This is a genomic window from Gordonia sp. PP30 (assembly GCF_023100845.1).
GTDB lineage: Bacteria > Actinomycetota > Actinomycetes > Mycobacteriales > Mycobacteriaceae > Gordonia.
The window spans coordinates 4,057,301-4,114,971 of sequence record NZ_CP095864.1 but is presented as its reverse complement, the minus strand read 5'-3'; the positions used below and the strand labels follow the sequence as shown (position 1 = coordinate 4,114,971).

At 68.4% G+C, this 57,671-nt stretch carries 46 protein-coding genes and 1 pseudogene (2 of these 47 running past the window's edge); 23 read left to right on the top strand and 24 right to left on the bottom strand.

The annotated features are described in order from the left end of the window. The 7 genes from MYK68_RS19055 to MYK68_RS19025 form a co-directional block, all read left to right on the top strand. A protein-coding gene (locus tag MYK68_RS19055) for an NtaA/DmoA family FMN-dependent monooxygenase (protein ID WP_247865306.1) crosses the window boundary here: on the top strand, nt 1-1,169 show its 3' portion. The gene continues 253 nt to the left of window position 1, outside the view; 1,169 of the gene's 1,422 nt are visible here — the last part of the coding sequence; its start codon lies off the left edge, out of view; its stop codon occupies nt 1,167-1,169. Between the two features lie 66 nt (nt 1,170-1,235). Further along, nucleotides 1,236-2,858: an ABC transporter substrate-binding protein gene (locus MYK68_RS19050; RefSeq protein WP_247865305.1), complete on the top strand. Its 1,623-nt coding sequence runs from the start codon at nt 1,236-1,238 to the stop codon at nt 2,856-2,858. A 21-nt stretch (nt 2,859-2,879) separates the two neighbouring features. Continuing rightward, nucleotides 2,880-3,872 carry an ABC transporter permease gene (locus tag MYK68_RS19045; protein WP_247865304.1) on the top strand — a complete coding sequence of 331 codons (993 nt, stop codon included), beginning with the start codon at nt 2,880-2,882 and terminating at the stop codon, nt 3,870-3,872. Next, nucleotides 3,869-4,747, top strand: coding sequence for an ABC transporter permease (locus tag MYK68_RS19040; RefSeq protein ID WP_247865303.1), 879 nt, complete (start codon nt 3,869-3,871; stop codon nt 4,745-4,747). The genes MYK68_RS19045 and MYK68_RS19040 overlap by 4 nt, the downstream gene beginning before the upstream one ends. Further along, nucleotides 4,744-6,507 (top strand): dipeptide ABC transporter ATP-binding protein, encoded by a 1,764-nt coding sequence (locus tag MYK68_RS19035; protein ID WP_247865302.1) that lies wholly within the window; start codon nt 4,744-4,746, stop codon nt 6,505-6,507. The genes MYK68_RS19040 and MYK68_RS19035 overlap by 4 nt, the downstream gene beginning before the upstream one ends. After that, a complete protein-coding gene (locus tag MYK68_RS19030; RefSeq protein ID WP_247865301.1) occupies nt 6,504-7,757 on the top strand; it encodes an acyl-CoA dehydrogenase family protein in 1,254 nt (417 codons plus the stop codon). The genes MYK68_RS19035 and MYK68_RS19030 overlap by 4 nt, the downstream gene beginning before the upstream one ends. Beyond that, a complete protein-coding gene (locus tag MYK68_RS19025) occupies nt 7,754-9,139 on the top strand; it encodes an NtaA/DmoA family FMN-dependent monooxygenase (RefSeq protein ID WP_247865300.1) in 1,386 nt (461 codons plus the stop codon). The genes MYK68_RS19030 and MYK68_RS19025 overlap by 4 nt, the downstream gene beginning before the upstream one ends. 128 nt (nt 9,140-9,267) lie before the next feature. On the opposite strand, the gene MYK68_RS19020 is transcribed toward MYK68_RS19025, so the two are convergent. Next, nucleotides 9,268-10,935 carry a class I adenylate-forming enzyme family protein gene (locus tag MYK68_RS19020; RefSeq protein WP_247865299.1) on the bottom strand — a complete coding sequence of 556 codons (1,668 nt, stop codon included), beginning with the start codon at nt 10,933-10,935 and terminating at the stop codon, nt 9,268-9,270. A gap of 44 nt (nt 10,936-10,979) precedes the next feature. Here MYK68_RS19020 and MYK68_RS19015 point away from each other — a divergent pair, with 44 nt between their 5' ends. The 4 genes from MYK68_RS19015 to groL all read left to right on the top strand — a co-directional run bounded on the left by MYK68_RS19015 (nt 10,980) and on the right by groL (nt 16,540). After that, the gene (locus MYK68_RS19015) at nt 10,980-11,828 is read left to right on the top strand and encodes a TetR family transcriptional regulator (RefSeq protein WP_247865298.1); all 849 of its coding nucleotides are present in this window, start codon (nt 10,980-10,982) and stop codon (nt 11,826-11,828) included. A 162-nt stretch (nt 11,829-11,990) separates the two neighbouring features. Next, the gene (locus tag MYK68_RS19010; RefSeq protein WP_247865297.1) at nt 11,991-12,947 is read left to right on the top strand and encodes a cyclase family protein; all 957 of its coding nucleotides are present in this window, start codon (nt 11,991-11,993) and stop codon (nt 12,945-12,947) included. 41 nt (nt 12,948-12,988) lie between these two features. Continuing rightward, nucleotides 12,989-14,608 carry an AMP-binding protein gene (locus MYK68_RS19005; protein WP_247868108.1) on the top strand — a complete coding sequence of 540 codons (1,620 nt, stop codon included), beginning with the start codon at nt 12,989-12,991 and terminating at the stop codon, nt 14,606-14,608. 306 nt (nt 14,609-14,914) lie between these two features. Continuing rightward, nucleotides 14,915-16,540 (top strand): chaperonin GroEL, encoded by a 1,626-nt coding sequence (gene groL / locus MYK68_RS19000; protein ID WP_247865296.1) that lies wholly within the window; start codon nt 14,915-14,917, stop codon nt 16,538-16,540. Nucleotides 16,541-16,690: 150 nt separating this feature from the next. On the opposite strand, the gene soxR is transcribed toward groL, so the two are convergent. Beyond that, nucleotides 16,691-17,152, bottom strand: a complete 462-nt coding sequence (gene soxR / locus MYK68_RS18995; protein ID WP_247865295.1) for a redox-sensitive transcriptional activator SoxR — start codon at nt 17,150-17,152, stop codon at nt 16,691-16,693. A gap of 68 nt (nt 17,153-17,220) precedes the next feature. Between soxR and MYK68_RS18990 the strand changes: the two genes are divergently transcribed. The 6 genes from MYK68_RS18990 to MYK68_RS18965 all read left to right on the top strand — a co-directional run bounded on the left by MYK68_RS18990 (nt 17,221) and on the right by MYK68_RS18965 (nt 23,263). Then, the gene (locus tag MYK68_RS18990) at nt 17,221-19,098 is read left to right on the top strand and encodes an ABC transporter ATP-binding protein (RefSeq protein WP_247865294.1); all 1,878 of its coding nucleotides are present in this window, start codon (nt 17,221-17,223) and stop codon (nt 19,096-19,098) included. Between the two features lie 134 nt (nt 19,099-19,232). Next, nucleotides 19,233-20,048, top strand: coding sequence for a tyrosine-protein phosphatase (locus MYK68_RS18985; protein WP_247865293.1), 816 nt, complete (start codon nt 19,233-19,235; stop codon nt 20,046-20,048). 54 nt (nt 20,049-20,102) lie between these two features. After that, nucleotides 20,103-20,912 carry a tyrosine-protein phosphatase gene (locus tag MYK68_RS18980; RefSeq protein ID WP_247865292.1) on the top strand — a complete coding sequence of 270 codons (810 nt, stop codon included), beginning with the start codon at nt 20,103-20,105 and terminating at the stop codon, nt 20,910-20,912. 43 nt (nt 20,913-20,955) lie between these two features. Beyond that, the gene (locus MYK68_RS18975) at nt 20,956-21,399 is read left to right on the top strand and encodes an SRPBCC family protein (RefSeq protein ID WP_247865291.1); all 444 of its coding nucleotides are present in this window, start codon (nt 20,956-20,958) and stop codon (nt 21,397-21,399) included. An 88-nt stretch (nt 21,400-21,487) separates the two neighbouring features. Beyond that, a complete protein-coding gene (gene ppk2, locus MYK68_RS18970; protein ID WP_247865290.1) occupies nt 21,488-22,441 on the top strand; it encodes a polyphosphate kinase 2 in 954 nt (317 codons plus the stop codon). A 9-nt stretch (nt 22,442-22,450) separates the two neighbouring features. Beyond that, entirely contained in the window at nt 22,451-23,263 is an 813-nt protein-coding gene (locus MYK68_RS18965; RefSeq protein WP_247865289.1) for a hypothetical protein, read from the top strand. Between the two features lie 183 nt (nt 23,264-23,446). Here MYK68_RS18965 and MYK68_RS18960 read toward each other — a convergent pair whose 3' ends face one another. Further along, complete coding sequence (locus MYK68_RS18960; RefSeq protein WP_247865288.1) at nt 23,447-24,538, bottom strand: IS110 family RNA-guided transposase; 1,092 nt, start codon at nt 24,536-24,538, stop codon at nt 23,447-23,449. A gap of 395 nt (nt 24,539-24,933) precedes the next feature. On the opposite strand from MYK68_RS18960, the gene MYK68_RS18955 reads away from it, so the two are divergent. Continuing rightward, entirely contained in the window at nt 24,934-26,193 is a 1,260-nt protein-coding gene (locus MYK68_RS18955) for an IS256 family transposase (RefSeq protein ID WP_247865287.1), read from the top strand. Nucleotides 26,194-26,444: 251 nt separating this feature from the next. Here the strand turns inward: MYK68_RS18955 and MYK68_RS18950 are convergent, their stop codons facing one another. The 4 genes from MYK68_RS18950 to MYK68_RS18935 form a co-directional block, all read right to left on the bottom strand. Continuing rightward, entirely contained in the window at nt 26,445-27,092 is a 648-nt protein-coding gene (locus tag MYK68_RS18950) for a (2Fe-2S)-binding protein (RefSeq protein WP_247865286.1), read from the bottom strand. Then, on the bottom strand, nt 27,089-29,164 hold the full coding sequence (locus MYK68_RS18945; RefSeq protein WP_247865285.1) for a prolyl oligopeptidase family serine peptidase: 2,076 nt from the start codon (nt 29,162-29,164) through the stop codon (nt 27,089-27,091). Before MYK68_RS18945 ends, MYK68_RS18950 begins: the two co-directional genes overlap by 4 nt. A 149-nt stretch (nt 29,165-29,313) precedes the next feature. Continuing rightward, on the bottom strand, nt 29,314-30,555 hold the full coding sequence (locus tag MYK68_RS18940) for an oxidoreductase (protein ID WP_247865284.1): 1,242 nt from the start codon (nt 30,553-30,555) through the stop codon (nt 29,314-29,316). 69 nt (nt 30,556-30,624) lie between these two features. Beyond that, nucleotides 30,625-32,025, bottom strand: a complete 1,401-nt coding sequence (locus MYK68_RS18935; protein ID WP_247865283.1) for an MFS transporter — start codon at nt 32,023-32,025, stop codon at nt 30,625-30,627. A gap of 323 nt (nt 32,026-32,348) precedes the next feature. On the opposite strand from MYK68_RS18935, the gene lpdA reads away from it, so the two are divergent. Then, nucleotides 32,349-33,734: a dihydrolipoyl dehydrogenase gene (gene lpdA / locus MYK68_RS18930; RefSeq protein WP_247865282.1), complete on the top strand. Its 1,386-nt coding sequence runs from the start codon at nt 32,349-32,351 to the stop codon at nt 33,732-33,734. A 106-nt stretch (nt 33,735-33,840) separates the two neighbouring features. Here lpdA and MYK68_RS18925 read toward each other — a convergent pair whose 3' ends face one another. Further along, complete coding sequence (locus MYK68_RS18925) at nt 33,841-35,100, bottom strand: threonine/serine exporter family protein (protein WP_247865281.1); 1,260 nt, start codon at nt 35,098-35,100, stop codon at nt 33,841-33,843. A gap of 243 nt (nt 35,101-35,343) precedes the next feature. Here MYK68_RS18925 and MYK68_RS18920 point away from each other — a divergent pair, with 243 nt between their 5' ends. Then, nucleotides 35,344-36,576 carry a metal-dependent hydrolase family protein gene (locus tag MYK68_RS18920; RefSeq protein WP_247865280.1) on the top strand — a complete coding sequence of 411 codons (1,233 nt, stop codon included), beginning with the start codon at nt 35,344-35,346 and terminating at the stop codon, nt 36,574-36,576. A 72-nt stretch (nt 36,577-36,648) separates the two neighbouring features. Here the strand turns inward: MYK68_RS18920 and MYK68_RS18915 are convergent, their stop codons facing one another. Together MYK68_RS18915 and MYK68_RS18910 are read right to left on the bottom strand one after the other, a co-directional pair. After that, a complete protein-coding gene (locus tag MYK68_RS18915; protein ID WP_247865279.1) occupies nt 36,649-37,422 on the bottom strand; it encodes a PucR family transcriptional regulator in 774 nt (257 codons plus the stop codon). Between the two features lie 529 nt (nt 37,423-37,951). Next, nucleotides 37,952-39,316, bottom strand: a pseudogene (locus MYK68_RS18910) (FAD-binding oxidoreductase); the annotation flags it as partial. A 122-nt stretch (nt 39,317-39,438) separates the two neighbouring features. On the opposite strand from MYK68_RS18910, the gene MYK68_RS18905 reads away from it, so the two are divergent. Genes MYK68_RS18905 through MYK68_RS18895 form a run of 3 tightly spaced genes read left to right on the top strand, consistent with a single transcriptional unit; the run spans nt 39,439 to nt 41,245 of the window. Continuing rightward, the gene (locus tag MYK68_RS18905; protein ID WP_247865278.1) at nt 39,439-40,263 is read left to right on the top strand and encodes a LysR family transcriptional regulator; all 825 of its coding nucleotides are present in this window, start codon (nt 39,439-39,441) and stop codon (nt 40,261-40,263) included. Continuing rightward, nucleotides 40,224-40,361, top strand: coding sequence for a hypothetical protein (locus tag MYK68_RS18900; protein WP_247865277.1), 138 nt, complete (start codon nt 40,224-40,226; stop codon nt 40,359-40,361). Before MYK68_RS18905 ends, MYK68_RS18900 begins: the two co-directional genes overlap by 40 nt. A gap of 2 nt (nt 40,362-40,363) precedes the next feature. Continuing rightward, a complete protein-coding gene (locus tag MYK68_RS18895; protein WP_247865276.1) occupies nt 40,364-41,245 on the top strand; it encodes a DNA-3-methyladenine glycosylase family protein in 882 nt (293 codons plus the stop codon). Between the two features lie 201 nt (nt 41,246-41,446). Here the strand turns inward: MYK68_RS18895 and MYK68_RS18890 are convergent, their stop codons facing one another. From MYK68_RS18890 to MYK68_RS18825, 14 genes are all read right to left on the bottom strand, one after another. Next, nucleotides 41,447-42,262, bottom strand: a complete 816-nt coding sequence (locus MYK68_RS18890) for an ABC transporter permease (RefSeq protein ID WP_247865275.1) — start codon at nt 42,260-42,262, stop codon at nt 41,447-41,449. After that, a complete protein-coding gene (locus MYK68_RS18885; RefSeq protein ID WP_247865274.1) occupies nt 42,259-42,990 on the bottom strand; it encodes an ABC transporter ATP-binding protein in 732 nt (243 codons plus the stop codon). Before MYK68_RS18885 ends, MYK68_RS18890 begins: the two co-directional genes overlap by 4 nt. Nucleotides 42,991-42,996: 6 nt before the next feature. Then, nucleotides 42,997-43,470 carry an MTB12 C-terminal domain-containing protein gene (locus MYK68_RS18880; RefSeq protein ID WP_247865273.1) on the bottom strand — a complete coding sequence of 158 codons (474 nt, stop codon included), beginning with the start codon at nt 43,468-43,470 and terminating at the stop codon, nt 42,997-42,999. A 32-nt stretch (nt 43,471-43,502) separates the two neighbouring features. Then, nucleotides 43,503-44,162, bottom strand: a complete 660-nt coding sequence (locus MYK68_RS18875; RefSeq protein WP_247865272.1) for a helix-turn-helix domain-containing protein — start codon at nt 44,160-44,162, stop codon at nt 43,503-43,505. Next, nucleotides 44,159-44,491: a cupin domain-containing protein gene (locus MYK68_RS18870; RefSeq protein ID WP_247865271.1), complete on the bottom strand. Its 333-nt coding sequence runs from the start codon at nt 44,489-44,491 to the stop codon at nt 44,159-44,161. The genes MYK68_RS18875 and MYK68_RS18870 overlap by 4 nt, the downstream gene beginning before the upstream one ends. Then, nucleotides 44,488-45,300 (bottom strand): class I SAM-dependent methyltransferase, encoded by an 813-nt coding sequence (locus MYK68_RS18865; RefSeq protein ID WP_247865270.1) that lies wholly within the window; start codon nt 45,298-45,300, stop codon nt 44,488-44,490. Before MYK68_RS18865 ends, MYK68_RS18870 begins: the two co-directional genes overlap by 4 nt. Nucleotides 45,301-45,392: 92 nt before the next feature. Further along, on the bottom strand, nt 45,393-46,040 hold the full coding sequence (locus MYK68_RS18860) for a class I SAM-dependent methyltransferase (RefSeq protein ID WP_247865269.1): 648 nt from the start codon (nt 46,038-46,040) through the stop codon (nt 45,393-45,395). A gap of 14 nt (nt 46,041-46,054) precedes the next feature. Then, on the bottom strand, nt 46,055-46,588 hold the full coding sequence (locus MYK68_RS18855) for a carboxymuconolactone decarboxylase family protein (RefSeq protein WP_247865268.1): 534 nt from the start codon (nt 46,586-46,588) through the stop codon (nt 46,055-46,057). A 204-nt stretch (nt 46,589-46,792) separates the two neighbouring features. After that, nucleotides 46,793-49,915 carry a type III restriction-modification system endonuclease gene (locus MYK68_RS18850; protein WP_247865267.1) on the bottom strand — a complete coding sequence of 1,041 codons (3,123 nt, stop codon included), beginning with the start codon at nt 49,913-49,915 and terminating at the stop codon, nt 46,793-46,795. A gap of 118 nt (nt 49,916-50,033) precedes the next feature. Then, nucleotides 50,034-51,704, bottom strand: coding sequence for an RNA-binding domain-containing protein (locus tag MYK68_RS18845; RefSeq protein WP_247865266.1), 1,671 nt, complete (start codon nt 51,702-51,704; stop codon nt 50,034-50,036). A gap of 310 nt (nt 51,705-52,014) precedes the next feature. Next, nucleotides 52,015-54,018 (bottom strand): site-specific DNA-methyltransferase, encoded by a 2,004-nt coding sequence (locus tag MYK68_RS18840; protein WP_247865265.1) that lies wholly within the window; start codon nt 54,016-54,018, stop codon nt 52,015-52,017. Nucleotides 54,019-54,073: 55 nt separating this feature from the next. Further along, a complete protein-coding gene (locus MYK68_RS18835; RefSeq protein WP_247865264.1) occupies nt 54,074-55,990 on the bottom strand; it encodes a site-specific DNA-methyltransferase in 1,917 nt (638 codons plus the stop codon). 68 nt (nt 55,991-56,058) lie between these two features. After that, entirely contained in the window at nt 56,059-56,736 is a 678-nt protein-coding gene (locus MYK68_RS18830; RefSeq protein WP_247865263.1) for a DUF4391 domain-containing protein, read from the bottom strand. Between the two features lies 1 nt (nt 56,737). Then, nucleotides 56,738-57,671 carry the end of a helicase-related protein gene (locus MYK68_RS18825; RefSeq protein ID WP_247865262.1) on the bottom strand. 2,381 nt of this gene lie beyond the right edge of the window, so only the last 934 of its 3,315 coding nucleotides appear in the window; its start codon lies beyond the right edge, outside the window; the stop codon is at nt 56,738-56,740.

Genomic DNA, 57,671 nt, shown 5'->3' with positions numbered 1-57,671 from the left:
GCCTGCAGATCCCGAACAACGACCCGGCGTCGGTGGTGCCCGCGATGGCCGCGGTGACGCGGCACCTCGGCTTCGGCATCACCTTCTCCACCACCTACGAGCCCCCGTTCTCGTGGGCGCGGCGCGCGTCGACCCTCGACCACCTCACCAAGGGCCGCGTCGGCTGGAACATCGTGACGTCGTACCTGCCGAACGCGGCCCGCAATCACGGCCGCGACGACGAGATCGACCACGACACCCGGTTCGAGATCGCCGACGAATACCTCGACGTCCTCTACAAGCTGTGGGAGGGCAGCTGGGACGACGACGCGATCGTCGCCGACCGCGAGAACAACGTGTTCGCCGATCCCGCGAAGATCCGGCCGATCGACCATGTCGGCCGGTACTTCCGGGTCGAGGGGCCGCAGCTGCCCAGCCCGAGCCGCCAGCGCACACCGGTCCTGTTCACCGCGACCGCCTCGCCCGCCGGCACCGGGTTCGCCGGGAAGCACGCCGAGGTGGTGTTCACCGGCGGGTCGTCCCCGGCGCAGCTCAAGGCCCTGATCGCCGCGCTGAAGGACGCCGCCGAGGCGGCCGGCCGCGACCGCGACGACCTGAAGGTCATCACCACCGCGGGCATCGTGGTGGCACCGACGCAGGCGCGGGCCCGCGCCAAACTCGCCGAATACCAGCGCTGGTCCGACCCGGAAGGCTACCTGGCGCACGCCGGGCTGACCTGGGATCCGACCGCGCTGCCGCCGGAACAGCGGCTCGACACCCTGCCGCTCGGCCGCCACCGCGGGCGCACCGAAGCGGGACCGGACACCACGGTCGGCGAGTTCCTTGCCGGTTTCGGCGACCTCGCCCGCCACCCGCTGTTCGCGGTGGGCGACCCCGAACAGGTCGCCGATGCCATCGAAGGCTGGCTCGACGATCTCGATCTGGACGGCATCAACCTGCTGCAGTACCACTCCTACGACACGGCGCGCGACTTCATCGAGCTGGTGGTGCCGGTGCTCCGGCGACGCGGTCGTCTCCGCGAGTCGTACGACCCGTCCGAGACACTGCGCGACCGGATCTTCGGCCGCGGCCCCAGGCTGCCCGACGACCACCCGGCCGCCCGCTACCGCGGCGGCAAGCACCTGCCGCGCCGGGCCGGGATCGCCGATCCCCAGCCCGCCGCCTCCTGACCGCACCCGCGGTCGCCCTCAACCCACCCCGCTCGGCGTATCGAGCTCACCGACGAAAGCACGGTAATGAAGAAGTACCTCCGACCGACCCTCGCCCTCACCGCCGCCGGTGCCCTCCTGGCCGGAGTCACCGCCTGCGGTTCCGGCGAGTCCGGCAGCGGTGAGCGCATCCAGGGCGGCACCATCGAGTACGCGCACGTCCAGGAGCCGCCATGCATCTTCGGCGGCTGGATCCAGCAGGCGTACATCTCCCGGCAGGTACTCGACGGCCTGGTCACCCTCGCAGACGACGGCACCGTCAAGCCGTGGCTCGCGCAGTCGTGGGAGGTGTCGCCGGACGGGCGCACCTACACCTTCGCGCTCAAGCCGGGCGTCAAGTTCACCGACGGCACCCCGCTCGACGCCGCCGCCGTCGCCTACAACTTCGGCCAGTTCGCTCACGGTGACCTCAACAGCACCGCCAAGGTCTCCATCTCGCCGTACTTCACGTCTGCGGAGGCCGTCGATCCGCAGCACGTCGCGATCCACCTGAGCGACCCGTACCCGGAGTTCCTGCGGCTGATCACCCAGGGCTACTTCGGCATCCAGTCGCCGACCGCCCTGAAGACGCGCAGTGCCGAGGAGAACTGCGAGAAACCCATCGGGTCGGGTGCCTTCACCGTCGCGGAATGGAAGAAGGGGCAGCAGGTCACCTTCAAGCGGAACCCGGACTACACGTCCTGGCCGGCCACCGCCAAGCACCAGGGACCGGCGCTCGTCGACGCGATCAACTGGAAGTTCGTCCCCGACGCCACCTCCCGGTACGCCTCGCTGACCACCGGCCAGTCGGACGCGATCTACGAGGTGCCGACCGTGCGCTGGAAGGACGCGCAGCAGCGGTTCAAGAACACGATCCGGTACATCACCCCGGGCAAGCCGGTCTCCTTCTCGGTCAACACGCAGCAGGGGCCGTTCACCGACAAGCGCGTCCGGCAGGCCTTCGGGTACGCGGCCGACCGGAAGTCCGCCGTGCAGGCCGGCTTCCATGGCGTCATCCCGTATGAGCCGAACGCGGCGGTCTCGCAGTCCACGCCCGCCTACCTCGGCGGCGACCCGTACCCGTACAACCCGGCCAAGGCGGCCGACCTGCTCCGGCAGGCCGGCTGGACCAAGGGTGACGGCGGCATCTACCGCAAGGACGGCAAGTCGCTGACCATCCGGGTGGTCTACGGTGCGGGCTCGTTCATCACCCCCGAGGGCGCGACGATCCTGCAGGCGCTCCAGGAGCAGTGGAAGCAGAACGGTTTCGACGTCGAACTGATCCCGGCGACGATGGCCGAGCTCTGGGGTGGCAAGTACAGCGATCCGGCCACGTACGACGCGCTGCCGTCGTACTGGACCAGCCCGAGCCCGGCGATCCTGTGGATCGTCTGGCGCGCCGGCACGCCCACCGATCCGAACGGCAACAACCGGTCGTTCTTCAACGACCCGCAGCTCACGTCGCTGATCAACGCCGCCAACACCAACCCCGACACCACGGCCGGCTTCGCCCAGTACCGGCAGGCCCAGCAGACCATCGCCGACGACGCCGCGGGCATCGGCCTGTACACGCAGAGTTCGCTGATCGCGTCGTCGAACCGGTTGCACGACTTCTGGGTCGAGAAGAGCCAGGGCGAGCCGGTGTTCTCCGACGCCTACCTCACGAAGTGACCGCACGGGAGACGCATCGAGATGACCACCTTCCTTCCCACCGGGGCCGCCGGGCGCCCGGTCTGGGTCACCGCACGGGCCGCACGACGGCTCATCGTCAAGATCGTGTCGGGCATCGCGGTCCTGATCGCCGCGGCGACGGTCGCCTGGGCCGCGCAGCTCGCGGTGCCCGGTGACCGGGCCACCGCGATCCTCAACATCCGCAGCGGCCGCGACGAGTCGTACACGGCAGGCCAGCTCGCGCCGGTCAACCGGCAGTTCGGCTTCGACCAGTCGCTGGTGCAGCAGTGGCTCCACTACATCGGCGGCTTCTTCACCGGCGACCTGGGGACGTCGTATTCGCAGTACAAGCCGGTCACCGAGATCATCGGCGCCCAGCTCGGCCCGAGCCTGGTGCTCACCCTGCTGGCGCTGGTGGTCGCGTGGCTCATCGCGGTGACGGGCAGTCTGCTCACCGTGAAGCGCGGCCGGTTCCTCGGCGGCCTGGGCTCGTCGATCGAGGCCTTCACGGCGAGCCTGCCGCAGTACTGGGTCGGCATGATCCTGCTGGTGCTGTTCGCCGTGCAGATTCCGCTGTTCCCGGTGATCGGCGGCAACGGGATCGCCGGCACGGTGCTGCCGGTCCTCACCCTCGCGATACCGCTGAGCGGCTTCCTCGGCCAGGTGATCCGCGACGAGTTCGACAAGGTGCTCGACCAGCCCTTCATCACCACCGCCCGTACCCGCGGACTCGGTGACACCGCGGTCCGGCTCGGGCACGGGCTCCGGCACGCGGTGATCCCGGCCATCAGCCTCTCCGGCTGGGCGCTCGGCGCGCTGATCTCCGGCGCGGTGATCGTGGAGAACATCTACGGCCGGCCGGGAATCGGGCAGGTGCTGGTCACCGCCGTCAACACCCGCGATGTCCCCACGGTGGCCGGTGTCGTCGTGGTGGTCGCCGCCATCTACATCGTCGCGAATCTGCTCGTCGATCTCGCGTACTCGCTCATCGACCCCAGGCTGCGTGCATCATGACCTCCCTCGCCCCGTCCGCCGGATCATCGCCGGTCCGCGATGCCCTCGACGCCTTCGCCGCCCGCCTGTCCGGACTCCGCCCGGGCCTGATCCTCGCCGGCCTGTTCGTCGCCCTCATCGCGGTGGCGGCCGTCTTCCCGGGCCTCCTCGCGCCGCACTCGGCGACGGCGATCGACCTGAACAACCCCCTCGCGTCGCCGTCGTGGCAGCACCTGTTCGGCACCGACGAGGCGGGTCGTGACGTGTTCTCCCGGGCGGTCTACGGCACCCGGCTGTCGCTCGGCATCGGGCTCGGTGCCACCGGCATCGCCATGGGCCTGGCGATCGTGTTCGGCTTCACCGCGGCCCTGGCCGGCGGTGTGGTCGACGCGATCATCACCCGGATCCTCGAGGTGTTCTTCGCCTTCCCGGCGCTACTGGCCGCGCTGCTGGTGGTCTCGATCTACGGGCCGTCGGCCACCACGTCGATCGTGGCGGTGGGCGTGAGCTCGATGCCCGGCTACGCGCGGATGGTGCGCGGGCAGGTCCTCAGCGTGCGCGGTGCGGGCTACATCGAGGCGGCGACCGCGCTCGGGCACTCGCGGGCGACCGTGATCCGGAGACACCTGTTCCCCAACGCGATGCGGCCGATGGTCGCCGTCGTCACCCTCGGCATCGGGCAGTCGATCGTCTGGGCGTCGTCGCTGGCCTTCCTCGGGCTCGGGGTGCGTCCGCCCAGCCCCGAATGGGGAGCGCTGCTCGACGCCGGCCGCAACTACATCACCACCAACTGGTGGCTGGAGATCCTGCCGGGCCTGGTCATCGTCCTCTTCGCGATCTCGGTCACCACCCTCGGCCGGGCCGCGCAACAACGACTGGAAGGAGCGGGCCGATGACCGCCATCGCCCTCGATTCACCCCGCACCACCGCGGCCCCCGCCCCCGGCGGGAACCCGCGACCACTGCTGACCGTCGAGAATCTGCGGATCGGCTTCGGCGCCACCGAGGTGGTGAAGGGCATCTCGTTCCAGGTGGCGCCCGGCCGGTGCCTCGCGATCGTCGGCGAATCCGGGTCCGGCAAGTCGGTGACGGCCCGCACCCTGGTCGGCCTGACCGGTGCGGGCGCGCGGGTCCGGGCCGACCGGCTCGAACTCGACGCCGGGGCCGCGGCCACCGTCGGGAGCGGTCCGATCGATCTCACCGCGCTGGCGGAGCGGTCGTGGCGGCGCATCCGCGGACGCGACATCGGCTTCGTCCTGCAGGACGCGCTGGTCTCACTCGACCAGTTGCGGCGCGTCGGCGACGAGGTGGCCGAGCCGCTCAAGGTGCACCGCTGGGGAAACCGCGCCGCGCGTCGTGCCAAGGCCGTCGAACTGCTCGCCTCGGTCGGAGTGCCCGAGCCCGAGGTCAAGGCGCGGCAACGGCCCTACGAGCTGTCCGGCGGTCTGCGGCAGCGGGCGCTCATCGCCTCCGCGATCGCCCTCGACCCGCCGCTGCTGATCGCCGACGAGCCGACCACCGCGCTCGACGTGACCGTGCAGGCCCAGATCCTCGACCTGCTCGCCGAATCCAAACGTGGTGGACAGGCGATCATCCTGATCAGCCACGACCTGTCCGTGGTCGACCGCATCGCCGACGACGTGGCGGTGATGAAGGACGGCGAGATCGTCGAGCAGGGGACCGTCGCCGACGTGCTGTACGCGCCGGCGCATCCCTACACGCGGGCGCTGCTCGACGCGGTGCCGTCGACGCATACCCGCGGCACCCGGCTGGTCAAACCGGCCACGGGCGAACCGGCGGGAGCACTGCGCACCCGCGCGCCGATCGACCCCGAGGACGTGGTGCTCGAGGCCAGACACCTGTCCAAGGTCTATCGCGGACCGGACCGGGTGGACCGCACCGTCGTCGACGACGTGTCGTTCGCGCTGCGGCGCGGGGAGACGCTCGGCATCGTCGGCGAATCCGGCTCCGGTAAGACGACCACCGCGCGGATGGCCCTGGCGCTGGAGCGCGCCACCTCCGGCGAGGTGCTGCTCGACGGCGAGGCGTGGACCAGCTTGTCGGTGGGGGCGCGGCGTCCCCGGCGGCACCGGATCGGGGTCGTCTATCAGGACCCGCTCAGCTCGTTCGACCCGCGCTGGCCGGTCGGCCGCATCCTTCTCGACGCACTCGCGACCGGGCCCCGGCCGCCGTCGGCCAAGGCGGAGGCGCGGCAGCGGGCGGTCCGGCTGCTCGAACAGGTGGGCCTGCGCGCCGAACACCTCGAGGCGGCGCCGCTGCGACTGTCCGGCGGTCAGCGGCAGCGCGTCGCGATCGCCCGGGCGCTCGCCCCCGAACCCGAGGTGATCGTGTGCGACGAACCGGTGTCCGCGCTCGACGTCTCGATTCAGGCGCAGGTGCTCGATCTGCTCACCGACCTGCAGGACGAGCTCGGCGTCAGCTACCTCTTCATCTCCCACGATCTGGGCGTCATCCACCACATGAGCGATCGGATCCTGGTGATGAAGGGCGGCCGGGTCGTCGAATCGGGGACGGCCGACGACGTCTTCGAGCACCCGCGGCATCCCTACACGCGGTCGTTGCTGACCGCGCTTCCGCGGCTGGAAGGCCGCGGCGCCATCCCTTCCACACCATCCCGAGAGGACCGGGTCCGATGACCACCGATGCACGACTGACCGAGCGCTTCGCTCCCGTCTTCGCCGAGATCGCCGCGGGCGCGCTCGACCGAGAAGCCGACCGGGTACTCCCCGCCGAGGCCGTGGAACTCCTGCGCGAATCGGGATTCACCCGGATCCGCGTCCCCGAACAGTACGGCGGGCTGGGCGCGACCGTGCCGCAGTTCGTCCGGCAGCTCATCGCACTCGCCGAGGCCGACTCCAATCTGCCGCAACTGCTGCGCGGTCACTTCGCGTTCGTCGAATCCCGCCTCTCGCATCCGGAGGCGGCGGTTCGTGAACGATGGCTGCGGGCCGTCGCGGCCGGCGAGATCATCGGCAACGCCCAGTCCGAGAACGGGAGTTCGTCGTTCTGGACCAACACCACCGCGGTGACCCCGGACGGCGACGGCTGGTCGCTCTCCGGCCGCAAGTTCTACTCCACCGGCAGCCTGTTCGCGGACTGGATCCACACCAGCGCCGCCGTGGATGCGGACCGTACCGCGAACGTCCTGGTCCCCTCCGGTGCGCCGGGCGTGGAACGGATCGACGACTGGGACGGCTTCGGGCAGCGCCTCACCGGCAGCGGCACCACGGTGTTCGACGGCGTTCCGGTGCCCGATGAGGACGTGGAGATCCACCCCAACGGGGAGTTCTCCGGCACCTATCTGCTGGCGGTGCTCCAGCTCAATCACCTCGCCACCCTCGCCGGAATCGGGCAGGCGGCGGTCCGCGATGCGGTGGCCTTCGTCCGGCAGCGGAGCCGCAACCTGATCAATCCGCGCTACCCGCGGCCCGCCGCAGATCCGCAGATCCAGCAGGTCGTCGGCCGGATCGCGAGCGCGTCGTTCGCGGCGACCGCCACCACCCTGGCCGCGGCGGACGCGGTCGGCGAGATCGCCGATGCCGTCGTCGCCGGGACCGCCACGGCGGAACTCTTCGACGCGGCCGATGTCGCGGTGTTCTCGGCGCAGACGGCGGTCGCCGACCTCGTGCTCGGGGCGGCCACCGAGCTCTTCGAGGTGGGTGGCGCGTCCGCGGTCACCGACCGGTTCGGGCTCGACCGGCACTGGCGCAACGCGCGCACCCTGGCCTCGCACAACCCGGCGATCTACCGGCAGACGCTCGTCGGCGACTACCTGCTCAACGGGCGGCCGCCGAGTTCCTGGGCGGCCGATTCGTGGGCGGCGGTGCGGGAGAGCGAGGCCGTCGGCGCCGGTGTGCCGGCCACCGCGAAGGAGGGCGACCGATGACGCGGCGTCTGCTCTTCAACGCCTTCGTCATGAACACCACCAGCCATATTCATCACGGGCAGTGGCGTCGGCCGGATGCGCACCAGCACGACTTCAACGATGTCCGGCTGTGGATCGATCTGGCGAAGACCCTGGAGGATGCGAAGTTCGATTCGCTGTTCTTCGCCGATGTGTCGGGGCTGTACGGCGACTCCGATGCGGACTATTCGGTGTACGTGCGGGAGGGACTGCAGATCCCCAGCAACGACCCCACGGTGCTGGTCGCGGCGCTGGCCACGCACACCTCCGACATCGGGCTGGCGGTGACGTCCAACGTCTTTCAGCAGCACCCGGCCAACTTCGCCCGGCAGATCGCCACGCTCGATCACATCTCCGGCGGTCGCATCGCCTGGAACATCGTGACCGGCACGCAGGACAACGGTTATCGGAACTTCGGGTTCCGTGCGCTGGAGGACCACGACGAGCGCTATCGCTGGGCCGATGAATACGTCGACGTCACCTACAAGCTGTGGGAGGGGTCGTGGGACGACGGGGCGCTCCGCCGCGACAAGGACGCCGGAATCCACGCCGATCCGGACAAGATTCACAAGATCTTCCATCGCGGCGAGCGCTACGAGGTCGAAGGTCCGTTTCTGCCGTCGCCGTCACCGCAGCGGACGCCGCTGCTGTTCCAGGCCGGCTCGTCCGGCCCGGGGCGCGCGTTCGCCGCGCGCAACGCCGAGGCCGTGTTCCTGATCGCGCCGTCCCCGGAGATCGCGAAGCAGCAGATCGACGAGACCCGGGCGCTGGCGGTGGCGGCGGGACGCCGCGCCGACGACATCACCTTCCATCAGGGGCTGAGCTTCGTCATCGGCGACACCGAGCAGGAGGCGCGGGAGAAATTCGAGGAGTATCAGCGGTTCGCCAGCAGCGACGGCTACGCCGCGCACATGGCGGTGGTCGGCCCGGACGGACGGGTCTACCCGGCGGACACCCCGATCGCCGAGACCGCGACGAACACCGCGCACGGATTCCTGGACCACCTGCGGGCGCACATCACCGATCGGGAACCGACCGTGGGCGACCTCTCGCTGCAACGCCTCCGCGACACGGTGGTCGTCGGTACCCCCGAGCAGATCGCCGACCGGCTGGAGCAGTGGCAGCGGGCGGGGGTCGACGGCATCAACGTCATCAACTGGGTGATCCCCGGCTCGTTCGAGGAGTTCGCGGCGAAGGTGATCCCGGTGCTGCGGGAACGTGGACTGGCCCAGACCGAATACGCGCCGGGCACGCTCCGGCGAAAGCTGTTCGGCGACGACCGGCTCAGTGCCCGGCACCCGGCGTCGGCGTACCGCGGGGCGTTCGGAGCGCGAGACGCCGGCGAGTTTCCGGTGGCGAACTGACCTGAGCGGTGCGGGCGCCCGGTGTGGACCCCCGCCGCTCGTGGACGGCGCCGCCCAGACCGTCGCGGATGCGTGAATGGTGACCGCTTCCGCGACGGTCTGCGCGACCGCGACCCGGGCTGCGGCGGTCAGCGCAGCGCGCGGCGCAGGATCTTGCCGGTCGCGGTGCGCGGCAGGGACGCGACCAGTTCCACCTCGCGCGGATACTTGTAGGCGGCGAGTCGTTCCCGGCAGTAGCCGATCACCTCGCCGGCGGTGAGTTCGGCGCCGGCGCGCGGCACCACGAAGGCCTTCACCGTCTCGCCGCGGTATTCGTCCGGGATACCGGTGACCGCGGCTTCGGCGATGTCCGGGTGCCCGGCCAGCACCCGTTCCACCTCCGACGGCCACACTTTGTAGCCGGCCGCGTTGATCTGGTCCTTCTTGCGATCGACCACGTAGAACCAGCCTGCCGAATCCATGAAGCCGACGTCGCCGGTGTGCAGGGCGCCGCCGGAGAAGGCGTCCGCGGTGGCGGCCGGGTCGTGCCAGTAGCCGGGGATCACCTGCGGACCCATCGTGACCAGCTCACCGATCTCCCCGACGGGGAGATCGCGGCCGTCGTCGTCGACCACCCGGACCACGGTGTCGAACACCGGGACGCCCACCGACAGGACGCCCGACTCGGGGTCGACCGGTGCGGCGATCCCGGGCGGCACGGCGTGCGACGGCGAGGTGGTCTCGGTCTGGCCGTACACGTTGTGGATGTAGCCGCCGAGCCGCTGCGCGAGCCGATCGGCCAGCTCGGGGTCGACCGGCGCGCCGCCGGAGTACCGCAGACGGAGGGACGCCAGATCGGCCGGGTCCACTCCCGGATCGTCGGCCAGCGCGATGTACGCGGTGATCACCGCCGCGCAGAACGCGGGCCGGTGGCGGCGACAGGCCTCGGCGATCACGCGCGGATGGAAACGATGCGTCAGCACCAGCGGTGCGGCGTTGATCATGGCCAGCGTCACGGCGCCGACGAGTCCGGTGACGTGGAAGACCGGCGCCAGTGCGAGGATCGGTTCACCCTCGGTCAGGCCGGTCCAGTCCCGGTAGACCTGGGCGTTGAACGCCAGATTCGCGTGGGTCACCTGCGCGCCCTTGGGCGGCCCGGTGGTCCCCGAGGTGGTGGTGAGCACCGCGATGTCCGACGGCCCGACGCGCCGCTCCGCGAGGGCCTGCCGCGCGCGGGCGTCGGGCTCGTGCTCGGCGATCAGGCGCACCAGGTCGACGGTGTCGGCGGGCCGCTGCTCGGTGACGCCGTCGAACAGCCGCGGGTCGTGCTCGGTCTGGAAGTCGAGGGCGGAGGCGGTCACCACCATGCGCACGCCGGTGGTGCCGGGGGCCAGCACCGGACGGACCAGGTCCCGGTAGAGGTCGTCGAGGACGACGAGCGCGGACGGGGTGAACGCGGACAGGCTCCGGCGCAGTTCGTCGGGGGTGGACATCGGGCTGAGCGGTGCGGCGATGCCGCCGGCCTTCCACGCGGCGACCAGACCGATCAGGAACGCGGGGTCGTTCTGCAGGCAGAGCGCGAGCCGATCGCCGGGCTCGAAACCTCGAGCCACGAGCAGCGCGGCGAGCGCCTCGGCGGCGTGATCGACCTGCGCCCAGGTGAGGCCGCCGTCGAAGTAGTGGAGCGCCGGCTCCCCGGGCTTGCGGGCGACGGTGTCGTCGAAGATCTCGAGCGCGGTCGCGAACGCCCGCCGGAGATGCGGCGGGCGGCCCGGGGGATAGACCTCGAGCCAGGGGCGTTCGTCGTACCCGCTCACGCGGCCAGTCTAAGCATCCGCATCCGTCCCGTAGGCTGTTCAGTGTGACTGAACAGGCCGACGTCGGTGTCGGGGCGACCGTCCGCGGGCTCCGCCGGGAGCACGGCGTCACCCTGCGTGCGCTGGCGGCCCGGGTGGGGATCAGTCCGGGCACCCTGAGCGCGATCGAGAACGGCAAGGTCGCCGTCACGCTGGACCGGCTCGGGCAGCTCGCGGACGCGCTCGACGTGGTCCCGGCCGCCCTGATCGAGCCGCCGGCCGTCGCCGCACCCGTACCGTCCGAACCCCTCGACGGCGACTGGACGGAGTTCGCCGCGCTCGACCTGGACCCGGTCCTGGCGGCGGCCGTCGAGGTCTTCGCCGAGACCGGCTATCACGGCGCCACCATGCGGGTCGTGGCGGCGGCCGCCGATCTCAGTGTGGCCGGAATCTACCGTCATTACCGCGGTAAACAGCATCTTCTGGTCGCACTCGCCGATGCTCAGCTCACCGACCTGGGCTGGCGCATCGAGGCCGCGGAGGCATCCGCCGAGTCGCCCGCGGCGGCGTTCGCGGCGATGGTCCGTGCGCTCGTGCTGTGTCAGGTGCGGCGGCGAGATCTGGCCTTCATCGTCGAGACCGAGCTGCGCAGCCTGCAGGAGCCGGACCGTTCGAGGATCGACGCCGCCCGCCGGGCCGTCGATCGGCGCTTCGCCGAGGTGGCACGTGCGGCGGTGCGGACCGGGCGGTTCGCGGTGGCCGATCCGGGGTCCGGAGCGCAGGCCGTGGTCTCCCTCTGCCGGGCGATTCCGTTCCGGTTCGCCGGGGGTCCGCTGCCCGACGGCTGCGCCCTCGCGGTGGAGTACGCCGGGCTCGCACTGTCCATGATGTCCGGCTCAGTTCAGCTTGACTGAACATCGCGGGCTCGCCTACCGCGACGTAAACACGCTGTTCACAGGAATTTCCGCGAGGCCTTGACCCATGCGCCGATGTGTGTGATTCTCATCTCAGTCACCGAGTGAACGATCGTTCGCGTCGGCGACGTGAAACCCGAATCCGCACCGGAAGGCCCCGTGATGACCGAATCTCCTGCTCTCTCCGACCTGCTCGCCGACTCCCCGTCCAACTGGGGTAAGTGGGGTCCGGACGACGAGGTCGGCAGCCTCAACTACCTGACGCCCGAGCAGGTGCTGCGCGGCGTGTCGCTGATCAAGCGCGGCGCTCTGTTCACCCTGCAGCGCCTCATCGGCGACCCGAACGGTGACCCGGTGTGGCCCGGGCGTGAGCCGGCCACCCGCGAGATGGTCTGGGACGAGTCGGACTGGGACGAGGGTGGCGAGGGCCCGCAGTTCCCCGGCGGTCTGCACTACGCCGACGACAAGCTGGAGGCCTTCCTGCAGGGCTCCACGCAGTACGACGCGCTCGGTCACGTCTGGTACGACGGGCAGATCTGGAACGGCTACGACGCCCGCACCACCATCGGCGGTCTGGACAAGGCCAGCGTGGAGCCGATCGCCCAGCGCGGTGTCGCCGGGCGCGCCGTCCTGCTCGACCTCGCCCGCTGGCGCGGGGTGGACGCGATCGGCGCGCGTGAGCCCTTCAGCCACGAGGACCTGCTCGCCTGTGCCGCCGCGCAGGGCGTCGAACTGCGTCCCCGGGACATCCTGATCATCCGCACCAACCACCTGGCGCTGTTCTTCAAGGACGCGGACGCGTTCTACGCCGACTTCTGCGAGCCGGGCCTGGTGTACTCGCCGGAACTGGTGCAGTGGTTCGCCGACATGGAGATCCCGAACCTGGTCACCGACACCATCGCCAACGAGGTCACCACTGATCCGGACAACGGCGTCGCGCTGGTGTTGCACAACGCCCTGATGCGCAACCTCGGCATCGCCTTCACCGAGATCTGCGACCTGGAGAAGCTGGCCGCCGATTGCGCCGAGGACGGCGTGTACGACTTCTTCTACGTCGCCGCTCCGCTGAAGATCCACAACGCCAGCGGCTCGCCGGTGAACCCGGTGGTGATCAAGTGACCTACGCGGATCGGCCCTGGCTGGCCCGCTATCGGCCGGGCATGCCCGCCGACATCGAGACCGAGTACCCGTCGGCGCTGGCGGTGTTCGACGCCGCCGTCGCCCAGTCTCCCGACGCCGACTTCCTGCAGTACTTCGGGATGTCGCAGACCTTCGCCGATGTGGACCGGGCGTCGCGGGCACTGGCCGCCGCGCTCGCCGGGCGGGGCTTCGGCCGTGGCGACCGGCTCGCCCTCTTCGTGCAGAACAATCCCGCGTTCGTCATCGGCATGATCGCCGCATGGCGGCTGGGCGGTACCGCGGTCGCCATCAACCCGATGAACAAGGAACGCGAGCTCACCTACCTGCTGACGGACTCGGGCGCGACCGCCCTGCTCGCCCTGGACGACCTGTACGCCACGGTCGGCAAGCCGGTGATCGAGGGCGGCGGCACCGCCGTGACCACGGTGATCACCTGCTCGCCGCTCGACATGCAGGACCGCGACGACGAGCGGCTGTTCGGCGACTACCGGCGCGTGCGCACCGAGGGCGCCCTCGATCTCGCCGAGATCATCGCCGCCGGTGGCGGTGACGATCTGCCCGACCCGGATCTGGGGAGCGATGACGTGGCCGTGCTGGCCTACACCTCCGGCACCACCGGCGACCCGAAGGGGGCGATGAACACCCACGGGAACTTCGCCTTCAACGCGCAGACCTACCGCGACTGGACGGGTCTGGAGCCCGGCGAGGGGATCCTCGGGATCGCGCCGCTGTTCCACATCACCGGGCTGGTCGGGCACATCATGGCGGCCATGCTGATCCGTGCGCCGCTCGTGCTGGCGCACCGCTTCGATCCGGCCGTCATGCTCGACGCGATCCGCGAATACCGGCCGGTGTTCACCATCGGTGCGATCACCGCGTTCGGTGCCCTCGCCGCGGCGCCCGGGGCCGGCCCGGACGACTTCGCCAGTCTCCGGGTCCTCTATTCCGGTGGTGCGCCGATCGCGCCGGCGGTGGGCGACCGGCTGGAGCAGGTCTTCGGCACCTACATCCACAACATCTACGGCCTCACCGAGACCAATTCGCCGTCCCACGCCGTTCCCCTCGGGGTGCGGGCACCGGTGGACCCGGTGTCGGGTGCGCTGTCGGTCGGCGTGCCGGTGTTCAACACGGTGGTGCGGGTGGTCGGTGCGGACGGCACGGACGTCCCGGACGGCGAGATCGGCGAGTTCGTCACCTCCGGGCCGCAGGTGGTGCCGGGGTACTGGAACAAGCCCGAGGCCACCGCGTCGTCGATTCCCGGCGGTGCGCTGCACACCGGCGACGTCGGGTTCATGGACTCCGACGGCTGGTACTACGTGGTCGACCGCAAGAAGGACATGATCAACGCGTCCGGCTACAAGGTGTGGCCCCGGGAGGTGGAGGACGTCCTCTACACGCATCCGGCGGTGCGCGAGGCCGCGGTGGTCGGCGTTCCCGACGAGTACCGCGGCGAGACCGTGAAGGCCTTCGTGTCACTGCAACCGGGAGCCACGGTGGATCCGGCGGAGATCATCGAGTTCTGCAAGGCGCAGATGGCGGCGTACAAGTACCCGCGGTCGGTCGAGATCGTCGAGGAACTGCCGAAGACGGTGACCGGCAAGATCCTGCGCAGGCAGCTGCGCGACGAGGCGGCCGGCTGACGCTCGGGCGTCGCTGATGAAACGGCGGACTTGTGGGTCGTGGCGACCCACAAGTCCGCCGTTCGCTGATGCGGCGGCGGGCGGGCGGCGCGCCGGTGTTCGCCGCCGACGAACCGGGGCGGGGAGGGCCGGGCCGACCTTGCACTCTCCCGGGGCGAGTGCTAAAAACGAGGTTGGCACTCACGGCATGTGACTGCCAGGTCGGGACGGTGAGGCCGGTCCAACAGACACCCCGGTCGTCCGTCGCGGGCACCGAGTCCGGCCCAGAGAACCTAGTGTCACCCCCTACCGGAGGATCACTTACCAATGGCAAAGCAGATTGCTTTCGACGAAGAGGCCCGTCGCGGACTCGAGCGGGGCCTGAACGTCCTCGCCGACACCGTCAAGGTCACCCTCGGCCCCAAGGGCCGCAATGTCGTCCTGGAGAAGAAGTGGGGCGCCCCCACCATCACCAACGACGGCGTCTCGATCGCCAAGGAGATCGAGCTCGAGGATCCCTACGAGAAGATCGGCGCCGAGCTCGTCAAGGAGGTCGCCAAGAAGACCGACGACGTCGCGGGCGACGGCACCACCACCGCCACCGTGCTGGCCCAGGCGCTGGTCCGCGAGGGCCTGCGCAACGTGGCCGCCGGCTCCAACCCGATGGGCCTGAAGCGCGGCATCGAGAAGGCCGTCGAGGCCGTCTCCACCTCGCTGCTCGACTCCGCCACGGAGATCGAGACCAAGGAGCAGATCGCCGCCACCGCCGGTATCTCGGCCGGTGACCAGTCGATCGGCGACCTGATCGCCGAGGCCATGGACAAGGTCGGCAACGAGGGTGTCATCACCGTCGAGGAGTCGAACACCTTCGGCCTGCAGCTGGAGCTCACCGAGGGCATGCGCTTCGACAAGGGCTACATCTCGGGCTACTTCGTCACCGACGTCGACCGCCAGGAGACCGTCCTGGAGGATCCGTACATCCTCACCTACTCGGGCAAGATCTCGACCGTGAAGGACCTGCTCCCGCTGCTGGAGAAGGTCATCCAGGCCGGCAAGTCGCTGCTCATCATCGCCGAGGACGTCGAGGGCGAGGCCCTGTCGACCCTGGTCGTGAACAAGCTGCGCGGCACCTTCAAGTCCGTCGCCGTCAAGGCCCCGGGCTTCGGTGACCGCCGCAAGGCCATGCTCGCCGACATCGCCATCCTCACCGGTGGCGAGGTGATCAGCGAAGAGGTCGGCCTCTCGCTGGAGACCGCCGAGCTGACCTCGCTGGGCACCGCCCGCAAGGTCGTCGTCACCAAGGACGAGACCACCATCGTCGACGGTGCCGGTGACGCCGAGCAGATCGCCGGCCGCGTGGCCCAGATCCGCAACGAGATCGAGAACAGCGACAGCGACTACGACCGCGAGAAGCTGCAGGAGCGCCTGGCCAAGCTGGCCGGCGGTGTCGCGGTGATCAAGGCCGGCGCCGCCACCGAGGTGGAGCTCAAGGAGCGCAAGCACCGCATCGAGGATGCCGTGCGCAACGCCAAGGCCGCCGTCGAAGAGGGCATCGTCGCCGGTGGCGGCGCTGCTCTGCTGCAGTCCGAGTCGGCCATCGACGGCCTGTCGCTCTCCGGCGACGAGGCCACCGGCGCGCAGATCGTCAAGGTCGCGCTCTCGGCCCCGGCCCGCCAGATCGCCGTCAACGCGGGCCTGGAGCCCGGCGTGGTCGCCGACAAGATCCGCAACTCGCCGAAGGGCACCGGCCTCAACGCCGCCACCGACGAGTACGAGGACCTGCTGGCCGCCGGCATCAACGACCCGGTGAAGGTCACCCGCTCGGCGCTGCAGAACGCGGCCTCGATCGCGGCTCTGTTCCTCACCACCGAGGCCGTCGTCGCCGACAAGCCGGAGAAGAACCCCGCCCCGGCCATGCCGGGCGGCGACGAGATGGGCGGCATGGGCTTCTGATCTGATCAGAACCCGCGCTCGCCGGTCGAGCGTAGTCGAGACCCACCGCACCGAAGGCCGGTCACCCGCACGGGTGACCGGCTTTCGCGTTGCCGTCGGTCGAGAGTGGGCCACCACGAAGCGGCTGGCATCGCACCTCGGATCGCCGAATCAGTCCAGACGAGGGAGGCGGCGGGGGCCGGGGCCGTCATGCCCGAGGACGTCGCCCGGATTGGTGTACGGGCACGCCGTCAACGACAGGCAGCCGCAACCGATGCAGCCGGCCAGGTTGTCGCGCAGGGCCACCAGCGCGTCGATCCGCCGGTCCAGGTCGGCGCGCCAGGTGCCGGCCAGGTGCGCCCAGTCGCGGCGGGTCGGCGGCCGGTCGTGCGGCAGGTCGTCGAGCGCCGCTTTGATCCGGGCCAGCGGGATGCCGAGCGTCTGCGAGGCGCGGATGAACGCGACGAGTCGCAGCGTGTCGCGCCGGTACTCCCGGCGGTTGCCCGCGGTCCGGCGGCTGGTGATCAGGCCGAACTGTTCGTAGTAGTGCAGGGTCGAGACGGCGACGCCCGCGCGGGCGGCCACCTGGCCGGGTTTCAGCCAGAGTTCACCGGCCGGGATCTCGCCGCTCACGGCCCTCCTTGACATCAAGTGCACTTGATGAAGTCCACTGTAGGCATGAACGGAAAGCGGGTGGCGCGATGAGCATGGAATCGGTGGCGTGGGACGTCATGTACAAGTCGATGACGTCGACGCAGGCGCCCTCGCGGGCCGATCGCCGGGCGACGGTACGCCGGATCCTGACCTTCGCGCGGCCGCACCGGCGCCGCATCGCGGTGTTCCTGGCGCTGTCGGTGGTGACCGCGGTGCTCACCGTGGTGACCCCGCTGCTGGCCGGGCGCGTGGTGAATCTGATCGCCGCCGCCGCCCCGGCGGCCACGGCGACGATCGTCTGGCTGGCGGTGGCGATCGCGGTGATCGCCGTCGCCGAGGCCGGGGCCGGCATCGGCACCCGCTGGCTGTCGGCGAACCTCGGGGAAGGGCTCATCCTGGATCTGCGCCGGGCGGTGTTCGACCACGTCCAGCGCATGCCGGTCGCGTTCTTCACCCGGACCCGGACGGGTGCGCTGGTCAGTCGGCTGAACAACGACGTGATCGGCGCCCAGCGCGCCTTCAGCGACACCCTCTCCGGGGTGGTCTCGAACTTCGTCTCGCTGATCCTGACGCTCGGGGTGATGTTCGCGATCAGCTGGCAGATCACCCTGCTGGCGCTGGTGCTGCTCCCGGTCTTCGTGGCGCCGGCCCGCCGGATGGGCAAGCGGATGGCGGGGCTGGCCCGGGAGGCCGCCGAGTACGACGCGCGGATGTCGACGCAGATGACCGAGCGGTTCTCCGCCCCGGGCGCCACCCTGGTGAAGCTCTTCGGCCGCCCCGAAGCGGAGTCCGCCGAGTTCGCCGGGCGGGCCGACGCGGTCCGCGACATCGGCGTCCGCCAGGCGATGCTGCAGGCCTACTTCTACACCGCGCTGATGCTGGTCTCGGCGCTGGCGCTCGCCCTGATCTACGGGCTCGGCGGCGCCCTCGCGGTGCACCAGCATCTCTCGGCCGGTGCCGTCGTCTCGCTGGCGCTGCTGCTCACCCGGATGTACGCCCCGCTGACCGCCCTGGCGAACGCCCGGGTGGAGGTCATGAGCGCGCTCGTCAGTTTCGAGCGGGTCTTCGAGGTGCTCGACCTGACGCCGCTGATCGCCGACCGCCCCGGGGCCGTCGACGTGCCGGACCCCGAGCACGGCGTCAGCGTCCGCTTCGACGGCGTGTCGTTCGGCTACCCCGCGGCCGACAAGGTCTCCCTCGCGTCGCTGGAGGAGGTCGCGCAGCTCGACAGCCGCGGCGGCGAGCAGATCCTGCACGACATCGACCTCGACGTCCCGGCCGGGACCATGGTCGCGCTGGTCGGCAGCTCCGGCGCGGGCAAGTCGACCATCGCCTCGCTCGCCACCCGACTGTACGACGTCGACGCAGGCCGCGTGACCCTCAACGGTGTCGACGTGCGCGACCTGACCTCCGCCTCGGTGCACGCCGCGGTCGGGCTGGTGACCCAGGACGGGCACCTCTTCCACGACACCGTGCGGGCGAACCTGGCGCTCGCCGCGCCCGGCAGCACCGACGACGAACTCTGGTCCGCCCTCGCGCGGTCCCGGCTCGACGACCTGGTCCGGTCGTTGCCGAACGGGCTCGACACCGTCGTCGGCGAGCGCGGCTACCGGCTGTCCGGCGGCGAGCGGCAGCGCCTCACCATCGCGCGGCTGCTGCTGGCGCGGCCGTCGGTGGTGATCCTCGACGAGGCCACCGCGCACCTCGACTCGACGTCGGAGGCCGCGGTCTCGGCGGCCCTCGGCGAGGTGCTGGCCGGGCGTACCTCGCTGGTGATCGCGCATCGGCTGTCGACGGTGCGGGCCGCGGATGAGATCGTCGTGCTGGAAGCGGGCCGGATCGCCGAACGCGGCGACCACGCGACGCTGCTGGCCCTCGGCGGCCGGTACGCCGAGCTGTACCGGACCCAGTTCGCAACCGCGTAGGGAAATGCCGCACCGGGCCGCAGGCGCGGGTCACGTGTCCGTTCCCGCTGCGGGCCCGGACGATCGGCGCGCCGGGCGGTGATCTCCGCAATACCGAGTGTGGAACCGGCGGACGGCGGGATAGCGTGAACGGCGTGACCGCGACTCCTGGTGCCCCCAGTCCCTTTCCGAGCCTCCCGAACTTCCGCGATCTGGGCCACTGGCCGGCTGCCGACGGGAAGACCGTCAAGCCCGGACTGGTATTCCGCAGTACCGAGTTCCTGAACACCAGTGACGCCGACCGGGCGGGGGTCGAAGCGCTCGGGCTGCAGACGATCGTCGACCTGCGCACCGATCCGGAGAGCGCGCACTGCCCGGACCCGTCGCTCCCGGGCGTGCGCGGACTGCACCTGAACGTCCTGGAGGACGCCACCGGTTCGGCCCTCGGCGCGAACCTGGGCAAGGTGATGGACGACCCGGCGTCGCTGCACGCCGTCGTGAGCGAGTTCACCGTCGACAAGGCGAAGGCCGCGATGATCGAGACCTACGACGAGCTGATCAACTCCGCGAGCGCGCAGAAGTACTACCGCGAGTTCTATTCGACGATGCTCGCCGGTGAACTCACCCCGACGCTCTTCCACTGCACCACGGGGAAGGATCGCACCGGGTGGGCCGCGGCGTCGTTCCTGACGCTGCTGGGTGTGCCCACCGAGGACGTCTACACCGACTATCTGCTCACCAACGACCGGCTGCTGCCCGCGCTGTCCCCGATCATCGCCAAATTCGAGGGAATGGGTGGGCAGACCGACGCGATCAATGCGGTTCTCGGTGTCGAGAAGGACTACCTGGACGCCGCGTTCTCGCTGGTCGAGAAGGGATGGGGCTCGTTCGACGGGTACGCCGAGAAGGTGCTCGGCCTCGACGCGTCCGCGATCGGCACGCTACGCGAACGGTACCTGGCCGGTGCCTGACACGAGCCCGGCTCGCGGGGTGCGCCGGGTCACCTCGCGCTCGGCCCGGCCCGCATGACAACGGCCGGCCTGCCCGCGCTCAGCCCCATCTCGGTTCTTCCGAATCTGCGCGACCTCGGCGGCTGGACCGGGGCCGGTGGGCGGCCCGTCCGCGCTGGAAAGCTGTTCCGCTCCACCGATTTCCGGTCGGTGCCGGCCGGCGCTCGCGATGTCCTGGCGCCCCTGTGCCTGCGTACCGTCTACGACCTCCGGTCGGCGGCGGAGCGGCGGGCGCTGCCCGACCCGGCGATCGACGGTGTGACCGGTGTTCCGCTCGACGTGCTTGCCGACCGGGCGCAGGCGGTGCCCGGTGACCTCGGCCGGATCCTCGACGATCCGGAGGTGGTCCACCGGCTCACCGCGCAGATGGACGGTGCGGTCGCCGAGTTGATGGCCGATACCTACCGCGGCTTCGTCACCATGGGGAGCGCGAAGGCGTCGTACCGGCGCTTCTATCTCGGGCTGCTGGGTGAGGACCACGGTCCGGCGCTGTTCCACTGCACGACGGGCAAGGATCGCACCGGGTGGGCCGCGGCGAGCTTCCTCTCCGTGATGGGCGTCGATCGCGACGCCGTGTACGCGGACTATCTGGAGACCAACAACCGGCTGCTGCCCGCGCTGGCGCCGCTGTTCGACAGGTTCGCGTCCCTCGGCGGTGACCCGGAACTTCTGAAGCCGCTACTCGGCGTCGACCGCAGCTACCTCGACGCCGCGTTCGGCGAACTGGAGAAGAACTTCGGCGACGTGGCCACCTATTTCGCCGAGGGACTGGGTATCGACGCCGACGCGCAAGCGCGTTTGCGTGACACCTTCCTCTCAGACTGAGACACCCGCCGAAAACCCGGTCCGGGAAAGGTAGGTTTACTCCATGGCTGTCTCGATATCCAACGAATTCGACATCAACGCCCCCGCTTCCGTGGTGATGGAGGTCCTGCAGGACATTCCAGCGCTCCCGGACTGGTCCAGCGCGCACAGCGCGGCGGAGGTCCTCACCACGCACGACGACGGCACTCCCGACAAGGTGAAGATCACCGTCGGCATGGTCGGCATCAACGACACCCAGGAGCTGGCGTACACCTGGACCGAGAACGTCTGCTCGTGGACGCTGCTGGAGAGCTCTCAGCTGTCCGAGCAGCAGGGCTCGTACACGCTGACGTCCACCGGGGAGAATTCGACGCACGTCGTCTTCGCCCTGGAGATCGACCTGAAGATCAAGCTGCCCGGGTTCCTGGTCAAGAAGGGCCAGAAGGCGGCCGCCGAGACCGCTCAGAAGGGTCTCACCGCCGAGTCGGAGCGCCGCGCCGCGGAATAGCGCCTTTCTGGCGTCACTCATCGAGTGATCTGCGACGCCGTCCCGCCCTCACCCGTCGCGCGGGCGCATCTGCCGATAGGGTGAGGGTGTGGACGACTACATCTCCCTCGACAACATCGAGATCGGCGCGGACCTGAGCAAGGTGTCCGGCCGCAAAGCCCTGCAGAACGTCGTTGACCTGACCGACACCAGCGGCTTCGTCGTCGTCGATGACGATGATGACGACCCGATCCTGCTCACTCTTCCCCAGCGCAATGTGGTCGACACCTGGCGCGAGGACTACCCGTACGACGAGCGGATGAACCGCGGCGAGTACGAGAGTCAGAAGCGTCTGTTGCAGGTCGAACTCCTCAAGCTGCAGAAGTGGACCAAGCAGAACGGCATCCGCCACCTGCTGGTTTTCGAGGGGCGCGACGCCGCGGGCAAGGGTGGCACCATCAAGCGCTTCAACGAACACCTCAATCCCCGCGGTGCGCGCACCGTCGCGCTGGAGAAGCCGTCCGAGCGCGAGTCCACCGAGTGGTACTTCCAGCGCTACGTGCAGCATCTGCCGGCGGCCGGCGAAATGGTCTTCTTCGACCGCTCCTGGTACAACCGCGCGGGTGTGGAGCGAGTGATGAGCTTCTGCACCCCCGAGCAATACCGGCAGTTCCTCGAGCAGGCCCCGGCCTTCGAGAAGATGCTGGTCGACGACGGCATCAGCCTGGTGAAGTTCTGGTTCTCGGTGAGCCCGCTGGAGCAGCGCACCCGGTTCGCGATCCGGCAGATTGACCCGGTGCGCCAGTGGAAGCTGTCGCCGATGGACCTGGCCTCCCTGGACCGATGGAACTCGTACTCCGATGCCAAGGAGAACATGTTCGCCGAGACGGACACCGACTGGGCGCCATGGACCGTGGTGAAGAGCAACGACAAGAAGCGCGCTCGCCTCAACGCGATGCGCTACGTGCTGAGCCTGCACGAGTACGACGGCAAGGATCACGAGCTGGTCGGCGAACCCGATCCACTGATCGTGGCCCGCGCGCGCGACACCATCGGCGAGTGATCGGCTGACGTGCGTTCCTTCCTGACCGGAATCCTCGTCGCCGTCGCAGGTATCGCCATGATCATCGCGGTGCCCACCATGTGGAGCACCGTGACGGTGGTGTCGGCGAGCGGGTTCGCCGACGCCGCCGCACACGCCGCGGAGAAACCGCAGGTGCAGGAGTACTTCGCCGGCAAGATCGCCGACGAGGTCTCGGCGGCCACGGACATCCCGCTCGCCGCGAGCGTGGTGAAACCGCTGGCGACCCAGTACACGCAGAGCCCGCAGTTCGTCACGGACTTCACCGAGATCGCCCGGCAGCAGCACGCCTGGCTGTTCACCGCGCCGGGACCGCGCACCAGCCTGCACGAGATGGACCTGGACATCACCCCGATGGTGAACTCGGCGCTGCTCGACGCACCGATCCAGCTGCACCTCGACCGGCAGATCATCATCCCGGTGGATCAGAACCGGCTCACCGCGGGCTCGATGGAGCAGACGGGCAAGCAGCTGACCGTGGCCGCCTGGGCGTCGGTGATCGTCGCGGCGATCGCCGGGATCCTGGCGCTGGTGCTCGGCCGCAACCGTGCGGCGGTGATCGCCTGGCTGGGTATCGACGCCTTCGCGGCCGGAGTGATCGGTGCGCTGATCGCCACCTACCTGCAACGCCGTGCGGCCGACAGTGTCTCGGCGAGCGACCTGAGCACCCAGCAGACCGTCAAGGTGGTGGCCGGTGACATCCTGCACCAGCTGACCGTGACCTCGCTGATCACCGGCGGTGTGGGTCTCCTGGTGGCGCTTCTCGGCGTCATCGCGACGGTCGCCCTCCGGCGCCGGGCGTAGGAGCAGTCCGACTCGTGAGACTTGGCTTCGACTCGGGCTCGGCTATCGCCTCGCCCGGCTCAGCCGGCGTGCGGTTGAGGCGGTCGTTATCAGCCCGTTGAGCCGGACGGGCCCCTCAGGGCCCGGCCGTGTCGAAACGCCTCCCTCGGCTGGTGGTTCGTTTCGACGCTTCTATGTTGATTGTCAAGCTGCGGCCTGAACGTCGGTGTTGCCGCTGGTGGCGGTCTGATCGGGAGCGCCGTGTTCGAGGAGTTTGAAGATCTCTCGGATGATGTAGCGTTTGAGGAGCCGGTTGATCGCGCGGGGTGTCTTCCCGTCAGTGGTGCGCTTGGCGATGTAGGCCTTCGTCCGTGGATCGCACCGTTTACGGGTGAGCATGACAGTGTGGATTGCACTGTTGAGCTGGCGGTCCCCGCCGTAATTGAGCCGGTAGACCAGTGAGTTCCCACTCCCGATCGGTACCGGGCTGACCCCGGCCAGCGACGCGAAGTGCGCGTCGTCGGCGAACCGTCCGGCATGAGACCACGCGCACAGGACCTGCGCGGCCACGATCGGGCCCACGCCCACGACGGCGAGCAGGTCCGGCCGCCAGCGGGCCACGGCAGCCCGGATCTGCTTCTGGCCGGCGTTCAACCGCTGCTGGCACAGGAGAACCTCACCAGCCAGTTCAGCGGCCTGCGCGGCGATGATCGGCGAGCTGCCACCGCCGGTGAGGGCGCCGCCGGCGATCCGCCGGATCTGGGTCATCGTGAGCTTCTTACGCGTATCAGGCAGCAGACCGGTCAGTCGGACGATCGCGTTCAGGGCGTTGATCTTGGCGGTCTTCTCCTTCGTCTTCTGCTGCCGCATGATCAGCAGAACCTGAAGGTCAGCACGCTGGTCGCCCTGGCGGGGACTGATCAACTCCGGGAGGGTCAGGGCCAGGGCCGAGCGCGCGGCGCCGATCGCGTCGAGGCCGTCGGTCTTACCCGCACCGCGGCGGGCCTTCTTCGGGCCGGGCCGGGCCTCGGTCACCGCGATCGCCGTGCCGGCCAGCGCGGCGGTCAGGCCGGCGCCGTAGGAGCCGGTGCCCTCGACAGCAGCCAGGACACGGCCACCGGCGGTGTGGCGGCCGATCCAGGCCACGGCCTTGTCGTACCCGCGGCCGGTGACGGGGAACTGCTCGGGACCAGCGACGACGCCACCGGTCCGGGCATCACAGATGGCATAAACATGCTTGGCGGTGTGTGTGTCGACGCCGACGACGTAGTCGTAGGCCTCTGCGATACTGGACATAGCGGGACATGTGCTCCTGACTCATCGGCTCGAACCGATACCAGGGGGCCCTGCTATCGGCGCGGTGCCGGTCGACCAACGACAAAGTCGCGCGGCGAGACAGGTCTCTAAGGAGTCAATGGACGGGCTTCTATCCAGTCATCGCCACACAGGGAGACCGGCACCGGCTCCAACCGGTGGACAAGTCGAAACCAAGCCAGAACCAGAACGGCAAGACTCGCCGTAGTCACACCCACGGAACCAGTAACCAGTCTCCCCCGACAGTAGTGCCCCATAAGGTGGTGTAACTCGGTGGCCGAGATCGTCTCCGACTTCGTGTCGGGACGGACGTAGAGCGGCCACCGTGTGATCCTTCGAGTCAACCGTCTAAAGAATCCTCGAACGGAGTCATCACGATGACCGCACCTCATATTGTCGACCCTGCAGGCCTGCTTGGCCAAGCCCTCGCCGACGCGTCACCGGATCTGATGCGCGAGCTGCTGCAAACCATCATCAACGCCCTGCTTTCCGCCGATGCCGACGCTGTCTGCGGCGCCGAGTGGAACGCCCGCTCGGCTGAGCGCACCAACTACCGAAACGGCTACCGCCACCGGCCCCTGGATACCCGCGTCGGAACCGTCGATGTCGCCGTCCCGAAACTGCGCTCGGGTTCGTACTTCCCCGAGTGGCTGCTCGAGCGCCGCAAGCGGGCCGAATCCGCCCTGATCACCGTCGTGGCGGACTGCTACCTTGCCGGAGTATCGACCCGCCGGATGGACAAACTGGTCAAGACGCTGGGCATCGACTCACTGTCCAAATCCCAGGTCTCCCGCATGGCCACCGAACTGGACGAGCAGGTCGCCGCCTTCCGACACCGCCGCCTGGACGAGGCCGGCCCGTTCACCTTCGTCACCGCCGATGCGTTGACGATCAAGGTCCGCGAGAACAAGCAGGTCGTCAAGGCTTCAGTGCTGCTGGCCACCGGCGTCAACGGCGACGGCCACCGCGAAGTCCTCGGGATGCAGGTGGCCACCAGTGAGACCAAGGCCTCATGGAACACCTTCTTCGCCGACCTGGTGGCCCGCGGCCTGGACGGAGTCCGGTTGGTGACCTCCGATGCCCACGCCGGACTGGTCGAGGCGATCGCGGCGAACCTGCCCGGCGCCGCCTGGCAGCGCTGCCGCACCCACTACGCCGCCAACCTCATGGCCACCTGCCCCAAGAGCATGTGGCCGGCCGTGAAAGCCATGCTGCACAGCGTCTACGACCAGCCCACCGCCACCGCGGTGCATGAGCAGTTCGACCGGCTCCTGGAGTACACCGAAGACAGGCTGCCCGAGGTCGCCGACCACCTCGACGATGCCCGCGAGGACCTGCTGGCCTTCACCGCGTTCCCCGACGACGTATGGCGTCAGATCTGGTCCAACAACCCCACCGAACGCCTCAACCGTGAGATACGACGCCGCACCGACGTCGTGGGGATCTTCCCCAACCGAGACGCGATCATCAGGCTCATCGGCGCCGTCCTGGCCGAGCAGACCGACGAATGGGCCGAAGGCCGCCGATACCTCGGCCTCGAAGTCCTGAGCCGCTGCAGGCTGACCCTGACCACCGACACAAACACCGACTCGACGACGGAGGTGACCACCGATGACCTGATGCAAATACCAGCCTGACCACCACCGAAGGATCAACAACGAGTTACACCACTACTTGGGGCTTGACCCCCCCGACCGACTCACTCGCCGATCACCACCTATTAGAGACTCGCCCCGGGTCCTGAGCTGGCGCGGCGGAGCATGCGACGACGCGGCGTCGAAGGGCGCACTTGCGGGCTCGGGTCGGCTCAACGGGCTGGTGAGGCTGGGCCTGTTCGACGGGCTGGTGGGGCCGGGTCTGTTCAGCGGGCTGGTGGGGCCGGGGCGGATCAGCGGCCGGCGGGCGGAGTGAGCGCGCAATCCCCGCAGTATCCGCCCGTCGACGACCGGTAGTAGAGGCAGCAGCTCCGGCGGCGCCGGGTCACCGGATCGAGCGCGTCCGCGAGCCGGGGATCGGACAGTGTCCCGGCCACCAGCCCGGCGCTGGCCGGGCCGAGCAGCGCACCCGTGCTGACCACGCACGACGCGGCGTTCCCCCAGAGCAGTCCCGCCGAGACCTCTGCGCTCCACGCCGCGACCAGCGGCTCCAACTGCCGGTCGAGCACTTCCCCGGCCGGGGTGCCGCCCGGCCGGGAAAGGCCGGTGTGGAGAGTCGTCGTCGTGCCGTCCCGGCGAAACCGCAGGGTATCGGGATCCAGATCGGCGCTGCGCCCGGTCAGCAGGGCCGTGCCGAGGGCGACCGACCACAGATGGGCGGCGTAGTCGAGGAACAGCATCGAGACGGCGACGCGCCTCTCGCTGGTGCCGAGCGCGGCGGCGAGACCGTCGAACAGCGGGCCCGCGACATCCGGATCGCGGAGTCGTCGCGTCGGAAGACCCACCCGCTCCTCGCCGGGGCCGTGGTGCAGCTCGAAGTAGGGGGTGACCGCCCGGATCCGGGTCAGCGCGTCGGCCAGGCCGGATTCCCCGGAGGTCATCCGGTCACCGCCGCGCCCGGATCACCGCCGATCGTGCGCCACAGGAACTCGTAGGCGAGCGCCGACTTGAACGCGGCCTGCGCGTTGTCGGCGGCCCCGCCGTGCCCGCCCTCGATGTTCTCGAAGTACGCCGGGCGGTAGCCCATCTCCTCCATCCGCGCCACGAACTTGCGGGCGTGCCCGGGGTGGACCCGGTCGTCGCGGGTGGAAGTGGTCATCAGCAGCGGCGGGTACTCGGCGTCGGCGGTCAGCCGCTGGTACGGCGAGTATTCGCCGAGGAAGGCCCACTCGTCGGGGTCGTCGGGGTCGCCGTACTCGGCCATCCACGACGCGCCGGCCAGCAGCAGGTGGTAGCGCTTCATGTCCAGCAGCGGCACCTGGCAGACCAGTGCGCCGAACAACTCGGGATAGCGGGTCAGCATGACGCCCATCAGGAGGCCGCCGTTCGACCCGCCCTGGGCGCCGAGCTGCGCCGGCGTCGTGAAGCCCCGGGCGACCAGGTCGCGCGCGACCGCCGCGAAATCCTCGTACACCAGGTGACGTCCGGCCTTCTGCGCCTGCGTGTGCCAGGCCGGGCCGTACTCGCCGCCGCCGCGGATGTTGGCGACCACGTAGCTGCCGCCGCGGGCGATCCAGCTGCGGCCGGCGATCGCCGAATAGCCGGGGGTCAGCGAGTTCTCGAAACCGCCGTAGCCGTACAGCAGGGTGGGGCGCGGCCCGTCGTCGTCGTCGCGCTGGACCACGAAGTAGGGGATGGCGGTGCCGTCGTCGGACGTGGCGAAGAACTGCCGGGCGCTCACGCCGGTGGCATCGAAGAACTCCGGCGCGGACTTGAGCACGTCGACCCCGGTGGTCGCGTCGCCGTACAGCAGGCTCGGTGCCTGCGTGAACGAGCTCGCGCTGAGCCAGATCTCGTCGCTGTGGTCGGGATCGGTGTCGATGACCGACACCGTCGCGAACTCGGGGAGGCCGGTGATCGGCGCCGGTTCCCAGTCGTCGAGCGTCAGCACCTGGATGCGGGTGGCGACGTCGTGCAGCGTGGTCAGCACCAGCCGGGTACGGGTGAAGGCGTACGACTCCAGGCTGGTGTGCGCGTCCGGGACGAAGAGCGCGCGATGCGTGCGGTCGCCGGCCAGGAACGCCGGGTAGTCGAAGACCAGCAGCGATCCGGTCGGGCGCACCACGCTCCCTGAGCCCGTCGAGGGGTCGCCGATGGTCCAGTCCTGCCGGGGCATCACCAAGAGGTGATCGTGGTGCACCGCGAAGTGCGCGTCGGTCGGCACGTCGATGAGTACCGGCTCGCCCGAGGTCAGATCGTACGAGAGGGAGTTGAAGAAGTCGGTCGACCGGGACGCGAAGTGGCGCTCGAAACCGGGCGTGTGGTCGTAGGAGACGCCGGCCGCGACGTCGCTCACCTCGCCCGCGTAGACCGTCGGGGCATCGTCGAGGGCGGTGCCGCGGACCCAGCGTCGCGCGGTGCGCGGGTAGCCGGACGTGGTCATCGCGGGCAGCCCGTCGGGCGTCGACGCGAAGTCGGTGCCGACGTACACGGTGTCCCGGTCGATCCAGGAGACCGAACTCTTGGCCTCGGGCAGGGCGAATCCGCCGTCTTCCGGGGCGACCCACGCGCGCTGCGTCACGTCGAATTCCCGCACGACGGTGGCGTCCGCGCCGCCGCGCGAGAGTGCGACCAGTGCGCGGTCGTAGTCGGGGAAGCAGAGGCTGACGCGCGCCCACACCCAGTTCTCGCCTTCGGCGTCGGCGAGTGCGTCGACGTCGATCAGGACGTCCCAATGCGTGCTGTCGGTGCGATACGAGTCGAGCGTGGTGCGCCGCCACAGTCCCTTCGGGTTCTTCGCGTCGCGCCAGAAGTTGTACAGGTGCTCCCCGCGGCGGCGGACGTACGGGATCTTGTCGTCGGTGTCGAGCACTTCCAGCGCCCCGGCTTCCAGTTCGGCGAAGCGCGGCGGGCCGGTCAGCTCGGCGACCGTCGGTTCGTTGTGCGCCCGCACCCAGTCCAGGGCCCGCCCGCCGGTGACGTCTTCCAGCCAGAGATAGGGATCGTTGTCCACCCGGCCAGGCTAGCGCTCGGACCCTCCGCGATCCGTCGCGGATCGTGTCGCGATCGACGGACGCCGCCGATCTTGCCGGATCCAGGGTCATCCCCGCGACGGATTTCGGACACGACAGAATCCGCGACAGATTCCTCCGGATGTGCTCGTCAGGCGACGGGGTCGGGGAGTTCGCCCGTACGGATGGGGCAGCGGGTGTGAGAGTAGATGGTCGGCATGCACTCGTTGCAGTGCACGCACTTCGACGCCGTCGCCGGGTCGGCGGCGATCCGGCGCGGCAGGTCCGGCTCGCGCAGGAGGGCGCGGCCCATCGCCACGAAGTCGAAGCCCTCGGCCAGGGCCAGGTCCATGCTCGCGCGGTCGGTCACCCCGCCCAGCAGGATGACCGGCAGCGCGGTGGCCGCGCGCAGTTCGCGGGCCAGCGGCAGCAGGTAGGCGTCGCGGTACGGGTAGGCCTTCAGGAAGAAGGGGCCGCCGATCTTCAGGCCGGCCCGCATCGGCCCGTGGAAGGCCCGCGCGAACGACGCGCGCGGCGCGGCACCGTGAAACAAGTACATCGGGTTCAGCAGCGAACTGCCCGCGGTCGGTTCGATCGCGTCGAGATGGCCGTCGGCCTCGAAGAGCCGGGCCACCTCGCAGGCCTCGTCGACGTTGAAGCCGCGCCACGGCTTCGGACCGCGGCCGGGACCGGGGCGGCCCACGCCGTCGTACATGTTGAGCTTGGCCCAGACCGCGACGCCGGATCCGACCGCCTCCCGGACGGATTCGAGGACCTCGCGGGCGAGTCGTGCGCGGTTCGCCAACGACCCGCCGTACGCGTCACGACGGTGATTGAGCAGCGGCGAGAGGAACGAGCTGAGCAGATAGTTGTGGCCGCAGTGCACCTCGATCGCGTCGAACCCGGAGTCGACGGCGAGGCGGGCCGCCTCGGCGAACCGCGTCCGCAGCGCGGGGATCTCGTCGAGGCCGATCTTGTGCGTCAGCGACATGCCCATCGGCGCGGGGATGGCGCCCGGGCCCAGCGCCTTGGCGCCGTTCGAGGCCGAGTTCGCCACCGCGCCGGCGTGCCCGAGCTGCGCCGCGGCCAGCGCACCCTCGTCGTGGATCGCGCCGGTCAGGCGCCGCAGCCCCGGCACCGCCGCCTCGCGCAGCCAGATCTGATGGCGGTCGGTGCGGCCCTCCGGCGAGATCGCGCAGTACGCCACGGTGCTGATCGCGACGCCGCCCGCCGCGTGCTCCCGGTGGAACTCGATCAGGTCGTCGGTGACCAGTGCCTCGGGGGTCATCCCCTCGAAGGTCGCGCACTTGATCAGCCGGTTGCGCAACCGCAGCGGGCCGAGCCGGGCGGGTGCGAACGGGTCGACGGGCGGCGTGCCGGAAACGGGAGGCATACCAATATGAGAACACGTTCTATTCATGCTCATCAATCCGCGGGCTGCCGAACGGCTCCGGGGGAGTGCTCACCGAGTGGCGGCGCCGGCCAGTTCGGGGGCCTCGTCGTCGGCGCGCTCCGGCCTCTCGCCCGGAATCGACGTGCCGCGGATCGAGCAGCCCGCGGTCTCGCGCAGGAACAGCAGCGCCACCATGCCGATGACGCACGCGCCCATCAGATAGACGGCGGGGAAGAGGTTCCAGCCCGTGGAACTCACGACCGCCTCATTGACCAGCGGCGCGGTACCGCCGAACAGCGCCGTCGACAGGTTGTACGAGACGGCGAAGCCCGCATAGCGCACGTGCGTGGGGAACATCGCCGGGAAGGTGGCCGAGATGGTCGCCAGCTGCGGGATGTAGAGGATGCCGAGCACCACGAAACCGGCGATCGCCCAGCCGAAGCCCTGACCCATCAGCCAGTACATCGGCAATGACAGCACGAACAGGCCGGCCAGCGACGCCCACCACATCGGTTTGCGGCCGGTCCGGTCCGACCAGCGGCCGAAGAACGGGATCAGGCACATCATCGCCACCTGGCCGATCAGCACCACCGCCGAGCCGGCATCCTCGGACAGACCGATGGTGCTCTTCAGGTACTCCGGCTGAAAGGCGAGCAGCGTGTAGTTGGCGACGTTGAGCGCCACCACCATGCCGAACATGATCGCGATCGGCCGCCAGTAGTCGACGACGGTCTGCTTCAGCTTGGCCCAGGTGGAGACCTCCACCTCCTCGGTCATGTGCTCCTCGATCTCGGTGAAGACCGGGGAGTCCTCCAGCTGCGATCGCAGGTAGAGGCCGACCAGACCCAGCGGGAGCGCGAGCAGGAACGGCAGGCGCCAGCCCCACGTGTACATCTGGTCGTCGGTGAGCGCGAGGCTCAGCAGCAGCACCAGCGCGGTGCCCGAGGCGAATCCGGCGAGCGTGCCGAATTCGAGGAAGCTGCCGTAGCGGCCGCGCTTGCGGTCCGGTGAGTATTCGGCCATGAAGGTCGCCGCACCGCCATACTCGCCGCCGGTGGAGAAGCCCTGGACCACCCGCAGCCCGATCAGCAGAATCGGCGCCCAGACCCCGGCGACCGCGTGTGTCGGCAGGACGCCGATCAGCGCGGTGGACAGGGAGATCAGCAGAATGGTGATCGCCAGGACGTGTTTGCGGCCGAGGCGGTCGCCGATCGGGCCCCAGATGAAGCCGCCCAGCGGCCGCAGGACGAACGAGACGGCGAAGCCCAGCATGGTGCCGATGGCGCCGAGCGATCCCGGGAAGAAGGCGTGGGTGAGGTAGGTGGCCGTCGCCGCGTAGACGCCGTAGTCGTACCACTCGGTGGCATTGCCGATGGCGGAGGCGGAGATCGCCTTCCGGATCACCGAAGGACCGGGGTCGGGCGCCTTCTCCGGGAGGGCGGGCAGATCTCGGGTATTTGCGGGGCTCATGTTCGGGTCCGGTTCTGGTGTCGATGTGTGTGCGTTGTGTATGTCGCGACCTCTGCTGCATCGACCTCTACTCGGGTCCGTCGGCGATGTCGCCCACCCCGCGCCCACGACCGCCACGACCGCACCGGACTTCTCCCGGGTGACCTGCGCGGGAGCGGAAAGTCGGCAAATCCCCCAACAGTTCATCGAACATATGTTCGACACGCGGGTTCGGCGGGGTCCGTGAGCGACGCATCGCACCCGGTTCACAGCGGGGATGGAGAGTGGCGCGCGGCACGTCCAGGGGCCTGCGCGCACGCGCGCCGAGGTCTAGTCTGGACGCCGTGACTGAACACTTTGACACAGTTGTCCTTGGGGCTGGTCCGGGTGGGTATGTGGCCGCGATCCGGTCCGCTCAGCTCGGCATGAAAACCGCGGTGATCGAGGAGAAGTGGTGGGGAGGTGTCTGTCTGAACGTCGGCTGTATCCCGTCGAAGGCGCTGCTGCGCAACGCGGAGCTGGCGCACGTGTTCAACCACGAGGCGAAGGTCTTCGGCATGTCCGGCGACGTCTCGTTCGACTTCGGCGCCGCCTTCGACCGCAGCCGCAAAGTGTCCGACGGCATCGTCAAGGGCGTTCACTTCCTGATGAAGAAGAACGGCATCACCGAGATCGACGGCTACGGCATCTTCGAGGGGCCCAAGACGCTCCGGGTCGGTGACCGCGTCATCACCTTCGACAACGTCATCATCGACACCGGTTCGACGGTCCGCCTGCTCCCGGGCGTGGAGCTGTCCGAGAACGTCGTCACCTACGAACAGCAGATCCTCACCCGCGACCTGCCCGGCTCCATCGCCATCGTCGGTGCCGGCGCGATCGGCATGGAGTTCGGCTACGTCCTCGCCAACTACGGCGTCGACGTCACCATCATCGAGTTCCTGCCGCGCGTCCTGCCGAACGAGGACGAGGAGATCTCCAAGGAGATCGCCAAGCAGTACAAGAAGCTCGGCGTCAAGATCCTCACCGGCACCGCCGTGCAGACCGTCGACGACCAGGGCTCACAGGTCGTCGTGACCTACAAGGACCCGAAGGGCGCCGAGGCCGGCATCACCGTCGACAAGGTCCTGATGTCGGTCGGCTTCGCCCCGCGCACCGAGGGCTTCGGCCTGGAGAGCACCGGGGTGGAGCTCACCGATCGCGGCGCCATTGCGATCGACGACCACATGCGCACCAACGTGCCCGGCATCTACGCCATCGGCGACGTCACCGCGAAGCTGATGCTCGCGCACGTGGCCGAGGCGCAGGGCGTGGTCGCCGCCGAGACGATGGCCGGCGCCGAGACCATGCCGCTCGGTGACTACCGGATGATGCCGCGCGCCACGTTCTGCCAGCCGCAGGTCGCCTCTTTCGGGCTCACCGAGGCGCAGGCGAAGGACGAGGGCTACAACGTGAAGGTCACCAAGTTCCCGTTCTCCGCCAACGGCAAGGCGCAGGGCCTGAACGCGACCGCCGGTTTCGTCAAGCTGGTCACCAACGCCGACACCGACGAACTGCTCGGCGGCCACCTGGTCGGCGACAACGTCTCCGAGATGCTGCCCGAGCTGACCCTCGCGCAGAAGTGGGACCTCACCGCACGCGAGCTGGCCCGCAACGTGCACACCCACCCGACCATGAGCGAGGCGCTGCAGGAGACCTTCCACGGCGCCATCGGCCACATGATCAACCTGTAGGTTCAGCCGGCACGGTTCCACCTGCCGGATCCCGTTGCTCCACCCGGAACAGACCGGGTGGAGCAACGGGATTCAGGTGCACGAACGGAGAGCGGGTGGTCGAGGATCACCGCGCGTCGGCGGGCTTCTTCCGGTAGAGCGAGCGGGTGACGGCCGGGGCGAGCACCGACGCGATCATCATGCAGATCGCCATGCTCAGCAGGGACAGGGCGGCGTTGCCGCCGAGGCCGCCCAGTTCGCGGTCTTGGGTGATGTCACCGCTGAGTGCCACGAAGCCCATCGACCCGGGCACCATGAGCCAGAAGGTCGGGAGGAAGACCACCAGGACCCCCGGATTGTTCCGGACGTGGGCGTTCAGCGCCCAGCAGACCAGCAGGGCGGCACCCAGGGCGAGGCCGCCGGCGAACGCCGGGTTGATGGCCTGCTGCAATAGCTGCGTGAGCCAGAACGTGCCGAAGCCGACCAGTACGGTCGCGGCCCACGCCGCCCTCGGGGTGCAGAAATACAGAATGGCGCCCACGGCGAAGATCGGCGCGGCCACCCAGAGCACCCACGACGGCGCCTGCGTGATCGTCAGATCCCGGAGTTCCTGCTGGGTGACGCCGACGATGTCGATGGCGAGCGCCAGACCGAAGGCCATCGACAGCAGCACCACGAGCGCCGAGATCAGCCGGGTGGAGCCGGCGATCATGTCGCCCGTGGTGAGTTCGATGAGGGCGGTGGTCAGCGCGGCGCCCGGGATCAGCGTCAGCACCGGGATCACCGCGAGCCGCACCGGATCGGCATCGGTGACGTGGATGGCCCACAGCGTGATCACCAGCGCGGACAGGAAGGTCAGCAGCACCGGCATCAGAGCGGCCAGGGTTCCTTTGATGCTGCTCCACAGGGAGATCGCGGCGATCGGAACGGAGACGATGACGGCGATGAGGGTGGCGTTGAAACTCATCCGGAAGCAGAGCGAGAAACCGAGCGCCATCAGCGCGTAGCCGAGGATCCGGATGATCGGGTTGACCGGGGGCCGGGACGTGGAGATCGCGTGCAGCCGGGCGCGCGCCTCGTCGATCGGCAGCGCGGCCTCTTTGAGTTGATGCACCAGATGCTCGGTGGCGGCGATCTGGTCGAACCGGAACGACCCCCGGGTGTTCGAGACCGCGACCTTTCCGGTGCTCCGGTTCAGCGAGATGATGTAGCTCGCGAAGACCTCGCTGGTGATGTCGGCGCCGTACGCCCTGCAGATCTGGTCGAGCACCATGCTGGTCTCCGGGACCGGATACGACGACCTGGTGAGCGCGTCGCCGATGTCGGCGACGAGGATCGCCATTTCGTCGTCGCTGGTGCCGCCCTGCTGCGGCGTGCCGTCTGCCATGTGCCCGGACCTCGGTCTCTGCGGTGGTCGTGGAGAGTATATCGGTCCGCCGCCCATGCCGAACGACCTCGTCGGAGTCCGCGCCCGACGGCTGACACGTAACGCTCGCGAGGGGTCCGCCGAGCCTGGTCGACCGGTCGATTTGGGCGGAATCCATGCAATCTGTGCCATCTTTCGCAACTCGCCGTCGTACCGCCGGGAGAAGCCGAGTGGGGAGTGAGATCGCGGTGTAAGTAGTTAGGTATGACGACGACTGTTCTGCACAACGCCCGCTTGATCGACGGCAACGGCGGCGATCCGATCGATGACGCCGTGCTGGTGATCGACGGGGACAAGATCGCCTATGCCGGACCGGCGTCGGGTGCGCCGGCCGCCGACGATTCGGCCACCAAGGTCGATCTGGGTGGCAACACCATCTGCCCCGGATTCTTCGACGTCCACGTCCACCTGTCGCTGCCCGGCACCAAGGGGTCGCCGATCATGGCGGCGATGGTGCCGCCGTCCTACCGCTACTTCCAGCTGATCGCGCGGCTGAAGGTCACCCTGGAGGCCGGCGTGACCACGGTCCGCGACCTGATGGGCGTCGACGTGGGCGTGCGCGACGCCGTCGCGCACGGCCTGATCGAGGGCCCGCGCGTGCTGGTCGCCGACAAGATGCTGAGCCAGACCGGCGGTCATGCCGACTTCCACATCCCGTCGGGCCTGTCCGGCACCGATCTGATCGGCGGCGTGCTGGTCGATACCGTCGACGAGGCGCGAGTCGAGGCGCGCAAGCTGTGCCGCGAGGGTGTCGACGTCATCAAGGTGGCCTCCTCCGGCGGTGTCTCCTCGCCGAACGACCAGCCCGATTACCTCGGCGCCCGAGAGGAACTGGTCGCCGCGGTGGTCGAGGAGGGGCACAACTACGGTGGCCGACCGGTCGCCGCGCACGCGATCGGCCTGCCCGGGATCGAGTCGGCGGTCAACGGGGGCGTCCGCAGCATCGAGCACGGCTACGCGCTGACCGATGAGCTTCGCAAGAAGATGGTGGAGAACGGCCAGTTCCTGGTGCCGACACTGCTGGAGACGCTCAAGCCCGACACCGCGACCCCGCAGGCCGTGGCCAAGAGCGAGAAGTGGCACAAGATCGCGCAGGACTCGGTGCGCGCCTCGGTGGAGGCCGGCATCAAGATCTGCACCGGCACCGACGCCGGCCTGGTCCCCGATCACGGTGAGAACCTCGGCGAGGTCGGCCTGCTGGTGAAGTTCGGCGGCATGACCCCGCTGCAGGCGATCACCGCGGCCACCAAGAACTCGGCCGAGCTGTGCGGTCTGCTCGACACCCTGGGCACCCTGGAGGACGGCAAGATCGCCGACGTCGTGGTGGTCAAGGGCGACCCGAGCCAGGACGCCGACCTGGTCGGTGACAACGCCAACATCCTGCTCGTGGTCAAGGAGGGCAAGGTCAAGAGCAACCGCGGGTCGTTCGCGGTCTGATACGTCGTTCCCGGCAGCGCCACCGATCCCGCGGATCGGTGGCGCTGCCGTCTGCGCGGCTCGGCTCCGGGATCAGTCGCGGCGGGCCGGCCGGTGCAGGTCGGGATCGGCGAGGAGGCCGAGGACGGTGCGCAGGGCGCTGACCGGCTCGCCGAGGTCGATGCCGGCCACCGTCTCGATCCGCGCCAGGCGTGCCCGCAGCGAGTTCGGGTGGACCCCGAGCCGGCGGGCGGCCTCGGCGACGTTCGACGCGGTGGTCGCCACGGTCAGGACCGTGGGGAGCAGTTCGGTGCGATGAGCGCGGTCGTGGTCGGCGAGCAGCCGCAGGCGCGCGGACAACTCCCCGCCGTGCGGGCGCAGCAGCATTGACGCCCGAACCACCTGCAGCGCATCCTCGACGTCCTGCGGCTCGGCGATGCGCAGGCCGGTGACGGACGGCGGCTTCCCGAGCGGAAGGCGCAGCGCGCGCAGCACGTCGCGGGCCGCGCGCCCCGATTCGGGTAGCCGGGCGAGATCGGCGACGACCGGTCCCACGCCCACCGCGGCGGTGGGGGAGGTGTCGAGCGCCGCGCCCAGTCGTGCACGCAGCCGGACGGTGACGCTCCGGTCGTCGTCGTCCGCGCCGGCGCTGTCCGGATCGGTACCGTCCGGATCGACCGGGAGGACGGCGAGCAGCAGGCCGCCGGTGGTCACCTGGCGCTGATGCGGGAATTCGGCGGACAGGGCCAGTCGTACGCGGGCGTGGTCGTCACCGGTGACCGCGGCGGCGACGACGGCGTGGCCGCGATCGGGCCGCAACCCGGCGAGGGCCGCCGCGGTCGCGGCGTCCCCGACGCCGCCGAGCACGGTGAGCAGGGCCGCGGTACGGCACCGCTCGGCGAACGCGGCCTCGCGGGCGGCGCCGGGCCCGCCCGCCGGCTCCCCGGCGGCCTCGGACCGGTGGGTCAGCGCGGCGAGCGCCCGCAGTAGCGCGTCCCCGCCGATCCATCGGGCCCGGCGCAGCCGGAACGGGGCGAGCGGGCCGCTCAGCCCGGCGGGTGTCGTGGACGGCAGGATCAGTGCCGCGGTACCGGTACAGCTCTCGCTGAGCTCGATGAGCGAGGGCCGGTCGTGCACCGGATGCCCGACGACGAGGTGCCCGGAATAGTCGGTCGGCGCACCCGGCTGGTAGACCTCGATGCCGCGCACCGCGATGTCCGGCACGGCCCGCGGTCCGCCGGGATCGAGCGGGGTCAACACCGCGCCCGCGGCGTCGACGATGGACCTCAGGCTGGGGGCCGTGGTCGCGGCGCGGCGGCGCCGGACATGAGCCGTCATATGGATTCTCCTGGTCGGGACGGTGAGTGCGCGAGGGCGAGCGGGATCGGAGGAACCGCAGGACGTTCGGGTTGAGCAGTCGCGCCGGGTCGAGCGCGTTCCGGACCGCATGCATGACCTGCCGGTCCGGCAGGTCGCGGCCGAGGCCGATCCACGGTCCTTTCGCCCGGCCGATGCCGTGCTCGGCGCTGATACTGCCGCTGTGTTCGGCGACGAGGGTCAGCACCCGCTCGGTCACCGCCTCGCGGCACGGCGCGGGGACGTCGAGCAGGTTGACGTGGACGTTCCCGTCGGCGATGTGCCCGAAGCAGACGGCGCGGACCGCCGGGAAGCGCGCGGACAGGTCGGCGGGCAGAACCGCCAGGAAGTCGGGCAGTGCGCGCGACGGCAGCGCGACGTCGAGCTTGACCGGCGGGGTGGACGAGGCGGTGTTCAGCACCTCGGGGTGGCTCTCGCGGTACTCCCACAGCCGCCGCACGGGCCCGGCCTCGACCACCGCGTCGTCGAGCAGGCCGGAGGAACCCGCCAGGAGTGCGGTCACGGCCTCCGGCAGATCGGCCGGTCCGGACAACTCCAGCAGTAGGTAGAAGGGGCTCGGCGCGGCCAGCGGCGCCCTGAGGCCGCGGTGCGTGCGAACCAGGCCGATGCCCTCGGCCGTCATCAGCTCGGCCGCCTCGATACACAGTCCCGATCGGCGTGCCGCGTCGACCAGCGCGAGACAGCCGGCGATGGAATCGACGCCGGCCAGCACCGTCTGCGTCTCCGTCGTGGGTGTCACCAGGCGGAGCAGGACTCGGGTGAGTACCGCGAGCGTGCCCTCGGCGCCGGCGAGCAGTCCGGGCAGGTCGTAGCCGATGTTGTCCCTGGTGAGACCGCTCCACCGGGTCAGGACCCGGCCGTCGGCCAGCGCCGCTTCGACGCCGAGAAGCCGCGAGCGGGTGCTGCCGTGCTTGATCATGCGCGGCCCGCCGGCGTTGGTCGAGACGATGCCGCCGAGGGTGGCCGAATCTCGCGAAGCCAGGTCGATCCCGAGATCCAGCCCGGCCTCGCGGGCCGCCCGCTGCGCCTGCGCGACGGTCGCGCCGGCGCCGGCCGCGAGAGTCCGTTCGATCCGGTCCACGTCGCCGACGACGTCGAGCCGGCGGGTACTGAGCAGGATCTCGCCGTCCATCGGCACCGAGTCGCCGACCAGCCCGGTGTTACCGCCCTGGGGCACCACCGGCATACCGGCGCGGTGACATGCGGCGAGGACCGCCGCCACCTCCGCGGTGCTGCCGGGACGCACGACGGCGGGCGTGGCGCCGCACCACCGGCCGGTCCAGTCGGTCGCGTGGCCCGCGGTGGTCGCCGGATCGGTGAGCACGTGGCGAGCGCCGACGATCGCCCGGAGTTCGTCGAGCAGAACGGGTGTGGTCGTGGGCATCGGGATGGGCCTCCGAGAGGTAGGTGTGCGGAGCGGTGCGGTGCTTCCAGGGTGTGGCGGACCCCGGGGCCGGTCCAACACCGAATCGCTCTGAGGCCATCGGATGCGCTTATAATCGCAGCGTGCAACTGCAACGAGCGCGGTATCTCGTCGCCGTCGCCGAGCATCTGAGCTTCACCCGGGCGGCGGCCGAGCTGTTCGTGGCGCAGTCCGCGCTGAGTCAGCAGATCAAGGTGCTCGAGCGTGAGGTCGGCGCCGAGCTCATCGATCGCCGGGGTCCGCGCATCGGTCTCACCCCGGCGGGCGAGGTGGCGGTGTCGGAGGCCCGCTATCTGCTGACCGTCGCCGATCGGGGTCTCGCCCGGATCCGGGCCGCGGCGCTGGGCTCGGGTGGTGCGCTCGACATCGCGCTCACCCGCTCGTGGACGGGCGGTGTGATTGGGGCCGCGCTCGCCGAATTCCGGCGGCATTTTCCGGAGGTCACCGTCACCGAGCGGCGCGGCTACTCGTCGTACAACGCCGAACTGGTCGCCGCGGGGGAGATCGACCTGGCGGTGGTGCGCGGCCCGGTGGCCGACGAGCGGATCCGGGTGCGCGGCTGCGGCGCCGAACGGCTCGTCGTCGCGCTGCCCGCGGGGCATCCGCTGGCGGACGGCGGCGACGGTCCGGCGCTCGGCGCGGGGCCGCCGGTCGGGCGGGACCGGCTGCGCGGCGAGCCGGTGGTGTTCTGGGAACGGGACAACGCGCCCGGCATGTACGACACGATCGTGTCGGCGCTGTGGCCCGACGGCACGCCACGCGTGGTGCGCGGGAGGCCGACGACGAGATGGTCCTGCGCGCGGTGGCGGACGGTGTCGGGGTGGCGCCGATGCCGGTCGGTCGTGCGACGGCGTTCCGGGTGCCGGGTGTGGTGCTGCGTGAACTCGATCCGCCGGCGGTCGAACTGACCGTCGGCGTCGCGACCGTCGACGACAACCCGAATCCGGCGCTGCGCGCGTTCCTGGACATCCTGGAGCGCGATCCGGCGCTCGGGGCGGTGCGCTGACGGTGGCGAGTGAGGCCGAACAGCGCCGCATCTGGCGGCCGCCCGGTCCGCTCGACGTCCGCGTGATCCTCGGGATCCACCGGCGCAGCGCCCACGACCCCGCGCTGCGCGTGGCACCGGACGGCTCGGTGTGGCGCGCGGTGCATACGCCGGACGGACCGGGCACGCTGACCGTGCGGGCGGAGGCGGGCGAGATCGTCGGTCGCGCGTGGGGTCCCGGGGCATCGTGGCTGCTCGACGGTCTGCCTGCCGCGCTGGGCGCGCACGACGACCCGGCGTCGTTGCCGATCGGCTCGCCGGTGGTGGCGCGGCTCGCCGCCCGGTCGGCGGGCCTGCGGATCGGGCGCAGCGGCCGCGTCTGGGAGGCCCTGGTCGCCGCGGTCATGGAGCAGAAGGTGGTCGGCGCCGAGGCGTACCGGGCCTGGCGCTATCTGCTGCGCCGGTACGGCGAACCGGCGCCGGGGCCGGTCGTGATGCGGGTGCCGCCGCCCCGGCCGGTGTGGCGGGAGATCACCGAGGCCGACTGGCACCGCAGCGGCCTGGAGCCGGTGCGCATGCGGACGATCCGGGCCGCCGCCCGCGTCGACGTGGAAGACAAGGGCGACGTCCTCACCGCGCTGCGCGGGATCGGTCCGTGGACCGCGGCGCACACCCGTATCCGGGCATTGGGCGACGCCGACGCCGTGCCCTTCGGGGACTATCACCTGCCGAAGATCGTCGGTCAGACGCTGATCGGCCGGCCGGTCGACGATGCGGGCATGGCCGAACTGCTCGAACCCTACGGCGGGCACCGGTATCGGGTGATCCGGATGTGCGAGTTGCACGGCACCTGGCCGGATCGGCGCGGCTCTCGGATGCCGGTCCGCGACTATCGATCGATATGAATTCTCACTTTCGCACCGGCCATGTGAATCGGCATCGTCCGATGTCAGATTGTTCGGCAACTCTCAATAGTGCGATGTCCGCGCTCGCCTGAGCGCTCGTGTCGCGGGTCCATTTTCATGTCGCAGGGCCTGCACGGCACGCGACCCGCAGAAAGACCCGCGACACGCGGTACGGGGGAGGAGGTACGACGGCCGCTCCGGCTATCCGCGACGGCGGCGCAGGCCGACGGCGAGGGTGCCGACGACGAACAGCGCGGTCGACACCGCGGCGAAATAGACCAGCGCGCCGTCGGTGCCCCACGGCGGGCTGATCGCCAGGTCCTGGCCGGTGCCCCAGGTCCCGTTGAGGAACGGCATGTACGCCTGGATCTTGGCGCCGTCGGGCACGAAGATGATGGCGTCCTCCATGACGAAGACCCAGAACAGCAGGGCGGCGAGGGTGCCGGCCGGATGGCCGATCAGGGCCGCCAGGCCGGCGCCGAGACCGCACGCGAAGAACGCGTAGACCGGCACCGTGACGACGAAGCGCACGCCGGCCGACGAGAACAGCGCCACCTCGCTGTACACGCTCGGAAAGGCCGCGGGCAGCACCGACATCACCACGGCGACCAGGATCGCGGACGCGGCGGCGGTCAGCAGGCCGTAGAAGATCCACCGGCTCGCCGCCGACGTCCACGCACGCGGGTACAGGTGGCGGTCGACGTCGCGGGCCACCGCTCGCATGCTCGTGGCCTGCGCATACGCCGCCGTCAAGGCGCCGACCACCACCGTGAAGGTGATGATCCAGTAGACCGAGTTCGACGACGAGACCGCGTTCACCGATATCTCGTCGCTGTTCAGGTGCGCGATGCGCTCGGCGACCGCGGCGATCCCGAAGGTGATCACCAGTGGCAGGACGACGCCCGCGGGCAGTGCCCCGTACACCAGGAAGCTGCGCCGCCCGCCGGTGCGGATCGCTTCGGCGCGGACACCGCGGCCGGTCTGCCCGGCCGCATCGCGCAGCGCGCGGCCGTTCACGCCGCCGCCGTCGCGCGGACCGCGGCCAGATAGGCCGCTTCCAGATCATGGTGGCCGCCGCGGAACTCGTCGACGGTCTGCGCCGCGCCCGCGGTCTGCCGGTCGATCAGCACCACCCGGTCGGCGCTGCGCGCCACCTCGCCGAGCAGATGCGAGGCGACCAGCACCGCGCAACCGTCGGCGGCCAGCCCGACGAGCAGTTCCCGCAGCCAGACGATGCCCTCGACGTCGAGTCCGTTGAGCGGCTCGTCGAAGACGAGGGCGGCGTCGCCGGAGCCGCTGCCGGCCACCGGCAGCAACGCGGCGGCGATCCCGAGGCGCTGCCGCATGCCGAGGGAGTAGTCCCCGATCCGGCGGGCTCCGTACCGGTCGACGCCGGTGCGGGCCAGCACGTCGTCGACGGCATGGCGGTCGAGCCCGGCACCGGCGGCCAGCCAGCGCAGGTGCCGGCGCGCGGTGTGGCCGGGATGAAGCGGCTCGGTGCCCAGGTGCATACCGAGCCGTCGTCCCGGGGACGGTAGCCCGCGCACCGCGGTGCCGTCGATCAGTACCTCTCCCGACACCGGTGTCACGATCCCGCACACGCTGCGCAGCAGGGTCGACTTGCCCGCGCCGTTGCGGCCGAGGAGATAGACCAGCTCACCGCCGGGCACGGTCAGGTCGACGTCGTGCAGCACGGTGCGGCCGCCCAGGTCGACGCGGAGCCGGCGAACCTCGATCCGGCTCACCGCGGATCAGGCGTTGCAGTAGATGTTGAGGCCGACGGTCTTGACGCCGCGGCAGATCGAGTTGTTGGCCAGCCGCCAGTTGCCGTCGATCTTCTTGAACTCGATCGTGGTGTTGACGCTCGGCCGGCCCGCCGCGGAGGCCTTCAGGGTGGCGCTGATGGTGTCGCCCGATCGCCCGGTGATCTCGGTGATCTCGTGCGAACCACGGGGTGCGCGGAACAGACCGAGGTTGTAGACGGTCTTGGGCACCACCACCGCGTCCATGCCGCCCTCCAGGTTGCGGGCCTTGGCCTCGTCGGAGGCCGGGGTCGCGACCAAGAACTCGATGATGTCGCCCAGTTCCGAGGTGCTCGGATCGTCGGTGGTGACGGTGAAATCGGCGGGCAGTGCCCGGGCGGCCGGCGCGGTGAGCGCCAGACCGACAGCCGTCGCGACGACGGTGAGCAGGGTGATGGCCAGCAGCCGGAAACGGTGGGTCATGGGATTCTCCTCCAGACGAGGGGTGGTCCGAGTCAGTCGGCGAGGGCGTCGGCACCGGCGGTGCGGGCCAGGGTGAGCCGGAGTTCGCAGGCTCCGGCCGCCGCATCGGGACGGACGAGGACGGCGTAGCTCGATTGCAGGGCCGCCGAGCCCTCCGCGAGCGCTTCTTCGAGGATGCCGCGGACCACGCCGCGGGCCACCTCGGGCAGCTCATGTTCCAGTTCCTGCAGCGGGCAGCCGCAGAGGGTGATCTCGTGGTCGCCGAACGCGCTGACGACCCCAGTGATGCGGAAACCGAGCCGGGTCAGGATGGTCTCGGCGATCACCACCGGATCGGGCAGGGTCGGCCCGGACAGTTCGGCGGGCAGGTGCTTGGCGGCCCATCCGCGGCCGACCTCGACGGCGAGCCGTTCGCGTGCCTCCGGGGTGTCGCCCAGCCGGGTGATCAGCATGATGAGCAGGTCGTCGATCGGCGGAGCCACCACGATGCGATAGCCCATCCGGGGCCGCCCCACCCCGTCGGGCGGGAGCGCGACGGCGACCGCGGCGCCCTCGTCGACCAGGTTGTTCAGGTGAAAGCGCGCCGTCGTGACGTGGATGTCGAGCGCACTCGCGATGGACTGCGCATCGATCGGCGTCTGGGCCTCGGCGACGAGCGAGCGCACCCGGTCGCGCTGGCGGGCGCCGCTCATCGGCCGTGCACCACGATCAGCGTGGCCGTCGCGGCCGTGCGGGCGAACAGCGAATGCGGAACCCGGGTGTCCACCCGGATCGCGGTGCCGCCGGTCAGGTCGTAGGTGGCGCCGCCGACGCTGAAGTCGATCGAGCCGACCTGCCCGAGCACCACGATCGGGTGCGCCGCGGTGTGCTCGGTCATGGTCTGGCCGGCGCCGAACGCCAGCCGGATGAGCGTCTCGCTCTCGCCCCGGTGCAGCACGGTGATCTTCGGGCGGTCACCGGACGGATCGGGGCTCGCGTCGGCGAGGCCGGTCAGGTACGACCAACTGGCGGTATCACTCATGATTTGTCAGGCTTCCGGGCGACGATCTCGATGGCCGCGAGTTCTCGGCGGTACTGGCGGAAGACGCGGCGCATCCCCACAATACGCCGTCGTGCATCGCCGTTACGCAGCACGTTTCCCACGATCTTGAGTGAACGCAGCGGGCCCTCGTCGGCGACGACGCGCCGCGGTTGCAGCAGGGCCATCGGCGCGAAGCGCACCTTCTCGATCTCGAAGCCGGCGGCGACCAGGTGCTCCCGCCACTCGGCCTCGGTGAGTGGCCGGGCGTTGACCTTGATCGAGCGGGCGAGTGCCTGGCGGATCTGAGTCTTCTGCGCGTCGCTGAGGCTGTCCGGTTCCAGCGCCAGCTCGTGGATCGCGTACCGCCCGCCCGGGCGCAGCACCCGGAACGCCTCGCCGATGATCGCGTCCTTGCCGCGGTCGGACTGCATGGTGAGCATGGCCTCGCCGACCACGACGTCGCCGCTGTCGTCGTCGAGCCCGGTCGACGACGCGTCCGCCGTCACCACGCGGCCCCGTCGGCCGATCGCCTTCTCGGTCAGCGCGACGGCCTCCGGATCGGCCTCGATGCCGACGTAGCTCTTGGGGCCGGCGTCGAGGATGTCGGCGGCCGTCTTTCCGAGACCGGGTGCCAATTCGATGACGTCCGCGCCGGTCAGGCCGGCGTCGCGCAGCATCTTGCGGGTCAGCTCGAGTCCGCCGGGGCGCAGCACGCGCTTGCCCATACGGGCGAGCAGCCAGTGTCCCGGCAGGTCTTCGTCGCTGCGGCCGGGTAGGGGCAGGTCGGCGGGCGTGGTGGATTCGGTCATGGTGGACTCCCCGGGAATCGAAGGAAACTGTCCCTCTTATTAGTCTACCCTTACCGGTTGACGGCGTCCGGGGCCGAAGGTCCCGTGGGCGACTATCCCTTCCGGGGCTTGCGTGCGTGCACGTACTGGCCGACGCCGGTGATGGTCTGTTCCACCTGCTCCATGTCCTGTGCGATCAGCCGGTCGAGGAGTTCGGTGCGATCGAAGATCCGCAGCCCGGTCAGTCCGGCCGCGGCGCGCGCGCCGGGCACCGCGGCGATCGAGGCGCGGACCGAGGTGAACACGATCAGCTCGCCGCCGGGAGCCAGCACCCGCGTCATCTCGTCCAGTGCCGCGAGCGGATCGGGGATCAGGTAGAGCGCGGCGAGGCAGGTCACCGTGTCGAACGACTGCGACGCGAAGGGCAGCGCGTGCGCGTCGCCGCGGACGAAGGTGATCCGGTCACCGGTGTTGTCGCGGGCCGCGCGGGTGAGCATGGCGGCCGAGAAGTCGAGACCGACGTAGGCGCCGTCCCCGGTGAGACCCCGGGCGGCGTCGTTCGCGTAGTTGCCCGGCCCGCACGCGATGTCGAGCACCCGCCGGTCACCGGGGCGGGAGAGATAGGCGCGCAGCGCGCGGTCGTAGTCCTGCGTCTGCGTGCCGCCGAGGCTGAAGCCGCGAGTGAAGATCGGGCGCCAGGCGTGCTCGTAGACCTGGGAGAAGAGCGGGTTGTGCATCAGCCGTTCGGCGAGGGAGCTCACTGCCGGGTCTCCCGTCAGAACTCGTCGCGCTGTACGCGCAGCGTGGAGATGGTGGTGGCGAGCATGTCGTACTGGCCGACGAGCAGGACGAAGGCGATCGCCCGCCGCTCGGACAGGTGGCGCCGCAGCGCCGACCAGGTGCCGTCGGAGATGTCGCGGTCCCGCACGAGTTCGTCGGTGGCGCGCAGCAGGGCGGCCTGCCGGTCGCCCCAGCCGGCGTCCGGGCCCTCGAGAACGCGGGCGAAGTCGTCGTCGTCGATCCCGGCCTTGGCGCCGAGCCGCCGGTGATGATCGAGCTCGTAGTCGCATCCGCGCAGGTGGGCGACCCGAATGATGATCATTTCGGTCTCCCGGCGGGAGAGTTCGCCGAAGGGCATCATCCGGCTGGAGTAGTGCAGCCAACCGCGGAACAATCCCTTGCTGCGGCCGAGGGTGGCGAAGATGTGCGCGTTGTCGGTGCCGGTGGCGAGGGACATGGCGCGGACGATGACCCAGTTGATCGGGCCGAGTTCGCGCAGGTGCCCGGGTGAGACGCGAGGTGTGCTCATGTGTCAAACGGTAGTCGATACGTGGTCCGCGTCACGGAGTCGCCGCGTGGCGGTCGTAGGGATTCGTGTTCCGTGTCGCGGGTCGTCCTGCGCGTCGAGGGTCGTGCCGGACGGGCGACACGCAACTGGACCCGCGACACGGCCCATGCGACGAGCGTCCTGGGCCGGTCGAGCCCCATCGAGGCCACAGCCCCCACTGGTCGGCTATTTTCTGACGACTTCCTCCATCAACTTGTCGAAGCCGTCGACCCGCTTGTAGATCACCTCGCCGTGGTTGTTCTTGGTGAGCTCGTCGAAGAACTTGGTGGCGCACTCGATCTTGGCGCGCTCGATACCCTTGATCCCCAGGGTCGACATGGTGCCCTTCGTCTCCGCGACGAAGTAGATGTGCTTGACCGACCCCTCGTGGAAGGCGATGGCCCAGTCGGGGTTGTAGTCGCCGACCGGGGTCGGGATGAAGAATCCGCGCGGTAGTTTCGCGTATACCGACACCTCCTTGCTCGTATCGAGCTTGGTGACGAAGTCACGTTCCACCTGAGAGTCGGTGACGACGTAGTCGTACACGTGCTTGGTGAGCTTCTCACCGGCCTTGCGGAAGTCCTGCGACGACTGATTCTCGGTGAAGATCGCCGAGTCGAAGCGGTCGTCGAGGGCGTCGTACGTGAGATGCTCGACGATGACCGTCGCCTTCTCCTCATTGATAATGCGGGCGGTCTCGGTGATGAACTGCTCCGGATTGAGCCGGAACTTCGCGAAGGTGCCAGGGTGAACGCCGCGGAGGATCGCCGATACGGTGCGCCGGGTGAGCTGGGTCTTCTCGGTGATCTCGCCGAGCAGGTCGTACTTGACCGACGAACTCGCCGTGATCTGCTCGGTCTCCCGGCGGTGACCGTCCACCTTGAACGACGTCCCCTGCGCGACCTGATCGGCGTCTAGATCCTCTAGCTGGTGCCCCTGCTCGATCACGTACTGCAGGCCGGTGACGGTCAGGTCCTTGTCGAGAGCCTTGACGGCCTTGCCGATCAGCTCGTTCGAGTCGAACTCGACCTGGTACACGGCCCTGTGGTTGATCCGGTTCCACAGTTCCTTGAACTCGGCCTTGGCGAAGTTCTTCTCGTTGAGCGGGATCTTCTTCTTGGTGCGAGCGTCGTCGGGAAGCGGAACATTCAGGTAGAGCGCATCGACCAACGGCCACATGTAGTCGATCACCGGGATCAGCAGCTCCGACGCCGGCTTCGCCAGGGTGCCGTTCTCCTTAGCCTCCTTGTAGGCGTCTGCGACGGTGTCGTCGTCGTTGAGGTAGTCGTTCTTGATGAGGTACTTGTACAGCGCGGCGGCCACCGCTTCCTCCACCTTCGACTCTCCGTCAGGGGTCTTGATGGTCTTGCCGGTGAAGAATCCGACCGACGCCTTGCGTGGCCGCTCGGATAGCGTCGCGGCGATCTCCTTCTGCAGGCCGGTGACGAAGTCGGTGTAGGACTCGTCGGTCACGACGGTGAGTTCGTTGATCTCGTGGACGGTGATCGGGTTGTCCATCCGTTCGCCGTACTGGTCGACGGCCAGTCGCAGACCTCGGCCGATCTCCTGACGGCGCGACACGGTGTTGTCGGACTTCTTCAGCATGCCCATCACGAAAACGTTCGGGTTGTCCCAGCCCTCGCGGAGAGCCGAGTGGGAGAAGATGAACCGGACGGGTTCAGCGAAGGAGAGCAGGCGTTCCTTGTCTTTGAGGATGAGGTCGTAGGCGTCGGTGTCCGTGGACTGGCCCTTGTCGTCGCCGCTGCGGGAGATCTTGCCGTCGACCTGCCGCTTCGACTTCTTGTCGATGGAGAAGTAGCCCTCATGGATCGCGCTGACCTCGTCACGACGCAGGTAGGCCATGTACGCGGCGGTGTCGTCGTCGAGTTCCAGCTCGCCGAGGATCGCGTCGCGCGCCAGCACGTACTCCTCCTCGAAGACCCGGGCGTACTCACCGAGCGTGTCTTCGCGGTCGTAGTCGCGGTACTTGGCCACCTCGTCGATGAAGAACAGCGACAGGACCTTGATACCCTGCGTGAACAGTTCGCGTTCCTTCTCCAGATGCGCGTTGATCACCTCGCGGATCTGGATGCGGCGCTTGGAGTCCTCGGTGACATCGCGGTCGCCTGAAAGCTGGCCGGCCGCGACGATGTCACCGTTCGACAGCTCGACGATGTCGCGGGTGGCATCGATGTTCGTGACGAACAACGGCTGGCCGTCGGGCTTGTATGCCTCGACCCCGTTGCTCAGGTCGTGGAAGTTGGTGCCCTTCCCGACGATGCGAGTGTGCCGCTTGATCTGCCCGGTCTTGGATGCGATCTCGAGTTCGACGCGGGCGGTGGGCGCCGCGCCCTTCTTCAGCAGGATGGCGTCGAGATACAGGTAGGCGGCGCTGCCGGCCAGCCCCTTGACGGTGATGCCGCGAACCGAGATCTTCTTGACCAGCTTCGCGTTGTAGGCAGCGACGGCGTCGAGCCGGTGCACCTTGGTGTGCTCCACCTTGTGGGTGGCGGAGTAGCGCAGCACCATGAGCGCGTTGAACTCGGCGAGCGCCTTGAGTGACTTGTCGCCGCTGATCTTCTGCGGCTCGTCGATGATGACGATGGGGCGGTTCGCCTTGATGACGTCGATCGGGCGTCGTGACTGGAAATCGTCGAGCTCCCGGAAGATCTTTCGCGCTTCGGCCGAGGCTCGTTTGCCCTCCTTGGCTTTCTGCTCAGCGCTCGCGGCGGCGTTGAACGCCTGGATGTTGATGATCATCACCTGGACTCCGGCGTCGGAGCTGAAGCGTTCCAGCTCGTGAAGCTGAGACGAGTTGTAGATGAACGTGCGCGGCTTGGTGCCGTAGATCGACTGGAAGTGGTCGGCGGTCACGTCGAAGGTCTTCTTGACGCCCTCGCGGATCGCGACCGACGGTACGACGACGATGAACTTGCTCCACCCGTAACGCTTGTGCAGTTCCATGATCGTTTTGATGTAGACGTAGGTCTTGCCGGTGCCGGTCTCCATCTCGACGTCGAGGTTCGGGGCGCCGGGCGCGGCCTTCGAGTCGAAGAGGGCCTTCGACTTGTCGAGGTTGCGCGAGTCTTGGACCCGGTGGACGTTCTCCAGAAGCTGGGGCCTGCTGAGCCGGATCTCGGCGTTCGCCAGACCCGACGCCGTGTAGAGCTGTTCCTGGCCGCCGCCGCTGGCCACGCCCGGGTCGATCCGGTACAAGAGGCCGTCGTGGCGGGGCTGACCGGCGAACACGTCGACGACTGCGTCGACGGCCTTGGTCTGGTACTCCTGCGTCTTGAACTGCAGCTTCACGAGAGGTCGTCCTGTTCGGGGTCCGTTTGGGTTGTTTGAGTTGAATTCTGGCTCATCTGGATCCGAGCGATCCAGGATAGTGCCAGGTCATCGGAGTGTGGACGGAACGCGTCGGTGCTCAAGTTTCAGTTTTTTGAGTTGAATCGAGTTGCCATTTCGCGGCTCTCGTCGATCCGACGCTGCGGATCACGCCACGCTTGCGGAGCTTCACGAGAAGGTTGTGGATCTTGCTGTCCTTACGACCGTCACTGAACGTATCGGGCAGCTTGTCCCAGAGCAGTGCGTCGATCTCACGGCGTGACGCGCTCTGGAATTTGTCGAGGTAGTCGATGATCAACTGGGCATAGTGTTCGTCGTCGAGGGCACGTGCTCGGCTGTACTCGGCACGCCTCCCCGTGAGGTCGGCAATTCTGGCGCTGACCGTGAGGTAGGGCTTGCGGCCTTCCACGAGGTTTGCTTTCCTTAGCCGTTTCACGGCATCGACGGATATCGGGAGCGACTTCTGAACCCGGTCGAGTGCAAGCACGTCCTCGAGCGGGAGGTCGTCCCGGACCATGAGGAGGTCGGTATAGGCCTTGTCGATGACTGCGCCGTAGACCGTCAGCGTTACTTCGCCCGGCTCATCGAGGTGGTAGTCGGGAAGTGGGAGAAACCGTTGGCGTTGCTGGCTCACCATGCGATGGATTCCGTTGCCCATGTGATCGATGAGGTTGAGTTCGGTCATCGCGGCCACGAGCAGGGGATTGCGGTACTCGCGGGGGACCTTGTCAGCCAGCATGTAGTCGTCGGGAGTGCGGTCGACGAAGTCTCCGACGCTGAGGAACTCGATCCGGTCCGGGCGTTCGGTGACGACGATCCGGGCGTTCCGGCGGTAGTCCTGGTGGGCAATGCAGTTGTAGAGGGCCTCGTGGAGGCCGTCGTCGTCGTACTTCGAGATCTCCCGGTAGACGGCATGGTTAGGGTCGTTGAAGCGAATCTGGACGTTGCGAATCCGGCTGATGAGCTTGTCGGCGTTGACGAGGAACGGCAGGCTGAAGTGTTCGAACGCCTCCTGCTCGCCGGTCAGCTTCCACGTCATCTCGGCCATGTGCGGGCTGATCAGGTGGGCAGAGGTGAACTTTCCGAGGAGGACCACGGCCGCCCGCGTGACCCCGCCGTCCTGTGTCAGCCGAACCTTCTCGAGAAAGGTGGCGTCGTCCCAGCGAACGGCCTCATCGGCGAGTCGTGGGTACCGCTCGATGAAGCCGCGGCGCGCCTGGGCGATGGCTCCGGGATCGAGATGATCGAGGGTGGCGTGGGGGATGACTGCGGCCGTCCAATCGGTGCTGATCATCTGGTTGCGGAGTTCATCGAGCTTCTCAAGGCCGAGTGGCACGAGGCTCTCGCCGGCACGAGCCCAGTGGTGGCCCTTCCACGAGATCGGCAGACCACGAGGCGCAGGTGGGATCTCGAAGAGCAGTGCACTGCCGGCATCGCTCTCGAGTACGTGGACATCGCGGAACGAGACGCGCGGGTCGGTGTTCTGGTTGATTTCGAGCTTGAGAGCGTTGAGCCGGCTCGCGGACTCGCCGTAGGTGGTGCCGGCGACGCTGCGAGTCTTGTCGTCGACCCCGAACACCAGCCATCCCGCATCCGCGGCGCGCAGGTTCGCCTCGTTGGCGAGCGCCGAGAAGTATCTGCCGATCTCGTTTGCGCTGAACCCGTCGCGGCCGCGTTTGAACTCGACCACCTCGCTCTCCCCATCGGCGATGAGCCGATCGAGGAGCGCGGTGAGGTCGTCGGCATTCATGGACGGATCATCTCAGATGGCTCCGACAATCGTGATCTGCGACTCCGTTTGGCCGACGGCGCTTCGGTCGCGCGGCAGGCAGCTCCGCCGCCGAGGAGGTTCCACGTTCGTGATTCCCCGCAGTGACGACCTCTGTCGTAATGAGCAGGCGGTGCTGACCTGAATGTTCTCCGCCGCGACCGCGGGGGCGTGAACACATAGTGCAAGTAATTTTGACTCCTTACACAATCGGGAGCACGAACTGACGTGGGCTGAACCGCCTTCCGCCCGACTCGGGCACTATGGGGTGGTGTGTTCATATCGGGCGATCTCAGATGGTCCGGACATCGGTGCTCGGCGACATCTCGCGGAAGACCTGCTCGGCGTTGATGCGCGCGGCATCCGACTCGAACGCGTCGTCTCGGAAGACGGCGCGGAGCGGCCGGCGGGTGGCGATCGCACGAACCACCTCGGACGTGATGGTCTCCGCGAAGCAGGCGATGAGTGCATCGTGATCGACGGAGAAGACCTCGCGGCTGTCGATCTCCTCGCGGGCGATGGGAAGAGACAGCTCAAGACCCCAGTTGAGCAGGACCTGAAAGAGGAGATCCTCACTGGATCGGCCGGCTCGAATGCTGAATTCAAGCAGCTTGAGATCGAGTTGGTCGGTGGACTCCGGATCCCGTGAGACGTTCGTTAGGTTTGTCGTGTCGACCTCCAGTAGTCGGAATCCTACGTCGACTCCGGGATTGTTTGCGATGATCTTCTGTCCCGCCCGGCGAATTCGGTCAGTTGCCAAATCGGCGACCGAATTGATATTTGTGTAGTTGGCGGAAGACTCGAGGTCGAGTGGAAGATCCAGCTGGATGAGGATAAATCTGCGTTCTCCGCTGTCGGCTGCATTCAGCCGCATTGCCGCATGTCCGGTCGATCCGGAGCCTGCAAAGAAGTCGAGGATAAGAATGTCCTGCCTGTTGTCTGCCCATTTGACAAGATTCTCGATGAGACGCAGTGGCTTCTTTCCGTTCTCGAACCGGGTATCGCCCTCCAGGGAGACGTGTGCCATATCGGAGTAGAATGACCTCCAGAGGTCGCCACGAATCACTGTTCTTCCGTAAGTCCTCGCGTAGTCGTCGGCGATCCGAAAGTTGTTTGACAACTGGAGGAATTGTCGGACGGTCCCCTTGCTGCTTTTCATCACGATGTAATTCTTGCCGGCGATCTCGTAGCGGTATGCCTGTCCTTCTCGCCAGTTTGGCTCGGGGATATTTGCTGGCCAAGTCCCCTTGTCGGAGGCTGCAATGTTCTCTAGATGTTTGTGTATGAACTCGCGGAATACCGTTGATGTGGCATAGAGGGTTGTCAGGTCATCAATTTTCACCCGATCCTCGCCGAGGATTCTGTCAGCTTCGCAAGTCAGCTCTGGTTGGTGAGATAGGTAGTCGGCTAGTGGTTCGAATGTGAGATCTGAGTGGAGCCAGGTTGTGAAATTCCCGGGCCACCCTTGAATGGGATCGAACAGTGGCGTCTTGGGAACCGATGCGTGCGCGGAAGACCTTGCGTAGATCAAGAGGAACTCGCAGTTCTTTACGATCGCCCCATTTTGTGCTGCTCTGACCTTCATTCCCTGGGTGGTGGACATTTCAACGGTAATCTGGGCGATCCTGTTCTCTTCTCCGAATAGCTCGTCGCAGACCGCGCGCAACTGTGCAACCTCGTCATCGCCGATTGATATCGCAATTATCCCCGAATCGGCGAGTAGGTTGCGCGCGAGTTTGAGTCGTGGCAGCATCATCGAAAGCCAGTCGGAATGAAATCGTCCGTTGGCAATTGTGTTCGAGACTAGCCGTTGCCCTGATGAGTCGGTTTGGCCAGATCGGGAAAGATATTGGGAATTTGACTCGAAATAGTTGTCCGGATAGAGAAAGCTGTCGCTACCGGTATTGTACGGCGGATCAATATATATTACGTCGACGGACCCGAGGTAAGCCTCCTGGAGGAGCTTAAGAGCCTCGAGGTTGTCGCCCCTGATAAAGATGTTCTTGGTCGTGTCGAAATCGACCGATCCCTCGCGTACCGGGCGGAGGGTCTTCGCGATCGGGGCGTTCGCGGCGAAGGCGGCCGCGCGCTTTCCGGGCCAATCGAGCTGGTAGCGCTCCTGTGGCCCCTCAACAATATGATCCGAGAGTTGCTGACGGAGGGCGTCGAAGTCCACTGCTCGATGGATGTTGCCGTCGGCGTCACGGGATTCGGTAATGACATTCGGGAACAGTTCGCCGATCTTATCGACATTTCGCGCGGTCAGGTCGGGGGAGTGAAGATTGAGCTTCTCCATTACGCACCCGCCACGGCGAGTGCAAGGTCGCCGCAATGATCATAGGGTGCGAACCTCAGTGGCCGGGGACAGCTCCCGGAAGATCTGCTCGATATTGATCCGCTCCGCATCGGACGCGAAGTCTGCGTCGAGAAACACGACGCGAAGCGGCGAGATCGACGCGATTTTGCGTGTAAATTGGTGTAAACTTGATCGTTGATCGTTGATCGTTGATCGTTGATCGTTGATCGTTGATCGTTGATCGTTGATCGTTGATCGTTGATCGTTGATCGTTGATCGTTGATCGTTGATCGTTGATCGTTGATCGTTGATCGTTGCGTATTGCCATGACTAGAATTCCGTCCTCAACATTGAAGATGTCGAACCCGTCGCGGTGTTCGATCTGAATGGGCAGGGTGAGGGGTAGGCCGGCGGCCAGGAGGACCTGGAAGAGGAGGTCCTCACTTGTCCGGCCCGGTTTGATGCTCGACTCCAATGCGCCGAGGTCGAGCTGGCCGAGCGCTTCGGCTGGGCGGAGGGTGTCGGCCAGGTTGCTGGTGTCGACCTTCGTCATCCGGTAGCCGAGGTCTCCGCGGCCGTCGGTCTCGCTCTGCTCACCGATCTCGGCGGCGACGTTCCGGAGACGCGTCATGCTCATACCGAGGATCGAGTCGAACTCGGGCTCCGGCGTACGCAGCGGCTCATGCACCTGAACGGCGATGAAGCGGCGGTTCCCGGCGTCGTCGGCGTTCTGCGCGAGCACGGCGTGCGCCGTGCTGCCGCTGCCGGAGAAGAAGTCGAGGACGATGTCCTCGTTGTCCGGCGAGGTGGCGAGGTGCAGGATGCGCCGGATCAACTGGACGGGCTTCACGGAGTTGAGGACGTTCTCGGTGTGCTCGAACGGCACATATCGGAGCAAGGTCTTCTTCGCGTCCTGGGTGTGACCGACCTCGGAGTACGGCCAGAACGTTTGCGGAGTACGTCCCGTCGAGACCTCCGACAGGAAGCGCTTGAGTCGGGGCATGTTGGCACCATCCGCCCCCCACCAGATTCGGTTGTCTGCGTCAAGGGCCTTAAACGACGCTTCCGAGACTCGCCAGTACGAGCCTCGTGGCGGGCCATCGATGAGGCGGCCAGATGGAGTGGTCACAGGGTATGTGCCGGCGGCGTAGAAGTTTCGGGCTGCTAGATCAGAAGACGTCCACGGGCCCCTGGCATCGCTATCGGGGTTCTTGTAGCGAGCGTCCATCTCGGCGGTTCGTGGCAGCGGGTTCGGAGACCAGTGCTGTTTGTCGCGGGCGTAGACGAGGATGTAGTCGTGGTCCTCGGAGAACCACTGGGCTGAGTTCTTCGGCGAGAACACCTTCTGCCAGATGATCGTCGCGACGAAGTTCTGCGCACCGAAGACCTCGTCGCACAGTGCGCGCAGGTTCGCGAACTCGTGGTCATCGATCGAGACGAAGATCGCGCCGTCATCCTTCAGGAGGTTCCGCGCCAGCTTCAGACGCGGGTACATCATGCTGAGCCAATCGGAGTGGTAGCGGCCGTTGGTGTCGCTGTTCATCACGAGGCGGGCGCCAGCGTCGTCCTTCTGGCCGCTACGTTCGAGGTAGACGTCGACCGACTCGGCGAAGTCGTCGTCGTAGATGAAGTCACCACCGGTGTTGTACGGCGGGTCAATGTAGATCAGCTTGACCTTACCCAGGTACGACTCCTGCAGCAGCTTCAGCGCGTCGAGGTTGTCACCCTCGATGACGAGATTCTTGGTGGTGTCGAAGTTCACCGACTGCTCTCGCACCGGACGCAAGGTCTTCGCGATGGGTGCGTTCGCCGCGAAAGCGGCGGCGCGCTTGCCAGGCCAATCGAGATGGAAGCGTTCCTGCGGACCTTCGACCACGTGGTCGCTCAGCTCTTGGCGTAGGAGGTCGAAGTCGATGGCGCGCCGGACGGTGCCGTCGGGGTCTCGCGTCTCGGTGGCGGCATTCGGAAACATCGCGAGCAGCTGCTCGACGTTCGCCCCGGTGAGATCGGGGGAAGTGGTGCACAGTCTGTCCATCGGGCTTACCTCTGCTGCTCTCGAAGTTGCTGTTTCGTCTTCAGGTCGCGCCGGATCTCGACCTTCCGGTTGAGCTGGACCTCGGTTCGGAGTCGGCGTTCCAGCGCCGCGATCTCACGGTCTAGGCGCTTGATGGCGGCAAGTCTGTCCGCGACCGCCGACAGTTCTTCGCCGGGACGGGTCTCCAACGGTGTCAGTGGCTCGATCAGCTCCGCGTACAGCGCCGCGAGGCTGATCGCCGCCGGGAGTTCAGTTCGATCGTGGTCTGCGGGCAGCCATCCGGTCGTGAAATAGTCGCTGAGCTTCGCCGCGCCGAGACCGACCTGCTTGTGCGCTGCCGTCATCCGGATCGTCCCGTGCCCACTGCCGATCTCGGCAACAGGGCGAGTGACCTCGAAGATCAGTGGTCGGGGAATGGCCTTGTCGATCGCGGCGAGGACCCCGTCGGCAAGGTCACCGTTCTTCGTGTCGATACGGAAGACGTCGATCTCCGGGATCTCATCGGTCCCCGGCACGTTGATCGTCGCTGTGCTCAGCTTGTATGCCCAGGTGATCCGCGCGACCTGGGAGACGAAGCGGTCCTTCAGCCCCGCGGAGAGCGTGCCCCGGTCGTAGAAGCGCTCCTTGGGCACGCGGGCACCGACGTGCGAGGACCCGGGCCAGTGGTACAGCAAGTCGGTCAAACTACTCGACCCCCGGCCGCTTCAGGATGGCGATGAACGCGATCAACTCGAAGTCGTCGAGGCCGGCGATCGTGTCGGTGAGAGCGGTCGTCGCGCCGGGAGTGAAGAGACTGTCGATGTCTCGCTCCGTGTTGACCTCGATCATCGACCCGATCGCCGCGGTCAGGAGGTCGGAATACTTGCCCATCTCCGAGCCCTCGGCCGTGTCGGTGTTGAACGCTGTGACCACATCGGTGACGGGCTCGTCGTAGGGGGTGCACGCGGCGCGGAGCAGATCAAGAATCCGCTTGGCTTCGGTGTGGTCGGCGATCACCTGGCCGTTGTCGTCGACGTACACGAGATAGTAGGGGTGCAGTCGATTGTGGTGGTCTCGACTCCGCTCGACCGTCGTGGAACTCCGCTCCGCCGGCGTGGTGCTTCGCTCCGCCCTCAGCGGGTCGAGAGCGACGTTTCGGAGAGCGAAGAGTGCGCCGGGCTTCAGCCCGATCGCCTCATTCGCCGGCACCACGGCGTGCAGGCCCTTGGGAGTCCCGGCGAGATCCCCTGACTGTCGCGTGTAGGCGAGCAGATCCATTCGGAAATCGTTGAGTCCGAGGTCGGTGATCGACACACCGGACCGGACGTCTTCGAGTTCGATGACGTCGTCTTGCAGTCGGCGGAGCTGCTCCCGTCGGTACGTGGCCTCGGCGCTGTCCGGGTCGAGGACGTTGTCGTCGCCGGTTCCAGAGAGGTCGGCGATGACCATGCGCCCCTCGACGCGTTCCTTCAGATTGATGTACTCGTCGAGGCTGATATCCGGCCAGAAGTTGATGAGCTGGATCACCTCGTTGGTCGAGCCGATCCGGTCGATACGGCCGAACCGCTGGATGATCCGCACCGGGTTCCAGTGGATGTCGTAGTTGATCAGGGTGTCGCAGTCCTGCAGGTTCTGGCCC

Excerpts from the sequence above, each read along its gene's own strand:
- MYK68_RS19050 (WP_247865305.1), top strand. The coding sequence starts at position 1,236 with ATGAAGAAGTACCTCCGACCGACCCTCGCCCTCACCGCCGCCGGTGCC.
- MYK68_RS19045 (WP_247865304.1), top strand. The coding sequence starts at position 2,880 with ATGACCACCTTCCTTCCCACCGGGGCCGCCGGGCGCCCGGTCTGGGTC.
- MYK68_RS19040 (WP_247865303.1), top strand. The coding sequence starts at position 3,869 with ATGACCTCCCTCGCCCCGTCCGCCGGATCATCGCCGGTCCGCGATGCC.
- MYK68_RS19035 (WP_247865302.1), top strand. The coding sequence starts at position 4,744 with ATGACCGCCATCGCCCTCGATTCACCCCGCACCACCGCGGCCCCCGCC.
- MYK68_RS19030 (WP_247865301.1), top strand. The coding sequence starts at position 6,504 with ATGACCACCGATGCACGACTGACCGAGCGCTTCGCTCCCGTCTTCGCC.
- MYK68_RS19025 (WP_247865300.1), top strand. The coding sequence starts at position 7,754 with ATGACGCGGCGTCTGCTCTTCAACGCCTTCGTCATGAACACCACCAGC.
- MYK68_RS19010 (WP_247865297.1), top strand. The coding sequence starts at position 11,991 with ATGACCGAATCTCCTGCTCTCTCCGACCTGCTCGCCGACTCCCCGTCC.
- MYK68_RS19005 (WP_247868108.1), top strand. The coding sequence starts at position 12,989 with ATGCCCGCCGACATCGAGACCGAGTACCCGTCGGCGCTGGCGGTGTTC.
- groL (WP_247865296.1), top strand. The coding sequence starts at position 14,915 with ATGGCAAAGCAGATTGCTTTCGACGAAGAGGCCCGTCGCGGACTCGAG.
- MYK68_RS18990 (WP_247865294.1), top strand. The coding sequence starts at position 17,221 with ATGAGCATGGAATCGGTGGCGTGGGACGTCATGTACAAGTCGATGACG.
- MYK68_RS18980 (WP_247865292.1), top strand. The coding sequence starts at position 20,103 with ATGACAACGGCCGGCCTGCCCGCGCTCAGCCCCATCTCGGTTCTTCCG.
- MYK68_RS18975 (WP_247865291.1), top strand. The coding sequence starts at position 20,956 with ATGGCTGTCTCGATATCCAACGAATTCGACATCAACGCCCCCGCTTCC.
- MYK68_RS18960 (WP_247865288.1), bottom strand. The coding sequence starts at position 24,538 with ATGTCCAGTATCGCAGAGGCCTACGACTACGTCGTCGGCGTCGACACA.
- MYK68_RS18955 (WP_247865287.1), top strand. The coding sequence starts at position 24,934 with ATGACCGCACCTCATATTGTCGACCCTGCAGGCCTGCTTGGCCAAGCC.
- MYK68_RS18950 (WP_247865286.1), bottom strand. The coding sequence starts at position 27,092 with ATGACCTCCGGGGAATCCGGCCTGGCCGACGCGCTGACCCGGATCCGG.
- MYK68_RS18940 (WP_247865284.1), bottom strand. The coding sequence starts at position 30,555 with ATGCCTCCCGTTTCCGGCACGCCGCCCGTCGACCCGTTCGCACCCGCC.
- MYK68_RS18935 (WP_247865283.1), bottom strand. The coding sequence starts at position 32,025 with ATGAGCCCCGCAAATACCCGAGATCTGCCCGCCCTCCCGGAGAAGGCG.
- MYK68_RS18925 (WP_247865281.1), bottom strand. The coding sequence starts at position 35,100 with ATGGCAGACGGCACGCCGCAGCAGGGCGGCACCAGCGACGACGAAATG.
- MYK68_RS18920 (WP_247865280.1), top strand. The coding sequence starts at position 35,344 with ATGACGACGACTGTTCTGCACAACGCCCGCTTGATCGACGGCAACGGC.
- MYK68_RS18880 (WP_247865273.1), bottom strand. The coding sequence starts at position 43,470 with ATGACCCACCGTTTCCGGCTGCTGGCCATCACCCTGCTCACCGTCGTC.
- MYK68_RS18875 (WP_247865272.1), bottom strand. The coding sequence starts at position 44,162 with ATGAGCGGCGCCCGCCAGCGCGACCGGGTGCGCTCGCTCGTCGCCGAG.
- MYK68_RS18870 (WP_247865271.1), bottom strand. The coding sequence starts at position 44,491 with ATGAGTGATACCGCCAGTTGGTCGTACCTGACCGGCCTCGCCGACGCG.
- MYK68_RS18865 (WP_247865270.1), bottom strand. The coding sequence starts at position 45,300 with ATGACCGAATCCACCACGCCCGCCGACCTGCCCCTACCCGGCCGCAGC.
- MYK68_RS18855 (WP_247865268.1), bottom strand. The coding sequence starts at position 46,588 with ATGAGCACACCTCGCGTCTCACCCGGGCACCTGCGCGAACTCGGCCCG.
- MYK68_RS18845 (WP_247865266.1), bottom strand. The coding sequence starts at position 51,704 with ATGAATGCCGACGACCTCACCGCGCTCCTCGATCGGCTCATCGCCGAT.
- MYK68_RS18840 (WP_247865265.1), bottom strand. The coding sequence starts at position 54,018 with ATGGAGAAGCTCAATCTTCACTCCCCCGACCTGACCGCGCGAAATGTC.
- MYK68_RS18835 (WP_247865264.1), bottom strand. The coding sequence starts at position 55,990 with ATGTTTCCGAATGCCGCCACCGAGACGCGAGACCCCGACGGCACCGTC.